This window comes from Rothia nasimurium, from assembly GCF_928392795.1.
In the GTDB taxonomy this organism is placed as follows: Bacteria; Actinomycetota; Actinomycetes; order Actinomycetales; family Micrococcaceae; genus Rothia; species Rothia nasimurium_F.
Genome location: NZ_CAKMTJ010000003.1, coordinates 171,578 through 229,248, shown reverse-complemented (window position 1 = coordinate 229,248; position 57,671 = coordinate 171,578). Strand labels below are relative to the sequence as shown.

Sequence of the window (57,671 nt, the reverse complement as noted above, 5' to 3'; positions counted from 1 at the left end):
CACCTGCTGAGAAGGGTACCAGCAGGTTGAGCTCAATCGAGGGGCGGGGAATGGTGTCCGCAATCTTCTGCTGTAGCTCCTCGATACCCTCACCGGTACGGGCTGAGACCACAACGTGGTTGGGTTCCTTCTGCCGCAGACGCTCAATGACGAAGGGGTCGGCCGCATCTGCCTTGTTGAGCACGATGATTTCGGGGATATTTTGGGCGTCGACCTCGGTAATTACCTGGCGGACGGAGTGGATCTGCCCCTCGGGGTCGGGGTGGGAGACGTCCACAACGTGCACGATCACATCTGCGTCGGCCACCTCTTCAAGGGTAGAGCGGAAGGCCTCCACCAGCTGGGTGGGCAGGGCGCGCACGAAGCCGACGGTGTCAGACAGGGTGTAGCCCACGCCGTCCGGAGTCTGGGCCTTGCGCACGGTGGGGTCGAGGGTCGCAAAGAGGGCGTTCTCGACCAGCACGCCGGCGTCGGTGAGGCGGTTGAGCAGGGAGGACTTACCGGCGTTGGTGTAACCGGCAATAGCTACGGACGGCACCCGGTTACGCTTGCGGTTCAGGCGCTTGGTCTCGCGGGCAGGAGCCATGGCAGCGATTTCTCGCTTGAGCTTGGCCATGCGGGCGCGCAGACGGCGGCGGTCCATTTCAATCTTGGTTTCACCGGGGCCGCGGGAGCCAATACCCTCGCCACCGGCGGCCCGGCCACCGGCCTGACGGGACAGGGAGGCACCCCAACCGCGCAGACGCGGCAGCATATATTCGAGCTGGGCCAGCTCAACCTGGGCCTTACCTTCACGCGACTTAGCATGCTGGGCGAAGATATCAAGAATCAGGGCGGTTCGGTCAATGACCTTGACCTTGACGATATCTTCAATAGCTCGGCGCTGGGAGGGGGCCAGTTCGGCGTCCACAATCACGGTATCGGCGCCGGATGCCTTAACAATGTCTTTGAGTTCGAGCACCTTGCCGGAGCCCAGGTAGGTCCCCGGGTCGGGCTTCAGACGACGCTGCACCAGACCGTCCAGAACCTCAGAACCTGCAGTCTCAGCTAGCGCCGCCAGCTCACGCAGGGAATTTTCGGCTTCTTCCAGGGTGCCCTCAGACCAAACGCCTGCCAGCACAACGCGCTCTAGGCGCAGCTGGCGGTATTCGACCTCGGTAACGTCATCAAGCTCGGTTGATAGACCGGCTACACGGCGCAGCGCTCGACGCTCTTCGAGATCTACCTGGTCGCCGTCGTATTCGGAATGTTCACGCTGGTTATCTGAGAGTTCGCGGGCCCTCTCATCGAGCACACTACCGTTGCCCTGTGCCCGCCCCAGCACGCGGTCTACTGTACGTCTCAGCTGTTCATCTGAGGGAAGTTTGGGGTCATTGCTGGGGGTTGAAGTCTCGGTCATAGTACCTTTCGAGGTGGGTTGAGGCGTCCTTCTATTCTAGCTTTTCCGGGGCGGTAAGGGCAGGGGCTTAGCGTAGAATGAACGTCTATGAGTAGCGCGCACTATTTTTCTGAAAACCCCACCGGCGATTTTTCGCCCCAGCCTGTGACTGTTGAGCTGGGCGGACGCCGGGTGCAGGTTCTGACCGCTTCCGGCATCTTTAGCCCGGGTGGGGTTGATAAGGGAACCCGTATTCTCCTGGATGAGGCCCCCGCCCCGCAGGGGGCGCGCATGCTCGATATCGGGTGCGGGTGGGGCCCGATTACCCTGACCCTGGCGATGGCAGCGCCTGATGCTGAGGTCTACGGGGTCGAGGTGAACTCCCGCTCTGCCCAGCTCACCGAGATGAACGCTGAGCGCCTGGGGCTTACCAACGTGACGGTAGCTGCCCCCGATGCGCTCGATGAGTCACTGACCTTCGATACCATCTGGTCTAACCCGCCTATTCGGGTGGGCAAGGACGTTCTACACGGCATCATGCGCACCTGGCTCCCCCGCCTGGCCCCCGGCGGTACCGCCTACCTGGTCGTGCAGAAAAACCTGGGCTCAGATTCCCTACAGAAGTGGCTGTCCGCTGAGTTCCCTGAGCTAGAGGTGGGCCGCTACGCTACCTCAAAGGGTTTCCGTATTCTCGAGGTGCACCGCCCGGAATAGCTTTTCAGCTCGTACACGTAAGAGAGGCAGAGGCATGCTTCTGCCCGTCGACCCTCTCGCAGCTTCGCTTCGCTCAGTCGCGATTCACGCCAGCCCCGAGCCAACGGGCTGCCAGCATGCCTCTACCTCTCAGTAGGTCATCTGCTCGGCTAGCCGTTTTTCCTGAGGACCATCACCGCATCGGGTATGGTTGCAGGCTCGCCCTCGGGTGAGGTGATATCCCGAGTCCACTCTTCAGCCAGCACAATCTCAATATCGTCACGGCTGTGGGTTAGGTCTCGGGCCTCTTCGGCAGCCTGTACCATGCGGGCCCTGTGCTTGCGGGCGTCCTCGGGGTCTGCAAAGGAGGGGGCACCTGCGTGAGCCACCGAGATGAGCTCACCGCCGGAAGCTAAGAGGTCCAGGGCAGCTGCCAAGAGGGGCAGACGATCAAAGTCAGCGTGCGACTGTAAGAAACTGGTGACAATGAGGTCAAAACGCTGGTCAGTAGACCAGTCGGTCAGGTCAGCGTCGATGAAGGTAGCATCAATTCCTTCAGCTGCCGCACGGGCGCGAGCGCGCCCTACCGCGACGTCCGAAATATCGATGCCGGTAGCCTGCCAGCCGCGGGCTGCCAGCCAGAGCACGTCCCCGCCTTCACCGCAGCCAAGGTCAAGGACGGAGCCGGGAGCGCGGTCTCCAATCAGAGTAACGAGTGAGGCGTTGGGCTTGCCCGACCACATCTGTTCCCGCTCTGAGTAAATCTCGTTCCAGAGTTCCCGAGAATTTTCTAGGTTTTCAGTCATTTAGCCCAGCAGCACCTTGCCGGTCATAGCGGCAGGGCCTGCCAGGACAACGTGTTCGAGGTTGTCGGGGCCCAGGACGAAGGTGACGGCGAGGGTTCCACCGGGTACGCGGACCAGCCACTCGTCGGGGGCGTCCTCGCCACCCCAGAAGCGGGTAGCGGCAGCGGCGGCGCAAGCGCCGGTACCGCAGGAGAGGGTTTCGCCGACGCCGCGTTCGTGCACGCGCATGCGAATTGAGCCGATGTTTTCGGTGGCGGGGTCACCGTCCTCTGCTGAGATTTCTTCGGGGACGACGAACTCTACGTTGGTGCCTTCAGGCGGGTTGGGTGAAACCTTGGGGGCCTCGTGCAGGTTCAGCCCGTCAAGCTTGCCGTCGGTGCCCAGCATGACGACGGTATGGGGGTTGCCCATGGTGATGGACAGGGCCCCGCGGGGAGTGCGCAGGCCCTTGGCGGTCACCTGGGCGTCGGTGCCGTTATCGCGGGCCATGTCACCGTTGATGAAGCCCCACGGGCCCATGTCGATGGCGTAGCCGTCTTCGGTACGACCCACGGCCTTGATACCGGCGCGGGTAGCGATGAGCAGGCGTCCACCCTCTTCGAGCTCAACCAGTTTCTCGGTCAGCAGGTAGTCAACGAAGGCACGTACCCCGTTGCCGCACATCTCGGCGATTGAGCCGTCGCCGTTGCGGTAGTCCATGAACCAGATAGCTTCGGGGGCCTCTTCCAGCAGGTGGGAGGCAAAATCCAGGTGCTCGGTCTTGACCGCGCGGATAAAGCCGTCGGCGCCGATGCCGAAGTGTCGGTCGGTCACCTTGGCAATGAGCTCAGCCGGTAGGTCGAGCCTAGCTTCGGGGTCGGTGACGAAGATGAAGTCGTTGCCGGTTGCCTGCCCCTTGGTGAGGGTCTTGCCGGTCAAATCGCCCCAGACGGGGGTTTCTACGGTGTGGGTTGCCACGGGTTTTGCCTTTCCGTTGTGGGGCGCTTTTTCTTCTTAGTCTAGTGGCTGGTGGCCCTTGATGATGGCCAGGGCCTCGGTGAGCAGATCGGGGCTGGACCAGTCAAGCCAGTGCACCCGCTCATCTGCCCTGAACCAGGTGAGCTGGCGGCGGGCAAACTGGCGGGTGGCGGTGACGGTATCTTCAACTGCCTGGGCGACAGAATATTCCTCACCGGCAGGCAGGGTGCCGCGGGCGGCGTCCAGAACCTTGAGAAATTCCCGGTAGCCGATGGCTGCCGGGGCGGTTTTGCCCCGGCGCAGGCCCTTGGCTTCGAGGGCTTCTACCTCGGCCAGCAGCCCGGCTTCTTCCATGGCGACGACCCTCTGGTGCAGCCGCTGGTGCAGCTGGGCGCGGTCGCCGTTGAGACCAATTTGCAGGGCAGGCTGGTGGTAGGTGCGGGTGGGCATGAAGGACGAGAAGGGGCGGCCGGTCACCTCAAAGACCTCAAGGGCGCGCACCAGGCGGCGGTCGTCCTTCACCCGCTCAGCTGATTCGGGGTCAACCGCGCGTAGGCGCTGAAGCAGGGGGCCGGGGCCGGACGCCGCCAGCTCAGCTTCCAGCCGAGACCGCACCGCCGGGTCGGTTTCGGGAAATTCCAGAACGTCCAGGGCAGCGCGCACATACAGGCCAGACCCACCGACCAGAATCGGGTAGTTCCCGCGAGCGCGAATCTCATCAAAGATAGCCCTGGCCTGAGCCTGGAAGGTAGCGACCGAGGCTTCCTCCGTGACATCGAGGGTGTCAAGCAGGTGGTGGGGAACCCCCCGCATTTCTTCGGCAGTGACCTTGGCGGTGCCGATATCCATACCCCGGTAGAACTGCATGGAATCGGCGTTGACGCACTCCCCGCCCAATGCTCGTGCCAGCTCGATAGCGAGGGCGCTTTTACCTGAGCCGGTGGGGCCCACCACGGCGATGATGGGCAGGGAGCTGCTCGCGGCGTCCTTCTCTGTCATGGGTTAGAGGGCGGGCTTGAAGGTGGGGAAGCCCAGAGAAACCGGGGTGCCGGGAACCTGGGTGGTACCGGTACCGCAGGAGTCGGCCTGGGCGCGGTCCCAGGCGTCACCGGCGCGGGAGCGGCGTACCGAGTACTGCTCTGCGGTGGGGTCGGAAATCAGGTGGAAGGAACCAGCTTCGGTGATGGGCAGGGTGACCAGGTCGCCGGGGCGGGGCACCTCGCAGCCTTCAGGCACGGTGAAGTGGACCAGGCGCTGGTCGCGGGCCCGGCCCGACAGGCGGCCGGTCTCCTCGGCCTTGCGGCCAGATTCTGCGGTCACCATCAGCTCCACGGTCTTGCCCAGCTGCTTGCGGTTCTCTTCACCGGCGATGCGGTCCTGCAGGGCAATCAGGCGCTCGTAACGCTCCTGCACCACAGCCTTGGGCACCTGGTTGGGCATGGTAGCAGCCGGGGTGCCGGGGCGAATCGAGTACTGGAAGGTAAAAGCGGACGAAAAGCGGGACTCTTCGACCACCCGCAGGGTCTCTTGGAAGTCTTCCTCGGTCTCGCCGGGGAAGCCCACGATGATGTCGGTGGTGATGACGGCCTCGGGGATGCGGTCGCGTACCTTCTCCAGAATGCCTAGGAACTTCTTGGAGCGGTAGGACCGCTTCATGTCTTTGAGCACCTTGTCAGAACCGGACTGCAGGGGCATGTGCAGTACGGGCATAACGTTGGGGGTTTCAGCCATTGCGTCGATGACGTCGTCGGTAAACATGGCGGGGTGGGGGGAGGTAAAGCGGACGCGCTCCAGCCCCTCGATCTCGCCGCAGGCTCGCAGCAGCTTCGAGAATGCCTGACGGTCGCCAAAGCCTACGCCGTAGGAGTTAACGTTCTGGCCCAGCAGGGTCACCTCGATAGCGCCGTCGTCCACCAGGGCCTGCACTTCTGCCAGAATCTCGCCGGGGCGGCGGTCTTCTTCCTTACCGCGCAGGGAGGGCACGATGCAGAATGTACAGGTGTTGTTGCAGCCCACAGAGATAGAGACCCAGCCGGAGTAGACGTGGTCACGCTTGGTCGGCAGGGTGGAGGGGAAGACCTCCAGTGCTTCGAGCAACTCGGCCTGGGCCTCGTTGTTATGACGGGCGCGCTCCAGCAGGGTAGGTAGGGAGCCAATGTTGTGGGTACCGAAAACCACGTCAACCCAGGGGGCCTTCTTCAAGATGGTGTCCTGGTCTTTCTGCGCCAGGCAGCCACCTACAGCGATCTGCATACCCTCATTCTCGCGCTTGACCGGGGCAAGCTGGCCCAGGTTGCCGTAGAGCTTATTATCGGCATTCTCACGCACAGCACAGGTATTGAAGACCACCAGGTCGGGGGTGGTTCCTTCTTCAGCGGGCACGTAACCTGAGGCTTCGAGCAGGCCGCTCATGCGCTCTGAATCGTGTACGTTCATCTGGCAGCCGAAGGTGCGCACCTCGTAGGTGCGGGTTTTGGGTGCTGCCACGGGCTTGTCGGTGTTCACGTCAATACTCACCCGTACAGTCTACTAGGTTGCTATTCTGGGCTCTATGCCGGTTCGCCCTTCTCCCTCATTCTTTGCATCACGTGCCGCCCAGGCTGCGAGTGCCTACTCCCCTAGCGCGGTGGAGCAGCCCGTCGATTCCCCCGCTTTTTTGCGTCTGCTGGCCGGGCTTTTAGAGCGGTCTGTGGAGCTGACCGGCGTTCAGGTTGCTGATGTCGAGGTTCTGTCGAGCGGGATGCGGTCGGTGGTTGTTCGGGTGCGGGGTCATCGCGGGGCGAGCTGTGTGCTCAAGTATTTTCGCCGCAAGGACTCAGCCCGCAACTCTGGCGGTTTTGGCTACCTGCGCGAAAAGCACGGCCTTGCTGCCCTGGAGCAGGTTGCACCGGGGCTCTACCCTCGTCTGCTGGCTGCCGACGACGCTGCCCGTCTGCTGATTCTTGAGGATGTCACCGGCGGCTTCTCGTCTGCTATCAGCCTGGGTGAGCTTCTGCTGTCGTCCGGGGCGGACGCCGCACCCCGGCAGGCCCTGGACGCTTGGGTGAATACCTGGGCTAGTATTCTGGGCTCCCCCGCTCAGGCTGCCGCCCAGGTATCTTTTGCCGCTGAGCTTGCGAGCGCTGACGCGCGGGCGTCCGCACCGGGGTCCCTGCCCTCACCCCAGCTTGCCTTCAAGGGCCTGCGCCGGCTGGCCGAGAGAAAAGGTGTGCCGGTGGGCTCGGCTGAGTTTACGCAGATGGAGCAGGCCGTGGAGGGCATTATCTACCCGGCGCCGAGTGAGAGGGTGCTGTCGTCCGGCGATTTTTCTCCGGCCAACCTGCTGTGGCAGGCGGCCCCTGGGTCGGGGGTTCGCGGTATCGACGCTGAGGGAACTTGCTGGCACCACTGGGCGCTACCGGTTGCTGAACTCATGCTGGGCTTCCCGTCCTGGCCTGAGGGACCCCTACCGCAAGCAGTATTAAGCAGCCTGACCTGGCACACAAAAACCCAAGAATTCTACGAGCAAGTCTCACCCCAGCCCCAGGCAGCTTTTGATCATGATCAGCACGTGGCTTCGGCGGTTCTCACCCTCCAAGCAATCTTAACGGAACAAACTGTCGGGCATAAGCAATCACAATAGCTCTTATTTTGCCCCGCCGGGAGTACTATCTACTTCAGTACCTCACACTGTACGCACCTTTCTTCTGTTCCCCCCTACCCTAAGGATTTCCATGTCCTCGTCCGCTCCGTCAGGGTCAGTCGCTTATCAGCGCCCTGCCCCAACCCTCAGTGTCCTCCAAGGCATCGCCCTCATCTTCGGCACCAATATTGGCGCGGGCATCCTCAGCCTGCCCTACGCCGCCCGCAACGGTGGTTTCCTGGCGCTCGCCATTGCCCTCACCATTGCTGGTTTGCTGACTACCTTCTCTATGATGTACATCGCCGAGGTTTCTCAGCGCACCAAAGAACCACTACAGCTCTCAGGCCTAGCAGAAAAGTACCTGGGTCAGGCTGGCCGGTGGGTTATCTTCCTGGCCATCATGGTCAACTCCATCGGTGCCCTTATCGCCTACGCAGCCGGATCAGGCTCCCTGCTGAATAACCTCACCGGTCTACCCCAGCTCGCTGGTACCCTGCTCTTCTTCGCGCTTGGTTCCTTCATCATGTTCAAGGGCCTGCACGCCACCGGTCTGGTCGAGGGGCTCATTACTACGGGTATGGCAGCAATTATTCTTGCCCTATCCCTCTGGACTATTGTGGGCCCCGGCATCACTCTCTCTAACCTGGTAGAGTTTCACCCTTTCTTCATCGTGCCGATTATGAACCTGGCGGTCTTTACCTTCATGGCCCAGTACGTGGTACCTGAACTGGTCCGCGGGCTTGGCGATACCAACCCCAGGGCTATTCCTACCGCCCTAGTCGGCGGCATGTCAGCCACAGGTTTCACCCTAGCCCTGGTCCCCTTCGTGGCCCTGGGGCTTCTCGGTGATGATGTTTCTGAAGTTGTTACCCTCTCCTGGGGTGAGGCTCTGGGGCCACTGGCCTACTACCTGGCTAATATCTTTGCCCTGCTGGCCATGTTTACCTCTTTTGTAGCTATCGGCTACACCGCTATGCGTAACATCCTTGACATCACCCGCTGGGAGGAACACGGCCCGCTTCGACTTGCAGCTGTTGGCCTCACCGTCCTGCCACCGCTGGCTATCTCTATTGCCGGCCTGGGTGGCTTCGTCTCTGCCCTGTCCTATGCCGGTGGTTTTGCCGGTGCAGCCATGTCTATCTTGCCGGTGCTGATGCTCCGAGCGGCCCGGCAGAAGGGCGAGCTGGAGCCTGTCTGGAAGGTAACCTGGCAGGCTCACCCCCTGGCCCAGGGAATCCTGATTGTGACCTATACGGTTGCCTTTATCTACTCGGTTGCCGCCATTTTCGGTCTTCTGCCCAACGGCTGGTCCTAACCGGTTACCGGCCAGATGGGAACTGGGGCGTACGATACACACCTGTGTACCGTGCGCCCCCCGGTTTTTAGTCGTAGTAGGAGTAGCTGTCTTCTGAGGTCATGCCCATCTCGGTCGCATACGCCTCAATTTCTTCGCGCACCACGCTAAAGGCAAGACCAGCCGGGTAGCCCTTACGTCCCAGCATAGCCACCAGGCGGCGCATGACTTTCTCCTTCTCAGCCCTGTCCCCCAGGTCCATTGAGGGGCGCAGTTTTTTGCGCACCAGCTCGTGGGCGTCGGCGCGCTCGTCCTCCTCGGTGCGCTGCTCCAGAGCTATTTCGGCAAGCTCACCCTCAACGCCCTTGGTTTTCAGCTCCCGCCGGATAGCCGACCGCGACAGCTTCTTCACGTTCATTCGAGTGCGCACATACATATCGGCAAACTCAGCGTCGTTAATCAGGTTGACCGCCTCAAAACGGTTCAGGATATCCTCAATAACCTCCGCTGAGATTTCTTTCTCAACCAGCTTTTTCTCCAGCATGGCCCGGGACTTAGGCGAAGCAGCCAGCTGATTCAGCACAATATTTTTAGCCCGCGTAAATTCACTCTCCGGTTCCTTACCGGCGCGGCCTCTCTTCTCGGGCATGGGAGTAACCCCCTGCACCAGCATCTCTTCGTCGGTGACCGGCTCGTTCAGGGCTGAGCCTTCACGGAAGAGGGGCTGCGAGCGCTTGCGCTGGGGAGTTTCGTTCTCTGGGGCGGACGCCGCCCCGATGGCGGGTGCGAAGGGCGAGCGGGCAGCGTATTTGGCGGGCGGCTTGCGGAACCCTTTTTTGAAGTTGGGGTTGCGACGGCGGGTGTATTTGCCCTGACGGGCTGGTTCCGCAGCCTCGGCTGCTTCCCCACCGTCCCGGTTACTGGCCGCTGCGGCTGATGCTTTACCGGTATAGGGGGTAGCGGTTTGCGTACTGGCGTAGGCGCCAGACTCCCCCGGGAGGTCCTGGGCCAGGCCCTGTGCCGCGGGATGCCAGGCCGGGTACTCCTCAGGGGCAAGAAAATCTTCGACTCGTGGGTTTTCTGCGCTCACATTCCCCTCCTACTACCTACATCGTGTCATGTCGAAAGCCGCCACTACCGGGGGCTTTTCCCGGTAGTGGCGGCTACTAGCTCGCTGTTATGAGTTTAGAAATTCTCAGAGATATCATCGAGCGGGTCAACAGAAGTACTGGGCTCTACCTCGTCCAGCTCTTCCTCTTCGCCCTCAATGATGCCGAGCTTGACCATGGTCTTGTACTTGATCTCTTCGGTCAGTTCGGGGTTGTCCTTGAGGAAACGGCGCACGTTTTCCTTACCCTGGCCCAGCTGATCGCCCTCGTAGGTGAACCAGGCACCGGACTTCTTGACCACGTTGTGCTCAACGGCAAGGTCGAGAATGCCGCCTTCAACCGAGATACCCTCACCGTAGAGAATATCGAATTCAGCCTGCTTGAAGGGCGGGGCCATCTTGTTCTTGACGACCTTAGCGCGGGTACGGTTACCGATGGGGTTAGCGCCGTCCTTGAGGGTCTCAATACGGCGAATATCGATACGTACCGAGGCGTAGAACTTCAGAGCCTTACCACCGGTGGTGGTTTCGGGTGAGCCGAAGAAAACACCGATCTTTTCGCGCAGCTGGTTGATGAAGATAGCGGTGGTGTTGGTTGCTGACAGGCGACCGGTAATCTTACGCAGGGCCTGGGACATCAGACGGGCCTGCAGACCCACGTGGGAGTCACCCATCTCGCCCTCAATTTCGGCGCGGGGCACCAGAGCGGCAACGGAGTCAACCACGATAATGTCGATGGAGCCAGAGCCCACCAGCATATCCATGATTTCGAGGGCCTGTTCACCGGTATCGGGCTGGGAGACCAGCAGAGCGTCGGTATCTACACCCAGCTTGGCTGCGTAGACCGGGTCAAGAGCGTGTTCAGCATCGATGAAGGCTGCGATACCGCCAGCCTTCTGCACGTTAGCCACAGCGTGGAGGGCCACGGTAGTCTTACCGGAAGATTCAGGGCCGTAGATTTCTACCACGCGACCGCGGGGCAGGCCGCCAATGCCAAGGGCGGCATCCAGGGCCAGAGCGCCGGTTGAAATAGTTTCGACCTTGCTGGCCTCGCGGTCGCCCAGGCGCATGACGGAGCCCTTGCCGTAGTTCTTATCAATCTGGGCAAGGACGGCCTCAAGTGCCTTTTCGCGCCCTTCGGCGGGCACCTGACCTACTGACTGCATGCGAGTTTTCGCTGCCATGTATGTTCCTCATTTCTTATCGCGGTACGAGAGTTCTTCTCTGGCTACCACGGTAATACCTAGGGCTGACACTTTAAGGGTTCAGCGCGAAGATTTTGAAAATCTGTGGATAACCCGGTTATGTGTCGCGGGCTGCCGGTCGTTTGTTCACAATCCTACAGGAATTCGAACACATTTTCTATTAAGTACGAACGATTTTCTAGCCTAGGGCCGCGGTTCGATATCGGGCCCCAGCTGCCGTTCCACAGGAACGTCCTGCACCCGGCAGATAGCCAGCCATACCTCACGCACGTTGGCGCCGGCGTCCAGGGCTTGCTGGGCCGTCAAATCACCGAAGTCCCCGGGCACCAGATCACGGGCCAGATGGCGGGCATAGACCGGACCAAACTCATGGTCCATCGCCGCCCAAAATTCACTGAGCTTCATCTTCTTCCTTCCTCCACAGCAAACAGGCACCACAGGGCACAAAGAGAGCCGAGCCCTTGCGGGGCCCGGCTCCATCTCTTAGTTACCTAGAGAGCGAATCGTCTAGCGAGCTGCCAGGGGGCGCTCAACGGCGGGAATATCGCGGCTTGAGGTTGCGGCGATACCGTATTCACGCTTGAACTGTTCTGAGAACTCAGCGGGTACGGTATCGGGTACCGAGAAGCCTTCTTCAACAGCCATGCGGGCTGAGACTTCGGCCAGCATAGCTGAGAGGGAGATGTTCAGTGCCTGGCAGATGGAAGCCAGCAGCTCTGATGAGGCTTCCTTCTGGCCGCGCTCGACCTCGCTGAGGTAGCCCAGTGATACTCGGGCTGAGTGGGAAACTTCGCGGAGGGTGCGGCCCTGGCGCTGGCGAACATCGCGCAGAACTTCGCCGATAGCGTGGCGGAGCAGGATTACTTTACCGGTGTCTTGGGCGGGGGCAGCGTTCTCAGTCTGACCCACATCCTTCCAACGGACGACACCGTTCACGGATACGGGCTGCTTAGTCATTTTTATACCAATCTCCTGGTGGTCGTGCTCCCGTTATATCAGGAGCGTGTGGTTTCAGCCTAGCGCATTATGGCGCTTTCGTCAGCTGAACTCGAGAATATGTCGTTTACTTACGATTTTTTCCCGTTACATCTATCTAAACCCACCCGACTGTATTTTCATTCCCTATTAGCTGAAAAATTCATCTGAAAATTTTCTGGGAGCTTACTTTACAGTTTCAGCAAGGAAGTCTGTGAGCAGGTTCAAGGCATCGTGAGCCGCCTGGGCGCGAATCTCGGCTCGGTTGCCGTCATAGTTTTTTTCAAGCACGCGGACGCCCCCACTGCCCGGGTGCGCCACCGCCAGGTAGACGCGCCCCACCGGTTTTCCGTCGCAGGGCTCAGGCCCGGCGGCACCGGTGGTAGCTAGGCCAAAGTCAGCCCCGCACACCCGGGCGGTTCCCTGCGCCATAGCAATCGCAACATCGGGATCAACAGCGCCTCGCTCAGCCAAGAGGTCAGCAGGCACCCCCAGTACCGAGGCCTTAACCTCGGTGGCGTAGGAAATAACGCCGCCCCGATACACGGCTGAGGCCCCTGGAACGGTGCAGATCAGCTGCCCCACCATACCCCCGGTGAGGGACTCTGCCGTTGCCAGCTGAGCACCGGCGTCCGCCCCCTTCTGCGCCCCATCGGCTGCGCGAGCCACTGCAGCGGCAACCAGGCGGGCAGCTGCGCGCTCAAGGTCCTGGGCACTTGTCTCTACCATGCCGGGCTACTTCCCCTGAGCAGCGAAGTAGTCGCGGCGCAGCTGCATGGCCTTGATGACGTAGTCGATACCGGTTACTACGGTCACGACCACCACAGCGGCCATCACCAGGTAGCCGGGCCACAGAGCCCAGGAGCCCAGCTGCCCCAGCGGGAGAATCATCAGCACCAGGGCCACCGTCTGCAGCACGGTCTTGAGCTTACCGCCCTTAGAGGCCGCCATGACCCCGTACTTGATAATGAACAGGCGCATCACCGTGATACCCCACTCGCGCACCAGAATGACGATGGTGACCCACCACCACAGCTCCCCCAGCATGGACAGCACCACGAAGGCAGCCCCGGTGAGTAGCTTATCGGCGATGGGGTCAGCGATCTTGCCGAAGCTGGTAATCAGGTTGTTTTTGCGGGCCAGGTAGCCATCGAGCCAGTCGGTAATCATGGCCAGCACAAACACGGCGGCTGCCCACCAGCGCAGGCTCAGGTTGGCCTCGCCGTGGGGCCCGCCGGCCCAGAGGGCCCAGACGAACAGGGGAACCATCACAATGCGCAGGGCGGTCAGCGCATTCGGGATGTTCCAGTTAGAAGCGGTTGCGGTCTGGTCGGCCACGGTGTTCTCCTTAGGGTGGTTCCGCCCCGCTCGCGATAAGCGGGGCGGACGCCGTCGGTTGGGTCTGGCGGCGGGCTGTAGTTAGCGGGCGGGGCTAGCGGCCGGTGAGGTTCCAGGCGTCCTCGCTGTCGGGGTCGTCCGCCTCGTCGTAGTAGTCAACAGCCTGCGGCACCCCGTCGTTCATGTGGGCAACGGGGTCGCCGCCGTAGGGGTCATCGGAGGCGACAGCCGGAGGCTCCTCGCCACGGATTTTGGCTAGGACGGCGGGCAGATCATCGGGCTGGACCAGCACGTCACGGGCCTTTGATCCTTCAGAGGGGCCAACAACTTCACGGGATTCGAGCAGGTCCATCAGACGCCCAGCTTTAGCGAAGCCCACGCGTAGCTTGCGCTGCAGCATGGAGGTTGAACCGAACTGGGTATTGACCACCAGTTCGGCTGCCCGGAGCAGGTCGTCCAGGTCGTCCCCGATGTCATCGTCAATCTTCTTGGAGGGCGCTGCGGCAATCACGTCGTCGCGGTAGACCGCAGGGGCCTGCTTCTTCACGTGCTCGACAACCTCGTGGATCTCAGATTCACCCACCCAGGCGCCCTGCACACGCATGGGCTTGGAGGCACCCATGGGCAGGAAGAGGGCGTCACCCTGGCCAATGAGCTTTTCAGCGCCAGGCTGGTCGAGCACCACGCGGGAGTCAGTCACCGATGAAGTGGCAAAAGCCATGCGGGAGGGCACGTTAGCCTTGATCAGGCCGGTGACCACATCGACGGACGGACGCTGGGTGGCCAGCACCAGGTGAATACCGGCGGCGCGGGCCAGCTGAGTGATACGGACGATGGACTCTTCCACATCGCGCGGGGCAACCATCATCAGGTCGGCAAGCTCGTCCACGATCACCAGCAGGTAGGGGTAGGCCTTAATCTGGCGCTTGGAACCGGGCTCAGGCTGAATCTTGCCGGCCTTGACGGCCTTGTTGAAGTCGTCCACGTGCTTGTAGCCGTAGTGGGCAAGGTCGTCGTAGCGGGCGTCCATCTCTCGCACGACCCACTGCAGGGCCTCGGCGGCCTTCTTGGGGTTGGTGATGATGGGGGTAATCAGGTGGGGAATCCCCTCGTAGGCGGTGAGCTCCACGCGCTTGGGGTCAACCATAATCAGGCGCACCTGATCGGGGGTTGAGCGCATCAGGATCGAGGTAATCATGGAGTTCACGAACGAGGATTTACCAGCACCGGTAGCACCTGCCACCAGCATGTGGGGCATCTTAGCCAGGTTAGCGATGACGAAGCCGCCCTCGACGTCCTTACCCACACCCATGACCATGGGGTGGTCGGTAGCGTGGGCCTTAGCCGAGCGCAGTACATCGCCCAGCACCACGATTTCACGGTCGGTGTTGGGAATTTCGATACCGATAGCGCTCTTACCCGGGATAGGCGAGAGGATGCGTACGTCGGCAGATGCCACGGCGTAGGCGATGTTTTTGGACAGGGCGGTGACGCGCTCCACCTTGGTGCCGGGGCCCAGCTCAATCTCGTAGCGGGTGACGGTGGGGCCGCGGGAGAAGCCGGTGACTTCGGCGTCCACGTTGAACTGCTGGAGCACGTTGGTCAGGGCATTGACCACCTGCTCGTTGGCTTCGGAGCTTTCCTTGGCGGGCGGGCCGGCCTCGAGCATGGACTCGGTGGGCAGGGTGTAGGAGCCGGTCGACGACTCCACGACCAGCTCGCCACGGGGCTGCTCGGTTCGTTCTGCCACGGTGTTGTTTTGCAGGCGGGCGGACGCGCGCTCGGCGGCAGGGCGTTCGGCGGCAGGACGGTCAGCAGAAGGACGAGCCGCGGTGGGTACTTGCCCGGAACCTGCGGTAGCAGGCTGGGGGGCAGATGCCTTGGCTGACGAAGCGGCACCAGCAGCGGCTGAACCAGCAGCAGCTCCGGTCAGGGCAGCGCCCAGCGAGGCAGCAGAAGAGCTGCCCTTACCGGGGCGGGGCACAGCAGGGGCTGATGCGGGGGCGGGTGCTGATGCAGGAGCAGCAGCCGGTCGGCTAACAGGCTGAGGTGCAACAGTCTCGGGCTCAAAGCCGTCACGGTCTGCTTCTACCGGTTCAGGGCTATAGCCGTGATCCGCGGCAGCCTGGCGGGCCTGGTCCAGTCGCTGGGCCGGGGCGTCCGAACGGTCTTCGTCGGGGTAGCTGGCAGAAAGCTCGTCCTCGCTCTCCCACAGGCCCTGGTCAAAGAGCTGGGCCTGCTGCTTGGCAGCCTTAGCCGCCGCTTTCTTCTCGCGGCGGGTCTGCTTGCGGGGTGCTTCTACGTCAAAGGCCTCAACAGGTCGGTTTGACGTCTTGGCGGCACGGCGGGGCGCCGGGGCCACCTGCTCAACGCGGGCGGTCTCGGGGTCAGCCTCAGAGCCGTCATCGATCACAGCGGTCTGGTAGGCCTCGTCCGCCTCGTAGCGATCTAACCTGCGGTCACTCTCGGTACGGGGGCCAAAGCCCAACCAGCCCAGTAAGCCACCGCGACGGCGGGGAGCCGGGGCGGGGGCGTCCTCGTAGAGATAGGAGCGGTCGTGGTCGCCCTCTAGCACGCGAGTTTCGGCCTCGTCCTGAGAACGGGAGGCACGGGAAGGACGCCCGGCATCAGCGACCGAACCGTGGGGCTTCTCCCCCAGCATCAGACCGAAAATATGCATTATCTTAGGCCAAATCTGACGCAGGGGCGTATCGGTGGCCACCAGCAAACCGGCCAGGAAAACCAGGGCAATCAAAAGCCATTCCAGCACATTCACGCCGCCTACGATACGGCTGGCAGGGGTGCCAATCAGCACACCAACGGTACCGCCGCCGCCCCAGAATTTATCAAAACTCGATGAGAAAGAGGGGTAGCCCGCCACCTTAGCCCCCATCATCGAGGCAGAGACCGTCATGATGGTAAAGCCAATGGCGATGCGGTTGTTAGCTCGCACCTCCAGCGGGTGGCGGAAGATACGGATAGCAAAAATCAGGCAGAGAATGGGAATCAGCAGGGAGCCCTGGCCGAAGAGACCGCCCACAGCGATGTGCCACAGGTGCAGGGGCCACTCGTACCACGACAGGCTAGCGGGGTCCGCCCGCCAGCCCCACCATTCCACGCCGGCGGTCAGCAGGCCGATAGCCAGCACCAGCAGGGCACCGCCGTCGCGGCGTTCGTGGAGTTCAATATCGGTGCGGAGCTCGCCCATTCGGCGTACGGCACCGCCCACGGTGAAGGCCAGGGCCTGCCAGGCTCCTACCAGGGCACGCACAAAGGCGTTACTTTCCTGCGGGGGTGCTGACGAGGCCTTCCGGCTTCTACCTTGAGCTGAGGTTGAGCGACGTGAGGACGTCTTGGAGCGGCTCCCCGCGGCGCGGGGGGCTGATTTACTCGATGCAGACTTTCGCGGAGCCATTCTTCCCAATACTGCTTGATGATCGGTTGCGTTTAAATAGCTTACCCGGCGGCAGGTAAAACTGCCGCCGGGTATGCTCAGAGGTTGCTAGTTGCCGTCAGCCTCGGGGGTGTGGGTCTCGATGACCACGGGCACAATCATGGGCTTGCGACGCAAGCGGCGGGCTACCCAAGCCCCCATGGTGCGGCGGACGATCTGCTGCAGCTGATGCGTGGTGTGCACACGCTCAGGAGCCCGGTGCAGGGCGTCCTCAAGGGCTGCGGTGATCTTGGGGGTGATGTCGTCGAAGACGGAATCATTTTCGGCGATACCGCGGGCGTGGATGTCGGGCCCGGTGACCACGCGCTTGGTGGCGCGGTCAACTACGGTGACGATAGAGACGAAGCCTTCTTCGCCCAGGACGCGGCGGTCCTTGAGGTCATCTTCGGTAACGTGACCTACAGACTTACCGTCAACGTAGACATATTCGCAGGGTACCTGACCGACAATGTCAGCGCGGCCGTCGCGCAAATCGACGACGGTACCAGAGTCACCGATGATCACCCGATCGCTCTTGATTCCGGTTTCGATAGCCAGCTTGCCTGAAGCCAGCAGGTGGCGGACTTCGCCGTGCACAGGCATGACGTTCTTGGGCTGCAGGATGTTGTAGCAGTAAAGCAGCTCACCAGCAGCGGCGTGGCCTGAGACGTGTACCTTAGCGTTGCCCTTGTGCACCACGTTGGCGCCCAGCTTCATCAGGCCGTTGATCACGCGGTAGACAGAAGTTTCGTTACCGGGAATCAGGGATGAGGCCAGGATAATGGTGTCGCCCTTTTCGACCTGGATCTTGTGGTCGCCGTTAGCCATACGGGAGAGAGCCGCCATGGGCTCGCCCTGGGAGCCGGTGCACATCATGACAATCTGCTCGGGTCGGTAGTCATCGACCTTCTTGAGGTCAACCAGAATACCTTCGGGTACGTTCAGGTAGCCCAGCTTCTCTGCAATGGTCATGTTGCGTACCATGGAGCGGCCGACCAGGACCACCTTGCGGCCGCGTTCAGCAGCTGCATCGAGCACCTGCTGCACGCGGTGCACGTGGGATGAGAAGGAGGCAACGATGACGCGGCGCTTGGCGTCGCGCATGACGTTAGAGATAACCGGGCCGATATTCTTTTCGGTGGGGGTGAAGCCGGGAACCTCAGCGTTGGTTGAGTCAGGTAGGAAGAGGTCGATGCCCTCTTCACCCAGGCGGGCGAAGTGACGCAGGTCGGTGATGCGGCCGTCGAGGGGCAGCTGGTCCATCTTGAAGTCGCCGGTGTGCAGGCACTTACCGGCCTTGGTGCGGATGAAGACTGCCAGGGCGTCGGGAATGGAGTGGTTAACGGCTACGAATTCGCATTCGAAGGGGCCGAAACGCTCAACCTGGCCCTCAACGACGTCCATGGTGTAGGGCTTGATGCGGTGTTCCTGCAGCTTTGCCTCAACCAGGGCCAGGGTCAGCTGGGAGCCAACCAGGGGAATATCGGGGCGCATACGCAGCAGATAGGGTACAGCGCCGATGTGGTCTTCGTGGCCGTGGGTCAGCACGATCGCCACGATGTCCTGCAGGCGGTCCTTGATGTAGTTGAGGTCGGGCAGAATCAGGTCAACGCCGGGCTGGGACTCTTCGGGGAAGAGCACGCCGCAGTCAACCACGAGCAGTTTGCCGTTGATCTCGTAGACGGTCATGTTACGGCCGACTTCGCCGAGACCGCCCAGGGGTACTACACGCAGGGTGTCTTTTTTCAGTTTGGGGGGTAGGTGCGGGCTTTCAACTGTTTGCATAGTTTCTCTTTCGTTCGTTTTTCTTTTTCTGAATACGGGCAAAGCGGGCCACCCAAAATCGCCGTGATTTTGGGTGGGCCCGCCGGGTACCCGCAGTACGTTTTTACTTGACTAGGGTTGAGGCGATGATGGAGCCTTCGAGGTCGGAGCGCATGAGGGCGGCTTCTTCGTCGGTAGCCAGTACGTGCGGCAGGCGCACGGTGGCTGAGTCGAGGATGCCCTGCCAGGTGAGAATCTGCTTGGCGGCGACGCAGCCGGGTACGCGGCTCATAGCGGCGCGGACGACGGGGGCCAGGTCGAGATGCAGTTTCTGGGCGGTTGCCAGGTCGCCGGCGACGGTTGCGTCGATGAGCTGGCGGAAGTGTTCGGGGGCTACGTGGGAGGTGACGCCTACAAGACCGACTGCGCCCATGGCGAGCCAGGGCAGGGTGAGGCCGTCATCGCCTGAGTAGTAGTCGAGGTCGGTGGTTTCCATGACCTCGGTGGCTGCGGTGAAGTCTGCTTTGGCGTCCTTGACTGCCACGATGTTCTCGTGGTCTGCCAGGGCACGGTAGACAGCGGGGGTGATGGGGATGCCTGCGCGACCGGGGATGTCGTAGAGCATGACGGGGGTTTTGACGGCGTCAGCTACGGTGCGGAAGTGGGCTTCCAGGCCGGTCTGGGTGGGCTTGTTGTAGTAGGGGGTGACTACGAGCAGGCCGTCTACGCCTACTGCTTCGGCGCGGGAGGCCAGGTGCAGGGTGTGAGCGGTGTCGTTGGAACCAACGCCAGCTACGATTTTGGCGCGGTCGCCGACGGCTTCTTTGACGATGCGGAAGACGTTTTCGTTTTCTTCATCGGTCATGGTGGAGTATTCGCCGGTGGTGCCGCAGACGATGAGACCGTCGTGGCCTCGGTCCACCAGGTTGGTCGCGAGCGCTGCGGTTGCTTGTTCGTCCACTTCGCCGTTGGTGGCAAAGGGGGTGACCATGGCGGTGAGCAGGCGCCCGAAGACGGGTTCTGCTGCGGTTGAGGTGTTCTGTGCGGTCTCAGACATATCTACTACGTTACCTTATCTGGCTGGGTGGGGTGGGGTGAGTTTGCTTAAAGCTAGGTGGCTGGGGTGGGGCGGACGCCTGCGGGCAGCTTCTAGACGGAGAGTTGGGCCGGGGTTTTGCCGCGGTGAAGGGCGATGGCGGTGCGCATGGCTTTGCGGGCGCGTTTTCGGTCGCCGGAGGCGTCGTAGGCCAGGGAGAGGTGGAACCAGTTTTTCCAGTTGGTGGGTTCGGCCTCGGTTGCTGCTGCAACCCGAGTGAACTGGGCGTCGGCGGCGGTGCGGTCGATGCGGCCGGATTCTGTGCGGGGCAGGGTGTCTTCGGGCAGTTCCCCGGTTGCGGCGAGTTCTTGGCCGAGCGCCTGGGTGCGGGAGCCGAAGATAATTTCGCGAACCATGGCCCATGCACCTAGGACGGGCAGCACGATGAGAGCCCCGCCCAACAGGGCGCCCAGGGTTCCGGCGTTCTGCAGGAAGATGAAGCCTCTTTGGACTGTGAGCACCAGGTAGAGGCTGAGGGCTACCGTCACCAGGGCGGCGAAGGCTTTGCCTCGCCCACCGGCGTCCACCGCGATGAAGACCGCGCAGAACACGCCTACTGCCAGCAGGAAGAGGCGGGTGCCCAGGGGTAGGGGCAAAATCAGTACGGTGAGGACGGCCAGGGTAATAGCTCCGGCGGTGAAGGCGCGCAGCGAGGTCATGGGTTAGTCCAGGTTGAGGTAGCGGTCAAGGCCCACGGTCAGGCCGGGGTGCTGTTCGACCTGGCGGACGCCCAGCAGGACGCCGGGCATGAAGCTGGTGCGGTCGAAGGAGTCGTGGCGGATGACCAGCTGTTGGCCGGCGTCGCCCAGCAGGATTTCCTGGTGGGCGGTCAAGCCGCGCAGGCGGACGGCGTGCACGTTGACGCCGGCGACCTTGGCACCGCGGGAGCCGCCCTCATCGGTTTCGGTAGCGTCGGGTGAGGCGGGCACACCGGCTTCGGCGCGGGCTGCTGCAATTTTGTGGGCGGTGTGGACGGCGGTACCTGAGGGGGCATCCACCTTGTTGGGGTGGTGCATCTCGATGACCTCAACCGACTCAAAGAACTTAGCAGCCTTAGCTGCAAACTCGGTGGCCAGGATAGAACCGATGGCGAAGTTGGGGGCAATCAGCACGCCCACCCGGGGGTGCTCGGCGAGCAGGGCTTCAAGGGAAGCCAGGCGCTCTTCGTTCCAGCCGGTGGTGCCAACCACCGCGTGGATGCCGTGCTCAACGGCGAAGCGTACGTTCGCTTCGGTGGCGGAGGGAACGGTCAGATCGATCATGACGTCGGCGCCGTATTCAACCAGTAGGTCCAGGGAGTCTCCGTTGCCCAGGGCAGCTACCAGGTCCATGTCTTCTGCGGTGTTGACGGCCTTGACCGCCTCTGAGCCCATACGTCCTGCGGCGCCGACAACAGCGACCTTCCAAATCTTGCTCATGCCTCTATATACCCCTTAGATAGTCGTTAGCTTGGGTGCCGGGCGGCACCTGACGGTACTCGCTCACGCGCACAGCACCGGCTGGCGCACGTATCGCATCAACAAGCCACATCACACTACTCTAGCGAACGGGGTAGCCTCGCTGCACGCCCTGCCGCGCCCAAGCGTCCTTTCACCTGCGCTAATACCCGAAAGTAGGCGGGGGCATTTCAGCATCCGAAACCGGTTTCGGCCCGCTGAGTGCTAAAAGACCCGGCGGGTGCGACACAAGAAAACCCGCCCAGCTCTTACACTAGAAAGGTGCGCCTGCACCCCAGCTCACCGACCCAAGGGAACTATGAAAGACGATCACGTTTTTTACTCTGCCGTGCACCCCCACGAGGGGCAGCGACGCTTTGTCCTGCGCGGTCTCGACGGCGTACGCGCTATCGCGGTGCTGCTGGTGCTCGTGTACCACTTTTGGCCCCAGTACCTGCCCGGGGGCATGATTGGCGTTGATATTTTCTTCGTTATCTCGGGTTATCTGATTACTGCCCTGCTACTGCGCGAGGGTGCCTATACCGGCAAGATGGATATCGTTTCTTTCTGGGTGCGGCGTCTACGCCGTCTGGTGCCGGCTTTTGCCCTGCTGACGCTGGTGGTGGGGTCCTTGGCTCTGCTGGTGGGTGGGGACGCCCAGGTGGGGTTGGGCCGCCAGATTCTCGGTGCTTTTACCTACTCGTCGAACTGGCTGCTGATCTGGGCCGGTAACGACTATTTCACCCAGACCTCCCCCGAGCTCATGACCAATTTCTGGTCGCTGGCGGTTGAAGAGCAGTTCTACCTGTTCTGGCCCGTGGTGATGGTCTTTGTCTTTATGTTTACGGCCAAGTGGTGGCAGCGGGCTCTTGTTCCTGGCATCCTGGGCGCCCTGTCGCTGCTGGCTGCGGTCGTACTGGGGCTGCTGGGTGCTTCCACCACCCGCCTCTACTACGGCACCGACACCCACCTCTACGGCCTGATGCTGGGCGTCCTGCTGGCCATGATGATTCCCTGGTCCATGTACCCGCCCGTTGATGGCCGCCTCTACCCCCTGGTCGGCTACGGCAACGGTATCTGGGGCTGGCTGCGCCAGCTGGTCGGCTGGGTGAGCCTGGTCGCCGTTCTGCCTTTTGCCTTGACCCTCTCTGACCACAGCTCCTGGCTCATGCCCTGGGGCCTGCTGGTGGGTTCTCTTTTGGGTATGGGCATTATTCAGGCCCTGCTTCCGGACGTCCGCGGCGGCACCTCCGGGCTCTTTCGGGGCTTGCTGTCCCTAGCTCCCCTGCGCTGGATCGGCCAGCGCTCCTACGGTATTTACCTCTGGCACTGGCCCCTGATGGTGCTGGCCCACTACACCTTTGGTGCGGCGCGCTCCCCCTGGGTGAACGTCGGTGTGCTGTTCTTAACCCTGATTGTTGCGGGTCTGTCGTATATGTATGTGGAGCAGCCCGTGCGCCAGCTGGGCTTCCGCGGAGCGCTTTCAGCCTGGTTCTCAGCCATGGTGGCACCGACTGGCCGGGCCCTACCGGTGGGCGCAGCCGTCCTTGCCGGAGTAACCCTGATTGCCACCGTTTTTGCGGTGCGTACCGCACCTACCATGACCCAGGCTGAAGCTGTGGTGGCAGCCGGTGCCAACTACGCGCAGGCGTCCGCACCGGCGCCCCAGCCGACTACCGCATCAGCTGCTCCCAGCTCTTCTGACAGCCCCAGCGCCTCGGCTGAACCGGCGGAAAGCGCCAGCCCCTCCCCCACTTCGTCTACCGCGCCGTCTGCCGCTGTTGATGGTTCCCAGGTGACGATTGTGGGTGACTCGGTCACACTGGCTTCATCGATTGCTCTGGGGGAGGCTATGCCTCAGGCTCTGGTCAATGCGGAAGTTTCCCGCACCAGCGCAGCTGCCCTGCCCGTTGTGGAGCAGATGGTAGATTCGGGGCAAATGCGTGAGGTACTTGTACTATCGGTAACCGCCAACTCTACTTTCACCGTTGCCCAGCTAGAACAGCTCAAGGCCTCGGTGTCGCCCAACGGGGAGCGCAAGATTGTGCTGGTCACCGGCGTTGGCCCGGCAAACCTGACCTGGATTGAGCCCTCTAACCAGGTGATTCGCGAGTTTGCGACACAGAATCCAGATACCGTCTTTGTGGCCGACTGGCAGGCCGCTGCAAAGGGCCACCCCGAGTACCTGGTCTCTGACGGCGTGCACCCTCAGAATGAGGGTCTAACCGTCTACGCTCAAACCGTGAAGGATGCGGTGGCGAAGGCGCTGGAAAATTAATTCAACTCATTACCCACGAATGAAAGTAAATATTTCTAGAAGATATGAATATATAAATTCCCATGTCCAAAATTTTCATTTTATGATTTTTAGGGCATAGACTAAGATACTAGATTGCCTCACCACAATATTAAGGAAAATATAAGCATGCAACAAACTCAAATCGACCTTGTAATTAGCTGGGTAGATGGCAATGATTATCAATGGTTACAGGCCAGAGCTGCTGCACGCAACAAAACCATACAGTATTCCGAAGGACTTAACCACCCTGCCCGCTTTCGGGAAATCGGCTTACTCAAGTATGCATTCCGCTCTATTGAGAAAAATTTACCTTGGGTTAGGAACATTTATCTAGTAACACCCGGCCAAACACCTGCATGGCTGAACAAAGATCACCCTAAGGTGAAAGTAGTTGACCAAAACACAATCATCCCCAAAGATTATCAACCGTGTTTTAAGTCAACAGGTGTCGAGTGGCACCTTCATAGAATACCGGGATTAAGTGAGAATTTTATCTATATTAATGATGATATGATTTTCACACAACCCCTTACACCCAAAGATTTCTTCCACAAGGGACTGCCGAGACTTACAGCAATATACCATCCCCTACCAATTGCTGATTTTTCACATATGGTACTTTCGACGCTTAACGTTTTGAACAGAAATTTTATTCAGGGAAAGATAGCTTATAGAAATATCAACAAGTTTTTCAATCCCCTCAATGGAAGATTATATCTTCGAAATATTATCTATAGAAGCCTGGATTGCTTTAGCAGCAGGGAGTCTCTTCAGTCTTCTTACATCTTCCCACATGTTGCACTACCACTACGCAAGTCTACATTGGAGACCATCTGGGAAAAGGAGTTTAACGCTCTAGATGCCACCTGTCGCAACCCGTTCAGAGATAAGAGTGATATTATCATCTGGCTAGCCATGTTCTGGGAAATCGAGAGTGGCACGTTTGTCCCCCAGAACCCAGCCACTACACAACTTATTTATGCAAACGAATTAGAGAATCTCAAAAAAACTTTGAACGATAAGTCAGTATCGATGTTCTGCCTAAACGACACTGAAAATATTGAAATTCTCAGTGAAACGATGATAGACAGAATCGATAAATTGATGAATCTAAAGTTCCCCAAAATTTCACGCTTCGAAACTATTCAGTAAATAATACAATTCACACTCAAGGGGTTACTCTATTTCATTTATTGCAGATTCAAGCAGAGGCAGCATCTTCTCATCAGTAAATCGCCTGGAAGATTCAGCACCCGATTCTCGAATTAAATGAACATCCAGTTCGTTTTCTACAAGTGATTTTAAGATAGTAACTACTGCTTGTACATCGTCAGGCTTCAGCAAATAGCCAGTTACGCCATTACTGACTATTTCCGTCGCCCCACCTTGTGCAGTTCCAATTGTCAGAAGCCCAGCGCTGAGACCTTGGACCAAAACCTGACCGAAAGGTTCAGGCTTTATCGAAGCAGAGATAAGGACATCATGGTTACTCAAAAGAGGTTTAATATCTTTTACATTACCTAAAAGCGTAATTCCACCCTGCGATTTTTTTGCCACATCTTCCAAATATTTTTGATACTGATCTTCCCCAAAAAGCGCACCTCCAGCAACAGTTAGATGGACTTTAACGCAACCATACTCTTCATTAACTCTATTTACTGCATCGATAATATTATGTACACCTTTCCACGGAGCCAACCGACTAAGGGATAGCAACTTAATAGGCTGTGAAAATACATGGACCTGTGAGACAACATCATTTTCCCCTATACCTGAAACAGTATACACAACCTTACATTTCTTTATATAAGCATTTTTCCTGAGGGTGAGTTTTGTATACTCACTGTTCGCGAAAAAGCAACGAGTTTGCACAAATGCGTACCTACGGAGATAGAGTGATTTTAATGGACCAGTATCTGGTTTTATAGCTTCATGCCTTAGATAATAAATCGTTCGGTTCAAAGCACCAGGGATAAAGCTTAAGTGCACATAAGCGCTAAGACTATTTGCCAGGACAGGCCCTTTAAGGCGCGAGATCAATAACCATAAATGCAGCAGTCTGGCTATTTTATTTTTTTGAGAGATCATATGAACGGTTACGTTTGAGGCGTTACGACCAATCTCAGCCAGTGTTCCTTCCTCGAACAAAATCAGATCAATATGCCGACCCCGATCTTCCCATGTAAGGTATCTGCTAAGAGCAAGCTCTCCCCCACCTAGCTTTGAAGTGTGATCAACAAATATCAAGTTATTCATGGGTATATCCCTAAAATTCTATTTGACGATGGTCATGACCCATTCCTGGTCTGCCAGGTAGCGGGCCAGATCGTTGACCTGGTCGGCTGTCACCGACCGAACACCATCGAGTAGCTCATCGATAGAGAGGAACTTCCCCGAGTCCAGTTCTGCCCGGCCCAGGCGGCTCATGCGGGAGCCGGCGTCCTCGCTTCCCAGCACGGTGGAACCGCCCAACTGCCCAACGACCTTCTCAAGTTCTTCTTGTGTGATACCGTCGCGCACAAAATCGTCGAAGGTAGAGCGCATGAGCTCGGTAACCTGCTCGGCCTTGGCAGGAAGGCAACCGGCGTACATGCCAAAGTAGCCGGCGTCTGAGTAAGAGCCGGTGAACGAGAACGTGGAGTAGGCCAGGCCGCGCTTCTCACGGATTTCCTGGAAGAGACGGGAGGACATTCCCCCGCCCAGAGCGGAGTTGAGCACGCTCATAGCATAGCGGCGCTCGTCCCCGGCGATGAGGCCGGGGCAGCCCATGACGATGTTGGTCTGTTCAAAGCCCTTGTCGAGGGTTTTTTCGCGGGCACCGGGAACAATCTGGCTTTGCTGACGGACGCGGCGCGGGGCAGGTAGGGCGCCTTCGGTCAGGTCCCAGCCGCGGTTGGCCAGGGAGTCAAGGACCAGATTGACGATCTCTGAGTGGTTGAGGCTACCGGCTGCGGAGATGACCAAGCGGTCGGGGGTATAGAACTTCTTGTAGTGCTCCCAGACCTTATCGCGGGCAACGTCGGTAATTTCCTGCGGGGTGCCGCCGATAGGGCGCCCCAGGGGGTTGCTGCCCATGAGCTGTTCAATGAAGGACTCGAAGGCGACGTCGGTGGGGTCGTCTTGGTCCATGGCGATTTCTTCGAGGATGACGCCGCGTTCCTGTTCCAGCAGGGCGGGATCTAGTTTGGCTCCGGTGACCATGTCGGCGATAACGTCTATGGCCATGGGGGTGTCTTCATCGAGCACACGGGCGTAGTAGCAGGTGTGCTCTTTGGCGGTGAGGGCGTTGGATTCGCCGCCTACCCGGTCAAAAGCATGGGCGATATCGAGGGCGCTGCGGCTTTCTGTGCCTTTGAAGAGCAGGTGTTCGAGGAAGTGAGTGGAGCCCAGCATGCCGAGCTGCTCGTCCCGTGAACCCACGCCTACCCAAAAGCCGATAGAGACGCTGCGTTGGGAGGGCATGCGTTCGGTAATGACCCGGACGCCGCCAGGCAGCACGGAGCGGCGCACTTCGTTGCCTCCCCCACCGGCATAGATCAGGCGGCCGACGCGGTAGTTAAGCTCGTCGGTGAGGTCAGCGGTTTCAAGGGGTAGAAGGACGGGCATATAGACACCTTATTCGTATAATATCTAAAATCAGAAAGTTGATATCTTAATGATTATCAATGAGGTTCATAACTAAGTCTGCTGATTTCTTCCATGAATATTGGTTTACATTGATAAACCCCTTTTGAATGAGGTCTACATTAGCATCAGCAGATTCCATTCCCTCGATCCCATTTTTGATTGAATCAATTGAATATGGATTTACATAACGAACAGAGTCCCCTAATACCTCTGGCAAGCTAGCAGCATATGAGGCTAGAACAGGTACACCAGATTTCTGAGCTTCCAAAGGCGGAATGCCAAAACCCTCATATAATGAGGGGAATAAGAAAGCAGCAGAACCTCTATACAGCTCCGCAAGATGCTTATCATCAACAGCACCTGTAAACATTATCTTGTCCGAGAAGTTACCCGCAGTAGAATTAAACACTTTTGATTCTTGCTTACCAACCACAAGCAGTTTCTTATCTGTTTGAGCTCGGCAGAAAGCCTCATATAATCTTTCTACATTCTTATGTTTGTTAGGTGATGAAACAGTTAGGAAATATTCAAAACCAGGATTGTATTTAGCACCAGAGGGGCTAAAGATACTTGAGGCAGAGTTGTAAACAACACTTATCCTATTTTTATCGATATTAAAATACGATGAAATCTCTTCTTTAGAAAAATCGCTTACTGTAAGAATATGTCTAGAATTCTCAATAATTTTAGGCACTAAAATCTGATAAGTAATTCGAAATTTTTTACTAAAACTTTCGGGGAACCTAATATATGTAATATCATGGATAGTTGAAATCTGGTTTTTATAATTCACAGGTGCGGTCGAAGCTAAATTTAGCAAAAGAGGGGAACCTTGTGATTTCAAAAAACGAGGGAGGTCGATCTGCTCCCAAGCATAACCTTGAAGATTTCCCGTCGGCACCGTTGGAAGAGAGAGATCTAAATTATTTTGAGGTGTTACGATAAGACTATCCGGATATTTATCGATAATCTGCTCAGTTATCATACGGGCAAAACGCTGAACCCCGGTTTGCCGAGCTAGCAAAAAACGCCCATTAATAATTAATGACATGGTACTCTTGATACCCCACTTCTACTTCTGGTTTACAACTAGTTCTAGAGACCTACTAATCGCTTCTGATTGAGTATCTTGATTCATAACTTGCATTAGGGTGCTTTGTTGTTTCAGAATTGATACCGCTTTATCATCGGATTCAATAATTTCTGTGATTTTTTGTACCGCTACGTCTACGCTTGCTGCTACTTCAAGGGGAGTTCCATAATAAGCAGGAATATCGCGAACAACAGCTGGTACATCTAATGCCAAAGCATCTAAAACTGCAATAGGGAATCCTTCATAGTAAGCCGAATGAACATAAATATCGGTTTCTGATAAAATCTGAAAAACCTCAGATGATTCCTTCCAGCCTGTAACTTCGATCTTGCTTGCCTTGAGTCTAATCTTATATTCTTCAGACCCATCGCCTATCCATATAAATCTAAATTCTTGGTTAGGATTTCTTTCATGAACCTTATCAGCAACTGATGCAAACCAATCAGGATCCTTTTGCTGGGACAATCTACCAAGCATTACAATTTTCACATACGCCTTTTTTCGAGAATTAATTATTTTTTTAAGCTCTTCATTTTCTTTAAATTTATAATTTACTCCCATTGAATTAATATTGGGAAGTAGAATTGAGTAGTTATTTTTATTAATAATTTGCTGCGTACGTTTCTCATGAGGCGAAAGAACGAGAACTAGCTCAGTATTCAAAGACAAAATTTTCTCAGCTACAAAGAAAATAAGTCGCGATATTCTGCTTCGAGATTTATCTTCGAATACATAGCAATGAGGCTCATAGATAACGGGAACCTTCCGTTGAATAATGCGAGCATAAAAGCCAGCCCAACTTGAGTGAGCTACAATCACATCAGGTTTGAAGGCATCTATTGACTTACGAACCTGAGTAAGTCTAGAAAAAATAGACTTTCTAAACTCCGATGTATCTTGAAAATTTGGATTTTTTCCGGGATCATCTTCACCGTGCCACAGCAAGTAGTGTTGTGAGTCTTTAGGAGCTAGAGTCGTAAAGTTATTTATAGCTTTGCTAACACCGCCTGCATAGCATTCTGTAATATGCAAGATTTTCAAATTTTACCGCCCAAATCTATGGATTCTAAAAATGCTATTACCCTTACAGCATTTATTTTCATTTATTGCTTTAAACAATTAATTATTTTTCAACTAGATAGGAAAATTTAGGTTCAATATATTTATTGAATCTACTTTTGTAATGATTTTGATTGAGCAATTGCTTGTGCTATCCAAAACATATAAAGTGTAGTAAATTCGCCTCCACCAAAAGCACCGTAAGTAAAAGTTGATATTCCAAAAGCTACAGCAAGTAGGAAACCGAAATAAGATTCAGCACCTTTTGTTTTCAGTGTTATGACTGTAGCAAAAACAAAAAATAAAGCAAGGAGAATAGCAGATAACAATCCATATGCAACAGCGTGAAAATAAAAAGCGTTCTCAAGACTTGATTTCAGGATACCTTCTGCTCTTAGGTCGAGTCCTCCAGGCATCCCTGTCAGAGCAAATAAATGAGTGTTGTTCCAGAACCATTCAATAGCATCAAGTCGAAGAGTGGTAGAATTTCCATCATCAACTAGTTTTAGACGTAGAGTTTGGCTAATTTCGCTATTGAACGCATTAATACTAACAAATCCGATTATTGGAATCATAGCAAGTATAGCGAGAATTTTAGCTGGAGTAAGCTCTTTGAATTCTCTAATCAGTATAATTAGAGCTGATAATACAAATGCAATGATTCCTGATCGTGCAGCAGTCAAAATTACAAGGAACATCGAACCAAAAGTCAATATTGGCCATAAGATGGGAGATCGAGTCCGTGATGTAAATGCGATTGTCATACCAAGAAACATCGAATAAGGTATCCAGTGACCGAACGTACCTATTGGCTGAGTTACTACAAAGTTATTACCCCACCACCATTGCTGCGATAGTACTGATTCCCAGAGAATTGGCTCACCAGTAACGTATTGCCTCCACCCCAATGCTATCTCAAAGAGTGTAAGAGGTATTAAGATGTAGTTAAATTGCTTATAAAGATTAGTTTGTGTTCTCACCAACGTTTTAACTACAATGAACATCATGAAAGGTAGAAAAATGATGAAAATAATACTGGTGCCGAGACCACCGACACCAACAAACCTAGCAATAAAAGTTACAGCAGAAACAAATATGGAAAAGACAGTAAGGTATTGGTGTTCAATGAAGGTTTGTTTTACATCTTCATAATTCCGAATGATGAAAATAATTAAAAACGAAATGAAAAAATAGTCACCGGGACGAGCTAGTTGAGTTACTTCTACAGCATTAAGAGGAACCAGTGCATATGCCGCTACTACCAGACCAACTGAAATCATCGGTTTTCTTATAAGTATAAGGTTTATGATAAAAGAAAAACCGAACCATGCTAAAGTTGTCAGCATTTTATTCCTCCTCCCATTATTTAGTGTTGTCAGCTAAAATTGAAATATTCAAATATCGAGCTAAATCTTCTACTAGTGAATTTATTTGTTCAACAACCTGCGTATATACGTGATCGTTATGCCCGAAAGGATCAGGCACATCGGGAGATCCATAACCAGTTTGGCGATTTGCATGACAGTAGAGAACTAATTCTTCCCTTGAATTAAATTGATCTAAATCGCCAACAGCTCCAACGATAGCCACGAACTCAGCAATAGTGAATATTTTAGAGTATGCTTTAGGGTATTGCTGAAGTAGCTCAGAACGATGAGCAGTAGTCATCGTTAAAACTAGATCAGATGCGACAATAATAGATTCCGTCTGTTGCCTTGCCTTATGGGATTTAGCATGAACTTGAGCTTCGGCGTTCAAAAACCTACTAATGTTATGGTCAATATCGTGACCAGTTAAAGCATGTGTGCCTGCACTATGAACTTTCACCTGACTGTAATCAGAATTTTCGTCTGTTGCACAACGTAGCGATTTCAAAAAATATTCTGCATATGCAGATCTACTGATGTTAGCCGTACATAAAAAGAGTATGGTAAATAAATCTGAATTGTCAGATTCATTATTTCCAAAAACCGCGCTAGTTTTATTTGATCCAAATATAGACTTGATTTGATCCTTAAAGTCCATCAGCGCACTCGCTTACGGGTAGAGGCTCTCTTTTCGCTCTGCTGATAATAGTAGTTATTTTTTCCATAATAACCATAGTTTGCACCCTCAAGCCCCTTTACGGGAACACGGTTGAGGACAATACCGAGAATGCGACCAGAAACATTTTCAATTTTAGACAATGCGTCCTCAAGCGAATCTGTTCTTGTAATATTTGCTGATGCTACGACTAGAGCACCATCAAATTTTGCAGCCAAAATCGATGCATCAGTAACTGGCAATACAGGAGGGGCATCAATAATTACTACGATATTCTCCTCTGTGAAAGAATCTATAAGCTCCTTCATAGTATTGGAGCGTAGTAGTTCAGCGGGATTGGGCGGAATGCTGCCTGATGGAAGAATATACATTTCATGGTTGGGAGACCAGCGATGTACTGCATCACCCAAAGTAGTGCGCCCTGCAAGAACATCAGAGAGACCGATCTCGCCGGGAATGTTAAACGATTTCGCAACTGTGGGCTTGCGCAGGTCGGCATCAATTAGGATTACGTGTTGCCCCGAGGACGCAATCATAGTTGCAAGGTTAGCTGCCACAGTGGACTTTCCGTCGCCAGGTAGAGCTGATGTTACGACTATGGACTTCGGAGGGTTATCAACATCGAGGAATTCGAGATTAGTACGTAGTTCTCTTAAAGACTCGTTTAATAGTTGAGCGCTTGATCGTACACGGACATCAGCGGTTGCTTCCATATCGGGCGAAAGTCGAGACTCTGATGCTGTCAGAATTTTCTCCATAGGGAGTTTACCGACGATTGCGTGTTCAGTAACAGCTTCGATATCAGCTGTAGAACGGATTCGCTTATCATACTGATTCTTAAGCATGACAAATGCCAGGCTCAAAATCAGACCAGCAAACGCGCCAAGAGATACATACAACTTTAGGTTTGGAGCAGTTGGAGAGGTCGGAACTACTGCAGACTCCATAGGGGTCAACTCAATCGTCGCCATACTCCCAGTAGCATCGCCGGGAGCTTCGAGATTTTGAACTTCTTCGGCCATGGCGCTAATCCATGCATTAGCTATATCGCTAGCTAGCTGTGGGTCGCTCGCACGCGCTGACACCTGAATCGTGACAGTATCAATTGGGACCGATACCTGAACTGCTCCAACGAGAGTTTGCGCGTTAGTGTTTAACTGCAGCTTTTCAATAACGTTGTCTGCCACCACACGTGACTTACCAAGATCTGCATAAGACTGGGCACGGGACTTAGCATAGGTATCGGCGGCGGAAGCCAGCGCAACAGAGTTGCTTTGTCCAGTTGCTGAGCTACTTGTAGTCAGGAACCCTGATGAATTAGCTGTATAGGTCTTTGGCTGTACTGCCCCTGCAGCAAACCCTAAGAAACCTCCTACAACCATACCGATTGCGAGTATCATCCAGTATCTACGTAAAATAATGAGAAGTTTCTCAGGTGTCATCAAGCTTCCTTTGATCGAGTGATGGTCAGACCGCGGTCTCAGCAATCCCAGAGTTGCTAGAAGACATTCTATCCTTCTTTTCGTGCGCGAGGTTCCAACTGCAACTCAAATCACCAACGATACCCATCACACCTCTGTCGATGAACTTTACTTCTCAGGTTCTTGACGTATAGTTTAAGATACTAAATATATACTTAATCTATTTAGAAAATAGATATAAGCATCCCGACAAAATCACCAACTTGACCAAAAACTATACTCTCTATGCTTAGCAAAAATTTGACTCACAATTCATTTTAAATATTTTATTTCCCATAATCAAATTATTCCGACTCCGCTCCCAGCAGCTAGGGCTAAAATGTCAATCAAAAAAATCGCAATCGATGCAAGGATTTATTCGAAGTCAACAGGTACTTACGTTCGCAATTTATTAGAAGAGTTGCAAGACCTCGATACCGAAGGTTACGAATTTGACGTGCTTCTACGGCATGACGACTTCAATTTGTGGTCGCCTAAGTCATCTAATTTTCGCGCTGTAGAAGCTGAGTACCAAGATTTTTCTTTTTCAGAGCAAATAGGATTTCTCAAACAGTTAAACTCTGAAAACTATGACTTGGTACATTTCTGCATGCAACAGCAACCTATTTTTTATCGCGGAAAAAAAGTCTCCACTTTTCATGACTTAAATCTTATTAAATGGAAAAATCCGGCAAAGAACAAACTTATTTTCTCAGCAAAACAGCTAATAGCTCGATATGCTTTCCTAAAATCAATCCGATCAGCTGAACACATCATAACCCCTAGTCAGTATTCTGCCGACGATATAGTTATGTTTTCATCAATACCAGAGGCTAAGATTTCTGTAACTTATCTAGCCGCTGAGAAACGCGTAGATTCAGATTTGCTCGATAAATCAATTGTCCCTACTGATCCGTTTCTTCTCTATGTTGGAAATTTTTTCTCCTATAAAAACGTAGAAACTTTAGGGATAGCTCTCAATAATATCTTAGACAAACATCCAAATCTAAAACTAGTATTGGTTGGTCGACTCGATGACGCTGGGCATCAGTTACGTGCAAAATTCTCCAAACTGAATCTAAAGAATATCATCTTTACTGGTTTCATCTCCGATGCTCAACGTGATACTCTTTATGAAGCAGCCACCGCTTATGTTTTCCCCTCCTTTATGGAAGGCTTCGGTCTACCCGGGTTAGAGGCTATGTCTCATGGCTTGCCAGTTATTTCATCTAACGCAACTTGTCTACCCGAAGTTTATAAAGATGCTGCTTTATACTTCGACCCTTCAAATTCAGATGAGCTTGCATTGCTTCTTGACGCTATCGTTGAAGACTCTCAGCTTCGACAAGATTTAGTGCTGAAGGGCCGCAAACTACTAGAATCGTACTCCTGGCAGAAAACTGCTGAAGAGACTTTTGAAATTTATAAGAAAGCACTCAAAGGATAATCTTCTATGAAACAAGAAGTAATATTTGTTGGTCACACTTCAAAGCTAGGTGGGGGAGAGCTTGCTCTTAGCAGATACATTACATGGGAAGATCGTACTCTTCCGATTCATCTCATAGTTTTCGAACACGGAAAACTCAGTGAAATTGCTAATTTAGCGCCCCATACCCGAGTAACAGTTCTATCTGCTACCTCGCTTCCTCAAAGAGTACTTGAACTCAATAAACTGCTAAAAGAATCTAATAATTTCATCGTATCGAACAGTATCAGCGCTTTTCTGCACCTCAGTCTAGTACCTGCAGCTCGTCATCGGGTAATTGACTATCTTAGACAAGAGGCCTATCCATTTGAGGCCTCGTTGGCCAAAAAGTCGTTTCTGAAGTACTTCGCATATCCTTCTGCCAAGGGCTTCCTCTCAAACAGCGAATACACCCTACGAACCCTAACTTCTGCATCGCAAGAACGTCGCGGCAGGGTAGTTTACACAGTATCCGGTCGCTCAGAAGCTACCCTGGCTACAAGTTACCCAGGACTACACCATCCCCTACGGGTACTATCTCTAAGCCGACTAAGCCCCTGGAAAGGCGTCCATGTTATCATGGAAGCCGTTAACCTTATCAATAGCCGCTCTAAGGCCCGGACCGTTGAGCTTACTGTAGCTGGCGGTAATCTTTTTGGGGAACCTGAGTATTCTCAAAAACTAAAGAAAATTGCAACGGCTTCGCATGGGGCCATTAAGCTCATCGGAAATGTATCTGATGTGTCCTCTGTACTCTCAAACCATGATGTTTTAGTCTCAGCATCAACGGACCCTGAACCTTTCGGTCAAATTCTTGTACAGGGATCTTCCGCGGGGCTCGTCACGATAGGCACATCGCATGGAGGCGCCACCGAAATCATAACGGATAAAGTTAATGGACTTCTTACAGCTCCGGGTGACGCACAAGATTTAGCTGCTGCCCTTGAGTGGATTATTTCTCACCCCCAAGAGTCTCTTGAGATTAGAAAAGCAGGGGTAGAAAATGCTCGTCGTTTTACCGATGAGCAGACTCTCCCCCTGCTTGAAGATGCTCTTCTATATTTTATCGATAATTAACCTATCATAAATATTTTCGATAGACTGAATACAATTCATCACAGAAAAATCTTTAAGCACTCTCTGACGACCATTGATACCCAGCTGACGTGCAAATTCCGGATTTCTCAAAAGCCTTATGAGTGCGTCAGCTAATAAATCTACTTTTCCTTCTTCAACAAGTATTCCAGTTTCATTATGAGCAACGGCCTCCTTGACTCCACTAAATGCGTAAGCTACGACAGGTGTTTCTTGTAATGCCGCCTCAAGATACACCATACCAAACCCCTCAATTACAGTCTTGTTTACCTTCATGGAAGGAGCGCAGAATATTTTACTATTTGCCAAATAGCCTTGGACCTTGCTAGATGACTGATGGCCTAAGAAATCAACACTGAGATTAAGTTGACGAGAAATATTTATCAAATTTTCCAGTTCGGGTCCAGTTCCAATTACAGCTAGTTTTAATTTTTTGCCTAGTTTCTCTTCTGCAATGGAAGCTGCTTTTAACATATGCAAGGTACCCTTATATGGAATAAGACGTCCTACAAATAGAATATCATAGTCAGCTCTATCATCTTTTCGCAGGAGGCTAGTTTCTGGTATGCCTGTGTACTCGACTGTAATTTTTTCAGGAGGACACCCTAATAATATTGCTCTTTCTCGTATAGCTTCAGATACAGCAATAAAATGTTGACCATTCTTAAATAGAGACTTTAGCCTTAGCTTATAACGCTTACCTCTCCATCCAGGCATTTCCGGGGCTGTATGGATATCATGCCCATGAAATGTAACTACTAATGGAATTCTTAATTTTTTACAAATCTCCTGAACAGCGAAAGCCTCTGATGCAAAATGTGCATGGACGACATCAACAGATTTCTGCTCTAGTAATTGAGAAAGCTCTTTTGAATACCCAAAAGCGGATAGAATCTTAGCTTTAATTCTATCTGATAGATTACCACTTTCATGTAGAAGGATATCGCTTTCTCTTGCCAGTGGTGAATCATGTCGCTGCGATGCAATCGCTATTGCCCGGTATCGTGAATATGCATCTTGTTGATTCCGAATAAAAGTTTCTGTCCCAGGAAGAAGCTTTCTCTTCCATATGGCAACTGTTTTCATCTCAGACAACATACCTCCTATTTTTTCGTGATTCGTTGTACGAGCGATTTGATTATTCTAAGATCGTCCCTTCGCGGGACAATAAAATCACTCATTTTCGTCCCTAATACCTTGCGTGTGAAGAGTAGATTACCGCTAGCAGCTGTGACGCTACCTCCCATTGTTGCAAAGGCTGCACCTACTGCACCATGCTGCGGTACAAGCCACAACATCAGAAGAAGGTTAACGATGCAACCAGCAACTAAGGACCAGCTACGGAGCTCAGGACGCCCTGCTGCCGAGAGACCAACACCGGCCAAAGACCCCGGATTGCCCATAACAGCAGCTATAATCAAAATTACGGTAATAATCCATGCCGGGGCGAATTCCTCGCCAAACAGAATCGGAATCATCCAGATACCGATAACAATTGCGCAAGACCCGGTAACGGCTGCTGCCATATTAGAAACTCGTGCAGCTAATGCTATTCGCTCACCCTGAGGTGCCTTCGACTCGGTAGAAAAAACAACCTCGCGTAAGGCGTTATTTACAACCAGTACAAGATCTCCAATTGCTACCGCAACAACATACAAACCTAGTTCATATGATGAAGAAAGCGGAGTCATAAGTAGCTGGTCCAGACGTGAAAGCAAAACACCAGCTAAAGATCCGAACCATTGCCGCAACCCGTACTGAAGAATCAATCGCATCCGAACATCTTCAAGTGAGCTTGATTCTTCATCTGTATGAGGCTTCTGGAACATTAAGGGTAGATACAGTATTCCTCCTAAAAATACTGTTACACCTATAATTAAAGAAGCCGTAAGGACATTGAGATGACCAGTTAGAGCAAAAACAGATATTAGGCCAAGTTTGCTCAATGAAGTTAAGGTACGCTCTGCAGCAATCAAACTAAATTTTTGAAGGCCAAAAGCAGCCCCTCTAAGCACGCCTACCCATAATGAAGGTAATAACATAAGTGTGCAGTAGAACATTATCTGAATAAGTTCATTATTGTAGCCAGCGAAATACGGGCCAAGGGCAATGAAGCCTAATGTACCTAAAACGGCCGGTATAATAATCAGCAACAAGCTCTTATAGAGCACAGATAATGCAAACTTCTGGTGCCTAGCAACAAAATAAGTAGTTGCCTCTGGAAGCCCCATGGTGAGAACAGCTACACCCAACACTAGGGGTGCTGTAGCTGCTGTGGCTTCACCACGTCCAGTCACGCCCAAAGCATGGGCGAGAATAGGCGCAGTCAGGAACCCCGCGAGCGGTCCGATTGCTTGCCCCGCAACCGAATACATCACTGCTTGTAGACGACTTGCCTTTTTTCTCGCAAAATGCTTTGCCATAATTTATCGGCGACCTACTCCCATATACTTCCAACCGTTGTTTTCCCACGCTGCCCTGTCTAGGGAGTTGCGTCCATCAATTACAACAGAAATATCATGCCGAGCCTTTGTAGGTTCTGCCTGTGTAAACTGTTTCCATTCAGTCAGTAAGATAGCTATATGCGCGCCTTCGAGTGCCTCGTCCATAGAGCTGACGTACTGCAGGTCAGGATTAATAGTACGAGCCTTTTCCGCAGCCTTCGGGTCGGTGGCAACAACCTCATAACCTAATTTTTGTAGAGCTGTAGCTACGTCAAGGGCGGGCGAGTCTCGCAGGTCATCGCTCTCGGGCTTGAAGGCGAGACCAAGAACTGCAACTCGAGTTCCGGCAGGAGTGGGGAAAAGGCGCTGGACCTGCTCGATGATATTACGACGCTGACGAAGATTAATATCGTCAACTGCAGTCATCAAGTTAAGTACGTCTTCAACACCCAGTTCTTCTGCTCGTGCTTTAAAAGCACGGATATCCTTCGGCAGGCATCCTCCGCCAAAGCCGACTCCAGCATTGAGGAACTTCCGCCCGATACGGTCGTCCAAGCCAATAGCGTCAGCCAGCTCGGTTACGTTTGCGCCGGTCTTATCTGCAACCTGTGCTACTGCATTGATAAAGCTAATTTTGGTCGCCAGAAAAGCGTTAGCAGATACTTTAACAAGTTCAGCAGTAGGAAAGTCGGTGACAATCAAAGGGGTATCACGTTCAAGGATAGCTGCGTAAACAGTGTCGAGAACGTCTTTTGCACGAGAAGAAGCTTCATCGCCAGCGGGTAGGCCATACACGAGGCGATCAGGGCTAACGGTATCTTTAATTGCGTGCCCCTCACGCAGGAACTCCGGGTTCCACGCTAAGATTGCACCGGTCTGACGGAAGGCATCGTATTCAGCAAGATCCTGGGCCGTTCCGACCGGCACTGTGGACTTACCGATGACTACGTCGCCCTCATTGAGGTAAGGAATCAGTGCTTCGACAGCAGAATAGAGGTAAGAAAGATCCGCTCCAGCACCGTCCTTTTTCTGAGGGGTGCCAACACCAATGAAGTGAGCTTCAGCATCCTGCGCTTCTGAAAAATCAGTGGTGAATTTCAGTTTTCCCGACTTAATTCCCTGCTGAAGCAATTCATCCAACCCGGGCTCATAGATTGAAGCAAAGCCGGTGTTAAGGGCATCGACCTTATCCTGCATGACGTCGATACCAACTACATCATGACCAAGTGATGCCATAGCAGCTGCGTGTACAGCTCCCAAGTATCCACAACCTACAACTGAAATACGCATATTCCCTAGTCTTTCTTTGTTCCCCAAACTGAATTTGTATCTTCTGCAAGGATTTCCAGTCGCCCTTGCTACAAGCACAATATTTTTTCAGTTCAGAGAAATTCGCGAGTAATCCTGCATTATGAAGGGACCGATAGTCCGCAACATGTACTCATAAAAGTTTATTGCCCACAGGGCCGAACCGAACCTGTTAAGGGTTATGATTTCCATCTACATTAAATTTGCCTATAAATATTAGACATGAATTTACCATATATGAGAAAGAGGATAGCTTCCTCTCAAAGAAACTACCCTCTTTTCGTGACAGAGCTTTTTACTCTTCGTCGCCGCTCTCTTCGCCTTCGGCTACGACGGGTACCAGTGACAGCTTGCCGCGGTCGTCGATCTTGGAGATCTCTACCTGGACCTTCTGGCCTACGCCGACGACGTCCTCGACGTCGTCTACGCGCTTGCCGTCGTTGAGCTTGCGAAGCTCGGAGATGTGCAGCAGGCCGTCCTTACCGGGGGTCAGTGAGACGAAGGCACCGAAGGTGGTGGTCTTCACGACGGTACCCAGGTAGCGTTCGCCGACCTCGGGAACCTGCGGGTTAGCAATCGCGTTGATTGCTGCGCGGGCTGCCTCTGCGGAAGGGCCGTCGGTAGCGCCAATGTAGACGGTGCCGTCGTCCTCGATGGAGATGTCAGTACCGGTGTCTTCCTGGATCTGGTTGATCATCTTGCCCTTGGGGCCGATGACCTCACCGATCTTGGCAACGGGTACCTGAACGGAGATGACGCGGGGTGCGTAGTCGCTCATCTCGTCGGGAGCGTCGATTGCTGCATTGATGACCTCGAGGATGTGCAGGCGGGCTTCACGTGCCTGGGTCAGGGCGCCTGCCAGAACGGAGGCGGGGATGCCGTCGAGCTTGGTGTCCAGCTGGATAGCGGTGACGAACTCGGAGGTACCTGCGACCTTGAAGTCCATATCGCCCAGGGCGTCCTCAGCACCGAGAATGTCGGTCAGGGCTGCGTAGCGGGTTTCGCCGTTGACCTCGTCGGAGACAAGGCCCATGGCGATACCGGCGACGGGGGCGCGCAGGGGCACACCGGCGTTCAGCAGGGAGAGGGTTGATGCACAAACGGAGCCCATAGAGGTTGATCCGTTGGAGCCCAGGGCCTCTGAAACCTGGCGGATTGCGTAGGGGAATTCCTCGCGTGAGGGCAGGATCGGGGTGATCGCGCGCTCGGCGAGTGCACCGTGACCGATTTCGCGGCGCTTGGGTGAGCCAACGCGGCCGGTTTCACCGGTTGAGTAGGGCGGGAAGTTGTAGTGGTGGATGTAGCGCTTGGACTTGACCGGGTAGAGGGAGTCCAGCTGCTGCTCCATCTTGAGCATGTTGAGGGTGGTGACGCCCATGATCTGGGTTTCGCCACGCTCGAAGATAGCGGAGCCGTGGACGCGGGGCAGAACCTCAACCTCAGCGGTGAGCTGGCGGATGTCGGTCAGACCGCGGCCGTCAATACGAACCTGGTCGGTGAGGATGCGCTGACGCACAACGTGCTTAGTCAGGGCGTTGAAAGCTGCGTTAACTTCGTCTTCGCGGCCCTCGAATTCCTTGCCTTCTGCGGCCAGGGTTTCAACGATTTCCTGCTGCAGGTCAGCGGACGCGGTTTCGCGGTCCTGCTTACCGGCGATGGAGTAGACCTCAACGATCTTGGGTTCAAAAGCTTTGACGGCTTCGTCGATTTCTGCGGCACGCTCACCGAAGATGGGCAGCTCCAGGGCAGGCTTGCCAGCGCGCTCAGCCAGGTCAGCCTGGGCCTTGCAGAGGGCAGCAATGAAGGGCTTAGCAGCTTCGAGACCCTCAGCAACAACTTCTTCGGTCGGTGCGGTGGCGCCGTCTTCCTTGATGAGCTTCCAGGAGTTATCGGTAGCTTCCGCCTCAACCATCATGATGGCGACGTCTTCGGTGCCGTCAGCCTTGGTCACAACGCGACCGGCTACAGCCATGTCGAAGACAGCGTTCTCAAGCTGGGAGTGCTTGGGGAAGGCAACCCACTGGCCGTCGATTAGGGCGACGCGGACGCCACCGACGGGGCCCGCGAAGGGGGCACCTGACAGGGTGGTGGAGCAGGATGCTGCGTTGATTGCGACGGTGTTGTAGATTTCGTCGGGCTCGATGGTGAGCACGGTGACAACGACCTGCACCTCGTTGCGGATGCCCTTCTTGAAGGCAGGACGCAGGGGGCGGTCAATCAGACGCGCAGCCAGGATCGCTTCGGTTGAGGGGCGGCCTTCACGGCGGAAGAAGGAGCCGGGGATCTTACCGGCTGCGTACATGCGCTCTTCAACGTCTACGGTCAGGGGGAAGAAGTCGAAGCCGTCACGGGGGCTCTTGCCGATAGCGGTGGCTGAGAGCAGGGTGGTGTCGTCGTCGATAGTGACCAGGGCAGAGCCTGCGGCCTGCTTGGCGAGGCGGCCGGTTTCGAAGCGTACTACGCGCTTACCGAACTTGCCGTTGTCAATGATTGCTTCTGCAAACTGAATTTCGGGACCTTCCAAGGTTCCTCCATTTCTCTTGTCTGCGCCGCGCCTTCGGTCATCGATTGAGGCTCACAGACCCCGCCAATGGGGCTTTCTGTAAACCGCTACCGAGGACCGTCAAAGCACGCGGCGACTTATTTCTATTCTGTGGGTGGTAGGTGTGGGTGAGGGCGTCACCCTCGACCAGCGGCGTCCGACTATTAAGCCGAATGCGCGGGTTGCGGTGTCGCCCTCACGTTCACAAACCTTGTGTTATCGGCGGATACCGAGACGCTCGATGAGGGCGCGGTAACGCTCGATGTCGACGCTCTTGAGGTAGCCGAGCAGGTTGCGGCGGCGACCAACGAGAATCATCAGACCACGACGTGAGTGGTGGTCGTGCTTGTGGAACTTGAGGTGTTCGGTCAGGTCGGTGATACGACGAGTCAGAACTGCAACCTGAACCTCGGGTGAACCGGTGTCACCTTCGTGGGTTGCGTATTCCTTCATGATTTCCTGCTTGATCTTGGGATCAAGAGCCATGGGTTAACTCCTAGAGTTAGTGCCGTGTGCGGCCCGGTCAACATTTTTGCTGCCGGGTTGAGGGGCAAGGACGCCGGTGGGCGGCTTTCCCGCTGCAGGTAACTGCCACGGACTGCAGTCACATGCATAGTCAACTCTACAGCACAAGCCACCCACCGGGAAGAGAGGCCCCGGTGGTAGCTTGCTCACCTGCGAGCTATTTCTTTTCGCGGCCGAAGGCCAGGGAAGCGAGCGCGGTAGCACCGGTAACGGCGCACACAGCAGGCCAGGGGCCAATCTTCTTGTGCAGGGCGTGGGAGTAGCCGAAGGCGCCGAGGTAGACGGCGGTGAGGGCGGCGGCGGTGCCGGTTCCGGCGTTCTTCTTCCAGCCGGCAAAGGCAGCAGCACCACCAGCGGCTAGGGCGACCCCGCCCAGGGCGCGGACGTTAGTAACACGGGCAACCTTGTAGCCGCCCATCAGGCCGGCTGAGGCAGCAGCGGTGGGAATCAGTACGTTCATGGAAGTACTCCAATCGTTCGTGAACACTTATGTCTTAGCCTACTCCTCCAGCTAGCGCGAGTTCCCTAAGTACGAGAGAATAGTAAGCATGCAAATCACTGAGAATTTTGAGAAGCAGAAGACTAATGTTGAGTCTTTCGACCTGGATCATACCGCTGTGGCGGCGCCCTACGTGCGCGTAGCTGACCGTAAGACCCTGCCGGGTGGGGACGTCCTGATTAAGTACGATGTGCGTTTCACCCAGCCGAACAAGGGGCACCTGGGCATGAAGGCGGTTCACTCGATTGAGCACATGACCGCCCACCATATGCGCAATCACACCGACGCTTTGATTGACTTCTCCCCCATGGGTTGCCAGACCGGTTTCTACGCCCTGACCCTGGGTGTTGAGCCTGCCGATTTTATGCAGGTTCTTGAGGCTACAATGAATGACCTACTGGAGGCCGATGAGGTTCCGGCAGCGAACGAGGTGCAGTGTGGCTGGGGCGCTAACCACTCCTTGGAAGAGGCCCAGGTAGCGGTTCGTGCTTTTGTGGAGAAGAAGGACGAGTGGGAGCAGGTGATGGCATAATGTCGGCTTTTGCGCTCCCTTCTGGCTTTGAGAATGCCGCTATCGTGCAGGTAGCCATGGATGAAGAAGCTGCCCCCTTCCTGAGTAAGACCGAACCGGTCGGTGAGGGCTATGCCCTGGGTGAGGCTGTCTTCTACCCCCGGGTGCTTGCCACCGGTACTGACGAGTTGAAGATTCTGCTGGTGCGCTCCAAGATTGGCCTGGTCAATGCAGCTAGCGCCCTGACCGCTGCCCTGGCCCTGGTGCCCACCCCGCGCGTCATCGTGTCTGCCGGTACCGCAGGTGGCCTGCGCGCCGACGTGAATGTGGGCGACCTGGCTATCGGCACCGACTACACCTACACGGACGCGGACGCCACCGCCTTCGGCTACGAGTTTGGGCAGGTTCCCGGCATGCCCGCTACCTACGCCACCGACCCGGTGCTGGTTGAGAAGGCCCGCGCTGCCGCAGCGGCCTACACCGGTGAGGGTACCCCCCTCTTTGGGCAGATGTTGGCCGGCGGTTCCTTCGTCACCGCCCACAACGTCAAAGACACCCGCCAGCTCTTCCCCCAGGCTCTGTCCACCGACATGGAAACCACTTCCCTGGCCCAGATTAGCTGTAGCCGTTCCCTGCCCTTCATCGCGGTGCGCGGCATCTCTGACCTCTGCGGTCCGGCAGCCGACCAGGACTTCCACATGGACGCCCCCATCGTGGCCGAACGAAGCGCCACCCTGGTGCTTGACCTGCTCAGCCGCTAACCCGCGTCCGCCCCGCTCCACCCGAGAGGAAAACCAATGCAAAACCATACCCTGCGCGACGGCACCTCAATCCCGCCCCTGGGCTTAGGCACCTACCCGCTCAACAACGTAGACGCCGAGGTCGCCGTCTCTGAGGCCATCGCCCGCGGCTACCGCCTGATCGACACCGCGGTGAACTACGAGAACGAGGTGGGTGTTGCCCGCGGCGTCCTGCGCTCAGGCACTGCACGCGATGAAATCTTCGTGCAGTCCAAGCTGCCGGGGCGCGACCACGGCTACGAGCCAGCCCTCCGCTCCCTCGAAGGCACCCTGAGCCGTATGGGTTTTGACTACCTCGACGCCTACCTGATTCACTGGCCTAACCCCTCCCAGGGCCTCTATGTCGACACCTGGCGGGCTCTCATCAAAGCCCAGGAAGAAGGGCTGGTCAAGTCCATCGGCGTCTCTAACTTCCTACCCGAGCACATCGACCGTCTGATTGAAGAAACCGGCGTAACCCCCGCCATCAACCAGATCGAGCTGCACCCCTACTCACAGAAACAGGACTGGGCAGCCTACAACCTCGACCACGCCATTCTCACCCAGTGCTGGTCACCCCTGGGCCGCAAAACTGACCTGCTCAAGGACGCCGCCCTCGAGACCATCGCCGCCGAAGCCGGTAAAACCGTAGCCCAGGTGATTCTGCGCTGGGAGGTCCAGAAGAACCTGGTGCCCCTGCCCAAGAGCTCCAACGCCCTGCGCATGGAAGAGAACCTAGCAGTCTTCGACTGGGAACTCACCGACGACCAGATCGCCCGCATCGACGCACTCGAAGCAGGCGTAGGCCGCGGGTTTGACCCGAATACCCACGAAGAGATGTAGTATATGGGCGCGGCAGGCTCACAGCGAAGCTGCTGGCTCGGGGCTGGCGTGAATCGCTTGTGAGCGCTAGCGAACTAGCGAGAGGGTCGGCAGCGAGCGTGAGCCTGCCGCGCCCATCATCTCTCATAAAAAGTTCCCGGAATAAGAGTTCTTATTCCGGGAACTTTTTGTATGTTCTCTAGCCGATACCGAGAATGGTCTTGGCCTGTTCAACGTCGGCGTGCATCTGCTCAATGAGTGCTTCGACGCCGGTGTAGGCGACCATGCCGCGCAGATAGTCGACGAATTCTAGGGTGACGTGCTGCCCGTAGAGGTTGAAGTCTTCTACCTTCTCTTCGGGGCGGCCGATGACGTGGGCTTCGACCTGGCGGGTGGTGATACCTTCGAAGGTGGGGTTGGTGCCCACCGAAACGGCAACAGGGTGGCGGGTTCCGGCCTCGTCAATCAGCCAGCCTGCGTAGACCCCGTCACCGGGTACGAGGCCGACGGAGTCGACGTCCATGTTGGCTGTGGGGAAGCCGAGTTCGCGGCCGCGGGCAGCGCCGTGCACGACTTCGCCGCTCATGTAGTGGTTGCGGCCCAGAATAGAGGCGGCGTCGCGCACCCGCCCTTCGGCGAGCAACTGCCGGATGGAAGTCGATGAGCAGCGGCGGTCGTCGTGGGCAAGCAGGTCTTCAACGACGAGTACCTCAAAGCCGTATTTTTGGCCGAGTTCCTTCATGGTGTTGAGGTCGCCGGAGTTGTTGGTGCCGAAGCGGACGTCATCGCCTATGACCACGAATTTGGCTTTGAGGGCATCGACGAAGGTTCGTTTGACGAATTCTTCGGGGGTTTGGGCGGCGAAGGCTAGGTTGTAGTGAAGGAGCAGGTAGTAGTCGACGCCGAGGTCAGCGAGGATTTTTTGGCGACCGTCCTGCCCCATGATTTCGATGTGTACCCCGGCAGGGCCGTGGACGCGGGCGGGGTGGGGGTCGAAGGAGACGGCGACAGAGGAAAGGCCGTGTACCTTGGCTGTGTTGACCAGGGTGGAGAGCACTTTTTGGTGGCCGATATGCACGCCATCGAAGTTGCCGATGGTGACCACGGTGGGGCCGAAGTCGGCGGGGATCTGGGCGAGATCGGTAAAGCGCTTCACTGTGCTCCTCGGTTGGGTTGCTTCGTGTCTATACTACGCGTATTTGGGGGCTTCTGCTGAGGGCAGGCGGACGCCGGTGGTTAGCGGGTGTGGCTGGGGCGGGTTTTGTTGAGCCACCAGAGGCCTACTATGGGCAGGATCAGGGGGATGTAGCCGTAGCCGGAACCGAAGTGGGACCAGACAGAGGCTAGCTCAAAGTGCTGGGGTTGCAGATAGGAGAAGATGCCGATGAGGAGCACCCCGGCCATTTCGATGCTGACGGCGGCCAGAGAGATTTTCCAGGCCCCCTCCCCCTTCTTAGCCAAAGCGATGGTGGCAACCAGGTAGATGAGGGCTGAGAGTGCTGAGAGACTGATAGATAGCGGGGCTTCATCGAACTTGCGGATGACCTGGTAGAGGGCCCGGGCCCCCGCCGACAGGGTAAAGACGCCGTAGATGACGACGAGCAGGCGGCCAAAGCCGCTATTTTTTGTAGCGGAGGCTTTGTTCTGTGTTTGATTCATTGTCTTCTTCCATCTCCCATGCAATGTTGGTGCTGCTCTTGAGCCGGCGAGAGCTCACGCCCTGCGCTCATTCTGTCATTCTCCAGCGCATCGACCTAATAGTAGTACCAGAGCATGTTCATGCGGTGCACCATGATAATCAGCACCGGCCCGGTTAGCCCTAGCACCAGGGTTGACCAGCGGGTTCGTTCGGAGAGTGACCAGATGAAGGTGCCGACGGGGATAATCATGGCGGTGAGTAGGTAACCGTAGTATTCGAGCCAGTCACCGCTGGGGCCGTCCGTTGTGACCTGCATGATGATGGAGCCGACCAGGTAGACGATGAGGAAGGCTTCAAGGAGAATAACGGAGCCTTGGGACCAGTCGTCGGGGGCTGCTCCGCGCAGGAAGCGGGTGAGGCAGATGAGGAAGGAGGCTAGGCCGAGCGCGGTTATGGCCCAGAACCAGAGGTCGAGTCCGGCGATCATCATGACGGGTTAGTTTTCCTTGAAGCTTGTTCCGGCTTCGAAGACGAGCACGGGGGCGGCTACGTTTTCGCGGCGGAAGCGGGTGTTTTCGATGATGGCGACGAGGGTGCCGTTGGGGGCGAAGGCGGCGGTGAGGCCGGTGGTGGTGGGTTTGTCGTGCCCGCCGGTGGAGCCGGTTTTGGGGGCGGTGGTGGCGGGGCTGCCTTCGGTGGGGGTGATGCGGCGGCCGTTGGCGAGGTCGGTGGCTTCGGCTGCGGTGAGGTTGCGGACGGCAAAGAGGCGGCGGGCTGCTTCTTCGATGGGTAGCAGGGGGGCTGCCTGTTCTGCTTCTCGCCCGGCGATGAGTTCGTCGAGGGTGTGGGCGTCGTCGGCGTGGATTTCGCCGATGGCGGTGCGGCGCAGGGCGGTTAGGTGGGCGCCGGTTCCTAGTGCTGCCCCGAGGTCGCGGGCTAGGGCGCGGATGTAAGTGCCTGCTGAGCAAACGACGGTGACGTCGAGGTCGAGGACGCTGGTGTTCACCTCTTCGTCGCTCAGCTGGTAGGTGGCGGTGGCGGGTCGAGCCTTGTGTAGGTCGAAGGAGTGCACGGTGATGGGCCGGGCTTCGAGTTCGACTTCTTCTCCTGAGCGTACGCGGGCGTAGGAGCGTACCCCGTTGACTTTAATGGCCGAGACGGCGGAGGGTACCTGCATGATGTCGCCGGTGAGGGTGGCAATGTGCTGCCTGATGGCGTCCTCGCTGATACTATCCAGCGCGCCGTCGTGAGCGACGGCGGTGGCTTCGCCGTCCGCGTCGTCGGTGAGGGTTGAGACGCCGAGGCGGATGGTGGCGGTGTAGGTCTTGGTTTCTCCTACGACCCAGGTGAGCAGGCGGGTTGCCTTGTTGACGCCAAGGATGAGCACCCCCGTGGCCATGGGGTCGAGGGTGCCGGCGTGCCCGACTTTGCGGGTGCCGGCGATCCACCGCATTTTGGAGACCACGTCGTGGCTGGTGAGTCCGGCGGGTTTGTCAACGACGATGAGGCCCGAGGGCCCGGTGGGTGCTTTCTTGGCCACGGTTTAGGCTTCGTCTTCCTCGGTTTCGGTGCTCTTGTAGGCGTCCTCGCCACCGGCGTATTCGGCACCTTCGCGGGCGGCAGCCAGTTCAGCGTCGCGTTCCTTGGTCTTGCGCAGCAGGTCTTCGATGTGGGCTGCATTGACGGGTACTTCGTCGGGGACGAAGGTGAGGGTGGGGGTCAGGCGCGCGGTGATGTTCTTGCCGACCTCTGAGCGCAGGATGCCCTTGGCTGAGTCGAGGGCAGCCTTGGTGGATGCCTGTTCTTCTTCGGAGCCGAAGACGGTGTAGTAGATGGTGGCGTGCTGGAGGTCGTTGGTGACGCGGGCGTCGGTGACGGTGATAAAGCCGAGGCGGGGGTCTTTGATGCGGCGTTCGAGGGCCTGGGCAACGATGACCTTGATGCGGTCGGCTAGGCGGGCGGCGCGTGCCGGATCTGCCATGATGTTCTCCTTCTCTAGAGAGGTTTCTATGTTTAAGTGTAAAGGCACCCTAGGGTTCGCGGCGAAGCTGCTGGCTCGGCGGCTGGCGCGAATCCTAGGGTGCTTTTGAAGAGCTAGGTTGCTTACCCAGTAGGTCTACGGGGCTGAATACCCCAGAGCCGGCTGGCCGGGTCTGGCGTTAAGGGATGCCGGCGGGGCGGGGCGCCCCGCCCGCCGACGTCCTTAATATCAACCAGGTAGAAGCCTAGACGCGGGGCTTTTCCTGCATCTCCCAGGTTTCAATGACATCGCCTTCCTTGATGTCATTGAAGGAGCCCAGGCCGATACCACACTCGTAGCCTTCGCGGACTTCGGTGGCGTCGTCCTTGAAGCGGCGCAGGGATTCGATGGTGAGGTTGTCGGCGACAACTGCACCGTCGCGTACCAGGCGGGCCTTGGAGTTGCGCTTGATGATGCCGGTCTTGACGATGGAGCCTGCGATGTTGCCCCACTTAGAGGAGCGGAAGACTTCGCGGATTTCGGCGGAGCCGAGTTCGACTTCTTCGTATTCGGGCTTGAGCATGCCCTTGACGGCTGCTTCGACTTCTTCGATAGCGCGGTAGATGACGGAGTAGAACTTCATTTCTACGCCTTCACGGTCGGCTAGTTCTGCCACGCGTTCGGCGGGGCGGACGTTGAAGCCGATGATGATTGCGTTATCGACGGTTGCCAGGTTGACGTCGTTCTGGGTGATAGCACCTACGCCGCGGTGGATGACGCGCAGCTGAACTTCGTCGCCGCCTACCTCGATCTTCATGAGGGATTCTTCCAGGGCTTCAACAGCACCGGAAACGTCGCCCTTGATGATGAGGTTGAGGGTGTCCATCTTGCCTTCTGCCACTGCGGCGTCGAAGGATTCGAGGGTGACGCGCTTGCGACGCTTGGCCAGCTGGGCGTTGCGGTCGGCTGCTTCACGCTTTTCGGCGATCTGGCGGGCGGTACGTTCTTCTTCGGTGGAGAGGAAGGTGTCGCCTGCGCGGGGCACGGTGTTGAGGCCGAGTACCTGCACGGGGCGTGAGGGGCCGGCTTCTTCGACGTTGTTGCCGTTTTCGTCGAACATGGCGCGGACGCGGCCGTAGGCGGAGCCTGCGACGATGGCGTCGCCGACGCGCAGGGTACCTGACTGGACGAGGACGGTGGTGACGGCACCGCGGCCCTTATCGAGGTTAGCTTCGATGGCTACGCCGCGGGCTTCCTTGTTGGGGTTAGCCTTCAGTTCGAGGGCGCCGTCGGCGGTCAGGGTGACGGCTGCGAGCAGTTCGTCGATGTTCTTACCCTGGCGGGCTGAGACCTCTACGAACATGGTGTCGCCACCGTATTCTTCGGGTACCAGGCCGTATTCGGTGAGCTGACCGCGGATCTTGTCGGGGTTAGCGCCTTCCTTATCGATCTTGTTGACGGCAACAACGATCGGTACGCCTGCGGCCTGGGCGTGGTTGAGGGCTTCAACGGTCTGGGGCATAACGCCGTCGTCCGCTGCGACAACCAGGATCGCGATGTCGGTAACCTTGGCACCGCGGGCACGCATGGCGGTGAAGGCCTCGTGACCGGGGGTGTCGATGAAGGTCAGGTAGCGCTCTTCGCCATCGACCTCGGTGTGGATCTGGTAAGCACCGATGTGCTGGGTAATGCCGCCGGCTTCACCGTCAATAACGTTGGTGTTGCGGATGGCATCGAGCAGGCGGGTCTTACCGTGGTCAACGTGACCCATGACGGTGACAACGGGCGGGCGTACTTCAAGTACTTCGTCGTCCTCAGCCTCGGCTTCGGCAGCCAGGTTGATGTCGAAGGATTCGAGCAGTTCGCGCTCTTCGTCCTCGGGGGAGACAATCTTGACGACGTAGCCAAGTTCGGCACCGAGCAGCTCGAAGGTCTCCTCGTCGAGGGACTGGGTCTGGGTCGCCATTTCACCCAGGTGAATCAGAACGGTCACCAGGGCAGCGGCGTTTGCGCCAATCTTCTCGGCGAAGTCCATCAGTGAGGCACCGCGACGCATACGAATCTCGGTGGTACCGTCGCCATGGGGTACGGCTACGCCACCGATGGTAGGCTGACGCAGCTGCTCTTCACGACGCAGAGCTGACTTAGTCTTGCCCTTCTTCTTTTTGCCGCCACCGCGACCAAAGGCGCCCTGGGCGTTGCCGCGACCGCCGCCGGGGCCACCGCGACCGGGGCCGCGGTTGAAGCCGCCGCCACCGTTACCGCCGCCGGGACCACCTGAGCCACGACGGGGGCCGCCACCAGCAGGAGCACCGGCACCGCCACGGGCACCGACATTACCGCTCATCTTGGTGGGCATCATGTTGGGTGAGGGACGGTTGCCGCCACCTGCAGGTGCGGGGCGAGGTGCGCCGCCAGCAGGACGGGGGCCGCCAGCACCAGCGCCTGCGGGGCGAGGTGCGTTGTTGCGTCCGCCTGCGGGGCGGGGGCCACCGGCACCTGCACCGGCAGGACGGGGGCCGCCGGGGTTATTACCGCGGGCATTACGGCCACCTGCGGGGCGGGGACCGCCTGAACGCTCGCCGCGGTCATTGCGGTCGTTGCGCTTACCCATGCCCTGTGAGGGGGCGAAGGGATTGTTGCCGGGGCGGGGGCCGGGCTTAGCGCCAGCAGGCTTGGGGGCCGCGGGCTTGGGAGCTGCCGGCTTAGGAGCAGACATACCCTGAGTGGTTGAGAAGGGGTTGTTGCCGGGGCGGGGGCCAGCGGGCTTAGCGGCGGCTTCCTTCTTCTCAGCGGCGGGGGCGGACTCTGCTACGGGCTTGGGGGCAGCAGGAGCTGCCGGGGTGGCAGGCTTGGGAGCTGCGGCACCGGGCTTAGGAGCACCTGCGCCAGGCTTAGGTGCGGATGCACCGGGCTTGGGAGCTGCTGCCTTGGGGGCTGCGGCGTCCTTCTTCTCGGCTGCGGGAGCCTCAGCAGAAGCGGCAGCCTTGGGGAAGGCGGCGCGGAGTTTCTTTACAACGGGCGGTTCAAGGGTAGATGACGCACCCTTGACGAACTCGCCAAGTTCCTGAAGCTTTGCGACAGCTTCTTTTGAGGGGATTCCGAGTTCTTTAGCGATCTCGTGAACGCGGGGCTTAGCCACTTTTCTCCTGTTCTGGTTCGCACCGAACAGGGGCGAACCTTCAGTTTGTATGAGGTATCAGCTGGGTTACAGCTGGGTTTTTGCCGGTGGGCGAGCACAGGAAAGTACTCATTGCGCGGCACTCATCGGGTTTCCATCAGTTTTCTGACTCGCTTTCGTACACAGTAAGTCGTCAAACTCGTTGACATTGTTGGTTCGCCACCCCTTGAGCGGGGTTGAACCGGTGCCCCATTATGCTGGGATCACCAGTTCCTTGGCTTCGACCCGGGTTCTAAAAGCCCTGGCCAGCGCGTTTTTCTTAAGCGCAAGGGCAAGGCATTCGGGTGTGTGGTGGAGCCAGGCTCCACGCCCCGGGAGGTTTTTGGCCCGGTCAAAGACTGCACGCGGTGGTTCAGTCTGGGTCAGGGCAATACGGACGAGGTCATGGGCGGGTGCTGTGGTTCGGCAGCCGATGCAGGTGCGGACGGGGGTGTGCAGCTGGGGCGCTCCCTTCGTGTTGTTGACCTGTTGACTGCCAGCTCATGAGCGCGAGCTGGCAGGCATGGCTGGCTGCTGACCAGTCATGAGCACTCTATAGTGATGTGACCTCTTATAGACCAGTTTAGCCCCCTTGCGGGGGCTAACGGCAAATATGTTAGTCAGCTCTCTTATTCAGCGTCAGATTCGGGCGCTTCTTCAGCGCTTTCTTCCTGGGCTGCTCGGGCTGCTGCCATTGCGGCTTCGTATTTGGAAGCTGAGATGATGTCGATACGCCAGCCGGTAAGCTTAGCGGCCAGACGGGCGTTCTGCCCTTCCTTGCCGATGGCTAGGGAAAGCTGGTCATCGGGCACGATGGCACGGGCTGAGAAGGTCTTACGTTCAGTGACGGTAACTTCGCTGACCTTAGCCGGTGAGAGAGCTGCGGCAATGAACTCTTCGGGGCTCTCGGAGTGGTCAACAATATCAATCTTCTCGTTGTTGAGCTCACCCATCACCGCGCGAACTCGGGCGCCCATTTCGCCGATGCACGAGCCCTTGGGGTTAACACCGGGCTTGGTGGCGCGCACAGCAATCTTGGTGCGGTGGCCGGCTTCGCGGGCAATAGCCATGATTTCGACTGAGCCATCGGCGATTTCGGGAACCTCGTGCTCAAAGAGGCGACGCACCAGGTTGGGGTGGGAGCGGGAAAGCACGATGGAGGGGCCCTTGGGACCGCGCTTGGCTTCTAGTACGTAGGCGCGGATGCGGGTGTTGTGGGCGTAGCGCTCACCGGGTACCTGCTCGGCGGTAGGGAGAACAGCTTCAAGGGTGCCGAGGTCGACGTGGATCATGCGGGGGTTGGGGCCCTGCTGAATAACGCCTGAAATCAGCTGACCTTCGCGGTCTTTAAACTCACCGAGCACGGCTGAATCCTGGGCATCGCGCAGACGCTGCTGGATGACCTGGCGGGCAGTAGAAGCCGCGATACGACCAAAGTTATTGGGAGTATCGTCGAACTCACCGATCTGCTGGTCGTTCTCATCGAGCTCGGGGGCCCAGATAGTGACCTTACCGCTGGTACGGTCAAGCTCTGCACGTGAGCCACGGATGGCACCGGGCTGCTTCTGGTAGGCCAGCAGGATGGCGCTCTCAATCATCGGGATTAGGTTGTCGATTGAGATGTCGCGCTCTTTTTCGAGCAGGCGGAGGTTGCTCAAATCAATGTCCATGGTTGGCCCTTCCGTGTAACACGGTGCCGGGGCAAAAAGCTCCGGCACCGCTTGCGGTGTATGTTCGCGCACCTACGGTGCGCTGCCTCAAAAGTATTGAGTTGTGGTCTTGTCTTTATATTCTAGCGATTACTTGCTAGCGGTTGAATTCAATTTCAACCTTTGCAGCAGAAATTGTGACCCAGGGCAGGGTGACGGCCTCGCGGTAGCTTTCGGGTTGGCCCTTCTTGGTTTCCTTCTTGCGGCGAATAACCGGCCCCTCGTCAGTAACGAAGTCGAGACGGGCCAGGTACTTCTCTCCCCCGGCTTCGGTAATCTCAATCAGACGGTCGATTGAGCGCTTCCAGTGGCGGGTTTCGGTCAGGGGGCTGGTCACACCGCGCGATGACACCTCAAGAGAGTAGGGCACTTCACCGTCATCAGCAGCGTCAAGAGCGGCTGACAGGGCCTGGGAAACCTCAGCAATGGTATCGAGCGACAGGGCATCGGTACGGTCTTCGGGGTAGTCCACCACGATTTCTAGGGTGCGATTAGCGCCACTGCCCTTAGCGGTCAGCTTCTCCAGCACCAGCTTGAACTCCTGCTCCACCACCCGGGTGACGGCCTCACGCACGCCCTCGACGCTCACAAAGCTACCGGCAGGGGCTTTCTTGGTGATGCCCTGCTCAGCGCGGGCAGCGGCCCGGCGCTCGCGGGCGTTGGGGGCGTCCTTTTTACTGGCTTTGGGTGATGCCATCGCGCGTAGCTCCTGGTGTCTAGGGGTAGGTAAATCCATTCAAGCCTACCACCGGCTCCCAGTACGTCAGCCGAGAATTCGCTGAGGGCGGGCAGGCTACGGGACTTTTTGGCAGAATGGGAGGTGGGCTCTTGCCCGTCCGTTTTTGTGAGAGGTAGCTGCCTATGAATCGCCCTGTTCGTCTGACCCCGGTACTTGTGGCCGCTCTATTAGCTGGCCTGCTGGCGGTGCTTCTTGCTGTGGGCTGGTTTTCGCAGCGACAGGCGGAGCAGATCCGCGCTGACCTTAGCGATCAGAGCACCATGGCTGCTCAGCTGACCGCCCTGCAGCAGGCTGCTGATGAGTCGGGTCAGGACGCGTTGGGTCAGGCGGCGCAGGCTGCCCTTGAGTCCCTTGCGCCTGCGGCTCAGGACGCAACGGTCACGGAGTATGAGCCGGTAGAGCAGCAGCTCCAGAGCACGGTTTCGGCCCTGCTGGAGCTAGGTTTTGCGACCCAGGACGCCGGTGATCGGGCTCGGGCTCTCACAGCCGTTGCGGATGTGTGGCAGGCTGCCCGCCAGGACGGGCTGACTACTGCCGCCTACCCCGAGGCCCTGACCGATGAGATAGCACATATCAGTAGCTACACCTGTGGTGATGAGGGGCTTACTGCCGGTGCCCCCGATAGTTCAGGCAGTGAACAGGTTGTACAGCCTGCCTCCCTACTGCCCCTGCAGCAGAGTATCTATCAGCTCAACTACGTCAGCGAGGTCTACGCCGCCCGTGCCGAGCAGGGCTACGCTAACGTTGCGACCCAGGCCGCTCAGCTAGCAACAGCTACCACCGATATGGGGCATCTAGCTGCCCCCGTGCTAACCTGCTACGGGGCCTTTGAGGCGCCCGCGGCGTCCTACCCCCTCGCCGAAGCAGCGGACGCCCCCCAGCAGCTCACCGACTTCACCGCGGCTATTGAATCCAACGCCCGCGCCGCCCTGGCCGACCAGACCCTTGCCACGTCAGCAGACGATATTGAAGCCCTCGCCCTCATTCTGGCCCTCGATAGCCAGCAGCTTGCCGCCTAAAGAGCACCCAGAATATCGGCGCCCAGCTTGATGATAAGGGCGCTAACTACCACAATCATCATCCAGCGAATAAAGCGGCTCCCCCGGGCCAGCGCCGTACGCGCTCCCAGGTAGCCACCCACCATGTTGGCTGCTCCCAGCAAAAGGCCAAGAGCCCACACCTGCTGACCCGCCACCGCAAACAGCACCAGGGCCCCCAGGTTGGTAGCGGCATTAATAATCTTGGTCTGGGCTGTTGCCTGCAAGAAGCTGTAACCCATCAAAGACACCATGGCCATCATCAGAAAAGAGCCAGTGCCAGGGCCCAGCAGCCCGTCATAAAAACCGATAGTTGCGCCAATCCCCAGCCCCACCATGAGGTGCTTGAGCCCCCGGTGTTTGAGCTGGGTCAGTTCACCGAGTGAAGGCTTGAACACCGTGTAGACCAGCACCAGTATCAGCGCCAGTACGATGATGGGCTTAAAGAGCTCTTCGGGAAGGGCTGTGGCGACCAGGGCCCCGCCCATGCTGGTCACAAAGGCCAAGGACGCCGCTGGCAGCACCGTGCGCACGTTGACCGGGGTGCGCCGCAGGTAGGTTGCAGCACTGGTGAGGGTGCCAAAGACAGAACCCAGTTTATTGACAGCCAGGGCTTGCACGGGCGAGAGCCCCGGGACCATGAGCACCGCGGGAAGCTGAATCATGCCACCGCCGCCGACTACGGCGTCCACCCAGCCAGCGGCTAGGGCAGCCAGAAGCAACAAAACTAGCGTGGTCGGCTCAAGGCCGAGAGAGTCAAAGCCGAGGGTATCGAGCACGCTTCTGCCTTTCCTGGGAGTGCGGTTAAACCACAAGGTACCATCTAAGTCAGAAATGACCAGCTCGTTGGTGGTCTTTTCTGACTCAGATGGTACCTACTGCGGGTATTAGCCCTGAATCTCAGCCAGCAGCTCGGTCACGGCGTCCGCTACAGCAACCTCGCGGGCTTCGCCGCTGCGGCGGTCCTTGATTTCAACCTTGCCCTCGGCAAAGCCGCGGCCGACCACCACGATAGTGGGCACGCCCAGCAGCTCAGCGTCGCCGAACTTCACACCGGGAGATACCTTGGGGCGGTCATCGAACATGACGTCAAGCCCGGCAGCTTCAAGGTCAGCAACCAGCTTTTCTGCGCCCTCAGCGATCTCGCTGCCCTTACCGGTCATCACCACGTGAACATCGGCCGGGGCCAGGTTACGGGGCCAGATCAGGCCCTTATCATCGTGGTTGCCCTCGGCGATGGCGGCCAGGGCGCGGGTCACGCCCACACCGTAGGAGCCCATAGTGACGGTCTGCAGCTTGCCGTTCTGGTCCAGCACCTTCAAGCCCAGGGCTTCTGCGTACTTGCGGCCCAGGGCGAAGATGTGGCCCATCTCGATGCCGCGGGCTGCAATCAGGGGGCCGGAGCCGTCCGGAGCGGGGTCGCCCTCGCGCACCTCGCAGGCCTCGATCACGCCGTCAGCCTCAAAGTCGCGACCCAGCACCAGGTCATAGACATGCTTCTGATCTTCGTTCGCACCGGTAATCCAGGCAGAGCCCTCAACCACGCGGGGGTCAACAAAGTAGGGAATACCGGTAGCTGACTCAGTGCCTAGGAGCTTCTCGGTCAGGGTCAGGCCGGGGCCGATGTAGCCCTTGACCAGCTGCGGGAACTTCTTGAAGTCCTCTTCGCTGGCAGCTTCAACCTCAACCTCGCCGCCAACGCCCAGCAGGGCGCCAACGTTGACCTCGACGCGGCCCAGGTCAACGGCACGGTCGCCGGGCACACCAATGGCAACCAGCTGACGGCTGCCGTCGGGCAGGATAACAGCCAGCACCACGTTCTTCAGGGTGTCGGCGGCAGTCCAGGGCTCACCCTCGCGCGGGTGCAGGGCGTTGGACTGGTCAACTAGGGTTTCAATGGTCGGTGAGTCGGGGGTCAGCTCAACGCGGGCAGCGGGGGTGGCTGACGCATCTACGGGCTCGGGCACCACAGTGGTGACGGCCTCAACGTTAGCCGCGTAGCCGCCCTCGGAGCGCACGAAGGTGTCTTCACCAATCGGGGTGGGGTGCAGGAACTCTTCGGAGCGGGAGCCGCCCATAGCACCCGACTGTGCCTGGACGATAGCGATCTCAAGACCCAGGCGCTCAAAAATCTTGATGTAGGCGGCACGGTGGGCCTGGTAGGCCTCTTCCAGGCCCTCATCATCGACGTTGAAGGAGTAGGAGTCCTTCATGATGAACTCGCGGCCGCGCAGCAGGCCGGCGCGGGGGCGGGCTTCATCGCGGTACTTGGTCTGAATCTGGTAGAGGTAAACCGGCAGGTCCTTGTAGGAGGTGTAGAGGTCCTTGACCAGCAGGGTGAACATTTCCTCGTGGGTGGGAGCCAGCAGCATGTCTGCGCCCTTACGGTCCTGCAGGCGGAAGAGGTTGTCGCCGTATTCTTCCCAGCGGTTGGTCGCTTCGTAGGGTTCGCGGGGCAGCAAGGCCGGGAAGTGAACTTCCTGGGCACCGATCGCGTTCATTTCTTCGCGCACGATGTTCTCGATCTTGCCCAGCACCTTCAGGCCCAGAGGCAGCCAGGTGTAGACGCCGGGGGCGGCACGGCGGATGTAGCCGGCACGTACCAGGAGCTTGTGGCTTGCGACTTCGGCGTCGACGGGGTCTTCACGCAGGGTGCGCAGGAACAGGTGGGACAGGCGCTGGACCAAGTGGTTTCTCGCTTCTCTCGTACGGGGGCCCGTTCACCGACCGTGCAGGCCGGGGTGGGCATAC

General features: G+C 56.8%; 51 protein-coding genes (1 of these 51 cut by a window edge). 11 read left to right on the top strand and 40 right to left on the bottom strand.

What is annotated here, in order from left to right; all coding sequences use genetic code 11:
• Window positions 1-1,399, bottom strand: the 5' portion of a protein-coding gene (gene hflX / locus L6963_RS05120; RefSeq protein ID WP_237206793.1) for a GTPase HflX. It extends 206 nt beyond the left edge of the window; only the first 1,399 of its 1,605 coding nucleotides appear in the window; its start codon is at window positions 1,397-1,399; the stop codon falls past the left edge of the window.
• 87 nt (window positions 1,400-1,486) lie between these two features.
• Between hflX and L6963_RS05115 the strand changes: the two genes are divergently transcribed.
• Window positions 1,487-2,092, top strand: a complete 606-nt coding sequence (locus L6963_RS05115) for a class I SAM-dependent methyltransferase (RefSeq protein ID WP_237206792.1) — start codon at window positions 1,487-1,489, stop codon at window positions 2,090-2,092.
• Window positions 2,093-2,241: 149 nt separating this feature from the next.
• Here L6963_RS05115 and L6963_RS05110 read toward each other — a convergent pair whose 3' ends face one another.
• Genes L6963_RS05110 through miaB form a run of 4 tightly spaced genes read right to left on the bottom strand, consistent with a single transcriptional unit; the run spans window position 2,242 to window position 6,351 of the window.
• Window positions 2,242-2,877, bottom strand: coding sequence for a class I SAM-dependent methyltransferase (locus L6963_RS05110; RefSeq protein ID WP_237206791.1), 636 nt, complete (start codon window positions 2,875-2,877; stop codon window positions 2,242-2,244).
• Window positions 2,878-3,834, bottom strand: a complete 957-nt coding sequence (gene dapF / locus L6963_RS05105) for a diaminopimelate epimerase (RefSeq protein WP_237186843.1) — start codon at window positions 3,832-3,834, stop codon at window positions 2,878-2,880. It abuts the gene before it with no gap.
• Window positions 3,835-3,870: 36 nt separating this feature from the next.
• Window positions 3,871-4,833, bottom strand: coding sequence for a tRNA (adenosine(37)-N6)-dimethylallyltransferase MiaA (gene miaA, locus L6963_RS05100; protein ID WP_237206790.1), 963 nt, complete (start codon window positions 4,831-4,833; stop codon window positions 3,871-3,873).
• 3 nt (window positions 4,834-4,836) lie between these two features.
• The gene (miaB, locus tag L6963_RS05095; RefSeq protein WP_237206789.1) at window positions 4,837-6,351 is read right to left on the bottom strand and encodes a tRNA (N6-isopentenyl adenosine(37)-C2)-methylthiotransferase MiaB; all 1,515 of its coding nucleotides are present in this window, start codon (window positions 6,349-6,351) and stop codon (window positions 4,837-4,839) included.
• 34 nt (window positions 6,352-6,385) lie between these two features.
• On the opposite strand from miaB, the gene L6963_RS05090 reads away from it, so the two are divergent.
• A complete protein-coding gene (locus L6963_RS05090) occupies window positions 6,386-7,456 on the top strand; it encodes a hypothetical protein (protein ID WP_237206788.1) in 1,071 nt (356 codons plus the stop codon).
• A gap of 91 nt (window positions 7,457-7,547) precedes the next feature.
• Window positions 7,548-8,771, top strand: a complete 1,224-nt coding sequence (locus tag L6963_RS05085; protein WP_237206787.1) for an aromatic amino acid transport family protein — start codon at window positions 7,548-7,550, stop codon at window positions 8,769-8,771.
• A gap of 67 nt (window positions 8,772-8,838) precedes the next feature.
• Here L6963_RS05085 and L6963_RS05080 read toward each other — a convergent pair whose 3' ends face one another.
• From L6963_RS05080 to dapB, 11 genes are all read right to left on the bottom strand, one after another.
• Complete coding sequence (locus L6963_RS05080) at window positions 8,839-9,840, bottom strand: regulatory protein RecX (RefSeq protein WP_237206786.1); 1,002 nt, start codon at window positions 9,838-9,840, stop codon at window positions 8,839-8,841.
• A 95-nt stretch (window positions 9,841-9,935) separates the two neighbouring features.
• On the bottom strand, window positions 9,936-11,042 hold the full coding sequence (recA, locus tag L6963_RS05075) for a recombinase RecA (protein WP_185173268.1): 1,107 nt from the start codon (window positions 11,040-11,042) through the stop codon (window positions 9,936-9,938).
• Window positions 11,043-11,246: 204 nt separating this feature from the next.
• Window positions 11,247-11,468 carry a DUF3046 domain-containing protein gene (locus L6963_RS05070; RefSeq protein ID WP_185173269.1) on the bottom strand — a complete coding sequence of 74 codons (222 nt, stop codon included), beginning with the start codon at window positions 11,466-11,468 and terminating at the stop codon, window positions 11,247-11,249.
• A gap of 102 nt (window positions 11,469-11,570) precedes the next feature.
• Window positions 11,571-12,020 (bottom strand): helix-turn-helix domain-containing protein, encoded by a 450-nt coding sequence (locus L6963_RS05065; RefSeq protein WP_237186848.1) that lies wholly within the window; start codon window positions 12,018-12,020, stop codon window positions 11,571-11,573.
• A 204-nt stretch (window positions 12,021-12,224) separates the two neighbouring features.
• Window positions 12,225-12,767 (bottom strand): CinA family protein, encoded by a 543-nt coding sequence (locus L6963_RS05060; RefSeq protein ID WP_237206785.1) that lies wholly within the window; start codon window positions 12,765-12,767, stop codon window positions 12,225-12,227.
• Window positions 12,768-12,773: 6 nt separating this feature from the next.
• Window positions 12,774-13,376: a CDP-diacylglycerol--glycerol-3-phosphate 3-phosphatidyltransferase gene (gene pgsA, locus L6963_RS05055; RefSeq protein ID WP_237186850.1), complete on the bottom strand. Its 603-nt coding sequence runs from the start codon at window positions 13,374-13,376 to the stop codon at window positions 12,774-12,776.
• A gap of 94 nt (window positions 13,377-13,470) precedes the next feature.
• Window positions 13,471-16,791: an FtsK/SpoIIIE family DNA translocase gene (locus L6963_RS05050; protein ID WP_237206784.1), complete on the bottom strand. Its 3,321-nt coding sequence runs from the start codon at window positions 16,789-16,791 to the stop codon at window positions 13,471-13,473.
• Between the two features lie 87 nt (window positions 16,792-16,878).
• The gene (locus L6963_RS05045) at window positions 16,879-18,594 is read right to left on the bottom strand and encodes a ribonuclease J (protein ID WP_237206783.1); all 1,716 of its coding nucleotides are present in this window, start codon (window positions 18,592-18,594) and stop codon (window positions 16,879-16,881) included.
• Between the two features lie 103 nt (window positions 18,595-18,697).
• Entirely contained in the window at window positions 18,698-19,630 is a 933-nt protein-coding gene (gene dapA, locus L6963_RS05040) for a 4-hydroxy-tetrahydrodipicolinate synthase (RefSeq protein WP_237206782.1), read from the bottom strand.
• A 92-nt stretch (window positions 19,631-19,722) separates the two neighbouring features.
• Entirely contained in the window at window positions 19,723-20,328 is a 606-nt protein-coding gene (locus L6963_RS05035) for a hypothetical protein (RefSeq protein ID WP_237206781.1), read from the bottom strand.
• Between the two features lie 3 nt (window positions 20,329-20,331).
• Window positions 20,332-21,087, bottom strand: a complete 756-nt coding sequence (gene dapB, locus L6963_RS05030; RefSeq protein ID WP_237197216.1) for a 4-hydroxy-tetrahydrodipicolinate reductase — start codon at window positions 21,085-21,087, stop codon at window positions 20,332-20,334.
• 337 nt (window positions 21,088-21,424) lie between these two features.
• On the opposite strand from dapB, the gene L6963_RS05025 reads away from it, so the two are divergent.
• Both L6963_RS05025 and L6963_RS05020 read left to right on the top strand, forming a co-directional pair.
• Window positions 21,425-23,383 carry an acyltransferase family protein gene (locus tag L6963_RS05025; protein ID WP_237206780.1) on the top strand — a complete coding sequence of 653 codons (1,959 nt, stop codon included), beginning with the start codon at window positions 21,425-21,427 and terminating at the stop codon, window positions 23,381-23,383.
• 147 nt (window positions 23,384-23,530) lie between these two features.
• Window positions 23,531-24,556: a Stealth CR1 domain-containing protein gene (locus L6963_RS05020; RefSeq protein WP_237197220.1), complete on the top strand. Its 1,026-nt coding sequence runs from the start codon at window positions 23,531-23,533 to the stop codon at window positions 24,554-24,556.
• 24 nt (window positions 24,557-24,580) lie between these two features.
• Here L6963_RS05020 and L6963_RS05015 read toward each other — a convergent pair whose 3' ends face one another.
• From L6963_RS05015 to L6963_RS04985, 7 genes are all read right to left on the bottom strand, one after another.
• Window positions 24,581-25,660 (bottom strand): glycosyltransferase family 4 protein, encoded by a 1,080-nt coding sequence (locus tag L6963_RS05015; RefSeq protein WP_237197221.1) that lies wholly within the window; start codon window positions 25,658-25,660, stop codon window positions 24,581-24,583.
• An 18-nt stretch (window positions 25,661-25,678) separates the two neighbouring features.
• A complete protein-coding gene (locus L6963_RS05010; protein WP_237197223.1) occupies window positions 25,679-27,010 on the bottom strand; it encodes a M16 family metallopeptidase in 1,332 nt (443 codons plus the stop codon).
• A 46-nt stretch (window positions 27,011-27,056) separates the two neighbouring features.
• Window positions 27,057-28,082, bottom strand: a complete 1,026-nt coding sequence (locus tag L6963_RS05005) for a glycosyltransferase family 4 protein (RefSeq protein ID WP_237197224.1) — start codon at window positions 28,080-28,082, stop codon at window positions 27,057-27,059.
• A 21-nt stretch (window positions 28,083-28,103) separates the two neighbouring features.
• Window positions 28,104-29,156 (bottom strand): glycosyltransferase, encoded by a 1,053-nt coding sequence (locus L6963_RS05000; protein WP_237197226.1) that lies wholly within the window; start codon window positions 29,154-29,156, stop codon window positions 28,104-28,106.
• 140 nt (window positions 29,157-29,296) lie between these two features.
• A complete protein-coding gene (locus L6963_RS04995; protein ID WP_237197228.1) occupies window positions 29,297-30,529 on the bottom strand; it encodes a hypothetical protein in 1,233 nt (410 codons plus the stop codon).
• Between the two features lie 16 nt (window positions 30,530-30,545).
• Window positions 30,546-31,208, bottom strand: coding sequence for a hypothetical protein (locus tag L6963_RS04990; protein WP_237206779.1), 663 nt, complete (start codon window positions 31,206-31,208; stop codon window positions 30,546-30,548).
• Window positions 31,208-32,668 carry a polysaccharide biosynthesis tyrosine autokinase gene (locus tag L6963_RS04985; protein ID WP_237197233.1) on the bottom strand — a complete coding sequence of 487 codons (1,461 nt, stop codon included), beginning with the start codon at window positions 32,666-32,668 and terminating at the stop codon, window positions 31,208-31,210. Before L6963_RS04985 ends, L6963_RS04990 begins: the two co-directional genes overlap by 1 nt.
• Before the next feature lie 358 nt (window positions 32,669-33,026).
• On the opposite strand from L6963_RS04985, the gene L6963_RS04980 reads away from it, so the two are divergent.
• On the top strand, window positions 33,027-34,133 hold the full coding sequence (locus L6963_RS04980; RefSeq protein WP_237197235.1) for a glycosyltransferase family 4 protein: 1,107 nt from the start codon (window positions 33,027-33,029) through the stop codon (window positions 34,131-34,133).
• 6 nt (window positions 34,134-34,139) lie between these two features.
• Entirely contained in the window at window positions 34,140-35,228 is a 1,089-nt protein-coding gene (locus tag L6963_RS04975; RefSeq protein ID WP_237197237.1) for a glycosyltransferase family 4 protein, read from the top strand.
• Here L6963_RS04975 and L6963_RS04970 read toward each other — a convergent pair.
• The 6 genes from L6963_RS04970 to L6963_RS04945 form a co-directional block, all read right to left on the bottom strand.
• Window positions 35,208-36,332, bottom strand: a complete 1,125-nt coding sequence (locus tag L6963_RS04970) for a glycosyltransferase (protein WP_237197239.1) — start codon at window positions 36,330-36,332, stop codon at window positions 35,208-35,210. The genes L6963_RS04975 and L6963_RS04970 overlap by 21 nt on opposite strands.
• Window positions 36,333-36,349: 17 nt before the next feature.
• The gene (locus L6963_RS04965) at window positions 36,350-37,669 is read right to left on the bottom strand and encodes an oligosaccharide flippase family protein (RefSeq protein ID WP_237197241.1); all 1,320 of its coding nucleotides are present in this window, start codon (window positions 37,667-37,669) and stop codon (window positions 36,350-36,352) included.
• 3 nt (window positions 37,670-37,672) lie between these two features.
• A complete protein-coding gene (locus tag L6963_RS04960) occupies window positions 37,673-38,980 on the bottom strand; it encodes a UDP-glucose dehydrogenase family protein (protein ID WP_237197243.1) in 1,308 nt (435 codons plus the stop codon).
• Between the two features lie 313 nt (window positions 38,981-39,293).
• Window positions 39,294-41,522, bottom strand: a complete 2,229-nt coding sequence (locus L6963_RS04955; protein ID WP_237197245.1) for a polyribonucleotide nucleotidyltransferase — start codon at window positions 41,520-41,522, stop codon at window positions 39,294-39,296.
• Window positions 41,523-41,756: 234 nt separating this feature from the next.
• Window positions 41,757-42,026 (bottom strand): 30S ribosomal protein S15, encoded by a 270-nt coding sequence (rpsO, locus tag L6963_RS04950; protein ID WP_135012745.1) that lies wholly within the window; start codon window positions 42,024-42,026, stop codon window positions 41,757-41,759.
• 196 nt (window positions 42,027-42,222) lie between these two features.
• Window positions 42,223-42,525: a hypothetical protein gene (locus tag L6963_RS04945; protein ID WP_237186860.1), complete on the bottom strand. Its 303-nt coding sequence runs from the start codon at window positions 42,523-42,525 to the stop codon at window positions 42,223-42,225.
• A gap of 88 nt (window positions 42,526-42,613) precedes the next feature.
• Between L6963_RS04945 and L6963_RS04940 the strand changes: the two genes are divergently transcribed.
• The 3 genes from L6963_RS04940 to L6963_RS04930 are packed head-to-tail and all read left to right on the top strand — an operon-like array spanning window position 42,614 to window position 44,697.
• The gene (locus L6963_RS04940) at window positions 42,614-43,096 is read left to right on the top strand and encodes an S-ribosylhomocysteine lyase (protein WP_237197249.1); all 483 of its coding nucleotides are present in this window, start codon (window positions 42,614-42,616) and stop codon (window positions 43,094-43,096) included.
• A complete protein-coding gene (gene mtnN / locus L6963_RS04935) occupies window positions 43,096-43,836 on the top strand; it encodes a 5'-methylthioadenosine/S-adenosylhomocysteine nucleosidase (protein WP_237197251.1) in 741 nt (246 codons plus the stop codon). Before L6963_RS04940 ends, mtnN begins: the two co-directional genes overlap by 1 nt.
• Before the next feature lie 36 nt (window positions 43,837-43,872).
• The gene (locus L6963_RS04930; RefSeq protein WP_237197252.1) at window positions 43,873-44,697 is read left to right on the top strand and encodes an aldo/keto reductase; all 825 of its coding nucleotides are present in this window, start codon (window positions 43,873-43,875) and stop codon (window positions 44,695-44,697) included.
• Between the two features lie 178 nt (window positions 44,698-44,875).
• Here L6963_RS04930 and L6963_RS04925 read toward each other — a convergent pair whose 3' ends face one another.
• The 9 genes from L6963_RS04925 to rimP form a co-directional block, all read right to left on the bottom strand.
• Window positions 44,876-45,832, bottom strand: coding sequence for a bifunctional riboflavin kinase/FAD synthetase (locus L6963_RS04925; protein ID WP_237197256.1), 957 nt, complete (start codon window positions 45,830-45,832; stop codon window positions 44,876-44,878).
• Window positions 45,833-45,912: 80 nt separating this feature from the next.
• On the bottom strand, window positions 45,913-46,335 hold the full coding sequence (locus L6963_RS04920; protein ID WP_237197257.1) for a hypothetical protein: 423 nt from the start codon (window positions 46,333-46,335) through the stop codon (window positions 45,913-45,915).
• Between the two features lie 95 nt (window positions 46,336-46,430).
• Window positions 46,431-46,805: a hypothetical protein gene (locus tag L6963_RS04915; RefSeq protein ID WP_237197258.1), complete on the bottom strand. Its 375-nt coding sequence runs from the start codon at window positions 46,803-46,805 to the stop codon at window positions 46,431-46,433.
• Window positions 46,806-46,811: 6 nt separating this feature from the next.
• A complete protein-coding gene (gene truB, locus L6963_RS04910; RefSeq protein ID WP_237197260.1) occupies window positions 46,812-47,855 on the bottom strand; it encodes a tRNA pseudouridine(55) synthase TruB in 1,044 nt (347 codons plus the stop codon).
• A gap of 3 nt (window positions 47,856-47,858) precedes the next feature.
• Window positions 47,859-48,296, bottom strand: coding sequence for a 30S ribosome-binding factor RbfA (gene rbfA, locus L6963_RS04905; RefSeq protein ID WP_237197262.1), 438 nt, complete (start codon window positions 48,294-48,296; stop codon window positions 47,859-47,861).
• A 244-nt stretch (window positions 48,297-48,540) separates the two neighbouring features.
• A complete protein-coding gene (gene infB / locus L6963_RS04900; RefSeq protein ID WP_237197264.1) occupies window positions 48,541-51,417 on the bottom strand; it encodes a translation initiation factor IF-2 in 2,877 nt (958 codons plus the stop codon).
• A 231-nt stretch (window positions 51,418-51,648) separates the two neighbouring features.
• Window positions 51,649-51,870 (bottom strand): YlxR family protein, encoded by a 222-nt coding sequence (locus tag L6963_RS04895; RefSeq protein ID WP_272878936.1) that lies wholly within the window; start codon window positions 51,868-51,870, stop codon window positions 51,649-51,651.
• A gap of 194 nt (window positions 51,871-52,064) precedes the next feature.
• Window positions 52,065-53,105 (bottom strand): transcription termination factor NusA, encoded by a 1,041-nt coding sequence (gene nusA / locus L6963_RS04890; RefSeq protein ID WP_237206778.1) that lies wholly within the window; start codon window positions 53,103-53,105, stop codon window positions 52,065-52,067.
• Between the two features lie 136 nt (window positions 53,106-53,241).
• Window positions 53,242-53,841, bottom strand: a complete 600-nt coding sequence (gene rimP, locus L6963_RS04885) for a ribosome maturation factor RimP (protein ID WP_237206777.1) — start codon at window positions 53,839-53,841, stop codon at window positions 53,242-53,244.
• Window positions 53,842-54,005: 164 nt separating this feature from the next.
• Between rimP and L6963_RS04880 the strand changes: the two genes are divergently transcribed.
• Window positions 54,006-54,902, top strand: a complete 897-nt coding sequence (locus L6963_RS04880) for a hypothetical protein (RefSeq protein WP_237206776.1) — start codon at window positions 54,006-54,008, stop codon at window positions 54,900-54,902.
• On the opposite strand, the gene L6963_RS04875 is transcribed toward L6963_RS04880, so the two are convergent.
• Window positions 54,899-55,699, bottom strand: coding sequence for a TSUP family transporter (locus tag L6963_RS04875; RefSeq protein ID WP_237206775.1), 801 nt, complete (start codon window positions 55,697-55,699; stop codon window positions 54,899-54,901). The two genes, L6963_RS04880 and L6963_RS04875, sit on opposite strands and share 4 nt — an antisense overlap.
• A gap of 108 nt (window positions 55,700-55,807) precedes the next feature.
• Window positions 55,808-57,607: a proline--tRNA ligase gene (locus L6963_RS04870; RefSeq protein ID WP_237206774.1), complete on the bottom strand. Its 1,800-nt coding sequence runs from the start codon at window positions 57,605-57,607 to the stop codon at window positions 55,808-55,810.
• Window positions 57,608-57,671: the final 64 nt, after the last annotated feature.

Excerpts from the sequence above, each read along its gene's own strand:
- L6963_RS05115 (WP_237206792.1), top strand. The coding sequence starts at position 1,487 with ATGAGTAGCGCGCACTATTTTTCTGAAAACCCCACCGGCGATTTTTCG.
- L6963_RS05110 (WP_237206791.1), bottom strand. The coding sequence starts at position 2,877 with ATGACTGAAAACCTAGAAAATTCTCGGGAACTCTGGAACGAGATTTAC.
- miaA (WP_237206790.1), bottom strand. The coding sequence starts at position 4,833 with ATGACAGAGAAGGACGCCGCGAGCAGCTCCCTGCCCATCATCGCCGTG.
- L6963_RS05090 (WP_237206788.1), top strand. The coding sequence starts at position 6,386 with ATGCCGGTTCGCCCTTCTCCCTCATTCTTTGCATCACGTGCCGCCCAG.
- L6963_RS05085 (WP_237206787.1), top strand. The coding sequence starts at position 7,548 with ATGTCCTCGTCCGCTCCGTCAGGGTCAGTCGCTTATCAGCGCCCTGCC.
- recA (WP_185173268.1), bottom strand. The coding sequence starts at position 11,042 with ATGGCAGCGAAAACTCGCATGCAGTCAGTAGGTCAGGTGCCCGCCGAA.
- L6963_RS05070 (WP_185173269.1), bottom strand. The coding sequence starts at position 11,468 with ATGAAGCTCAGTGAATTTTGGGCGGCGATGGACCATGAGTTTGGTCCG.
- L6963_RS05065 (WP_237186848.1), bottom strand. The coding sequence starts at position 12,020 with ATGACTAAGCAGCCCGTATCCGTGAACGGTGTCGTCCGTTGGAAGGAT.
- L6963_RS05060 (WP_237206785.1), bottom strand. The coding sequence starts at position 12,767 with ATGGTAGAGACAAGTGCCCAGGACCTTGAGCGCGCAGCTGCCCGCCTG.
- L6963_RS05050 (WP_237206784.1), bottom strand. The coding sequence starts at position 16,791 with ATGGCTCCGCGAAAGTCTGCATCGAGTAAATCAGCCCCCCGCGCCGCG.
- L6963_RS05045 (WP_237206783.1), bottom strand. The coding sequence starts at position 18,594 with ATGCAAACAGTTGAAAGCCCGCACCTACCCCCCAAACTGAAAAAAGAC.
- dapA (WP_237206782.1), bottom strand. The coding sequence starts at position 19,630 with ATGTCTGAGACCGCACAGAACACCTCAACCGCAGCAGAACCCGTCTTC.
- L6963_RS05035 (WP_237206781.1), bottom strand. The coding sequence starts at position 20,328 with ATGACCTCGCTGCGCGCCTTCACCGCCGGAGCTATTACCCTGGCCGTC.
- dapB (WP_237197216.1), bottom strand. The coding sequence starts at position 21,087 with ATGAGCAAGATTTGGAAGGTCGCTGTTGTCGGCGCCGCAGGACGTATG.
- L6963_RS05025 (WP_237206780.1), top strand. The coding sequence starts at position 21,425 with ATGAAAGACGATCACGTTTTTTACTCTGCCGTGCACCCCCACGAGGGG.
- L6963_RS05020 (WP_237197220.1), top strand. The coding sequence starts at position 23,531 with ATGCAACAAACTCAAATCGACCTTGTAATTAGCTGGGTAGATGGCAAT.
- L6963_RS05015 (WP_237197221.1), bottom strand. The coding sequence starts at position 25,660 with ATGAATAACTTGATATTTGTTGATCACACTTCAAAGCTAGGTGGGGGA.
- L6963_RS05010 (WP_237197223.1), bottom strand. The coding sequence starts at position 27,010 with ATGCCCGTCCTTCTACCCCTTGAAACCGCTGACCTCACCGACGAGCTT.
- L6963_RS05005 (WP_237197224.1), bottom strand. The coding sequence starts at position 28,082 with ATGTCATTAATTATTAATGGGCGTTTTTTGCTAGCTCGGCAAACCGGG.
- L6963_RS04995 (WP_237197228.1), bottom strand. The coding sequence starts at position 30,529 with ATGCTGACAACTTTAGCATGGTTCGGTTTTTCTTTTATCATAAACCTT.
- L6963_RS04990 (WP_237206779.1), bottom strand. The coding sequence starts at position 31,208 with ATGGACTTTAAGGATCAAATCAAGTCTATATTTGGATCAAATAAAACT.
- L6963_RS04985 (WP_237197233.1), bottom strand. The coding sequence starts at position 32,668 with ATGACACCTGAGAAACTTCTCATTATTTTACGTAGATACTGGATGATA.
- L6963_RS04980 (WP_237197235.1), top strand. The coding sequence starts at position 33,027 with ATGTCAATCAAAAAAATCGCAATCGATGCAAGGATTTATTCGAAGTCA.
- L6963_RS04975 (WP_237197237.1), top strand. The coding sequence starts at position 34,140 with ATGAAACAAGAAGTAATATTTGTTGGTCACACTTCAAAGCTAGGTGGG.
- L6963_RS04970 (WP_237197239.1), bottom strand. The coding sequence starts at position 36,332 with ATGAAAACAGTTGCCATATGGAAGAGAAAGCTTCTTCCTGGGACAGAA.
- L6963_RS04965 (WP_237197241.1), bottom strand. The coding sequence starts at position 37,669 with ATGGCAAAGCATTTTGCGAGAAAAAAGGCAAGTCGTCTACAAGCAGTG.
- L6963_RS04960 (WP_237197243.1), bottom strand. The coding sequence starts at position 38,980 with ATGCGTATTTCAGTTGTAGGTTGTGGATACTTGGGAGCTGTACACGCA.
- rpsO (WP_135012745.1), bottom strand. The coding sequence starts at position 42,026 with ATGGCTCTTGATCCCAAGATCAAGCAGGAAATCATGAAGGAATACGCA.
- L6963_RS04945 (WP_237186860.1), bottom strand. The coding sequence starts at position 42,525 with ATGAACGTACTGATTCCCACCGCTGCTGCCTCAGCCGGCCTGATGGGC.
- L6963_RS04940 (WP_237197249.1), top strand. The coding sequence starts at position 42,614 with ATGCAAATCACTGAGAATTTTGAGAAGCAGAAGACTAATGTTGAGTCT.
- mtnN (WP_237197251.1), top strand. The coding sequence starts at position 43,096 with ATGTCGGCTTTTGCGCTCCCTTCTGGCTTTGAGAATGCCGCTATCGTG.
- L6963_RS04930 (WP_237197252.1), top strand. The coding sequence starts at position 43,873 with ATGCAAAACCATACCCTGCGCGACGGCACCTCAATCCCGCCCCTGGGC.
- L6963_RS04920 (WP_237197257.1), bottom strand. The coding sequence starts at position 46,335 with ATGAATCAAACACAGAACAAAGCCTCCGCTACAAAAAATAGCGGCTTT.
- L6963_RS04915 (WP_237197258.1), bottom strand. The coding sequence starts at position 46,805 with ATGATGATCGCCGGACTCGACCTCTGGTTCTGGGCCATAACCGCGCTC.
- rbfA (WP_237197262.1), bottom strand. The coding sequence starts at position 48,296 with ATGGCAGATCCGGCACGCGCCGCCCGCCTAGCCGACCGCATCAAGGTC.
- nusA (WP_237206778.1), bottom strand. The coding sequence starts at position 53,105 with ATGGACATTGATTTGAGCAACCTCCGCCTGCTCGAAAAAGAGCGCGAC.
- rimP (WP_237206777.1), bottom strand. The coding sequence starts at position 53,841 with ATGGCATCACCCAAAGCCAGTAAAAAGGACGCCCCCAACGCCCGCGAG.
- L6963_RS04880 (WP_237206776.1), top strand. The coding sequence starts at position 54,006 with ATGAATCGCCCTGTTCGTCTGACCCCGGTACTTGTGGCCGCTCTATTA.